Annotated in this window: 47 protein-coding genes and 1 pseudogene (1 of these 48 only partly in view); 34 read left to right on the forward strand and 14 right to left on the reverse strand. The window is 69.3% G+C overall.

Features of this window, described 5'->3' with window-relative positions:
- On the reverse strand, positions 1–105 hold the 5' portion of the coding sequence (gene otsB / locus ABS361_14830) for a trehalose-phosphatase (protein ID XBY43362.1). 738 nt of this gene lie to the left of the window's left edge; 105 of the gene's 843 nt are visible here — the first part of the coding sequence; its start codon is at positions 103–105; the stop codon falls past the left edge of the window.
- An 8-nt stretch (positions 106–113) separates the two neighbouring features.
- Positions 114–2,327: a trehalose-6-phosphate synthase gene (locus ABS361_14835; GenBank protein ID XBY43363.1), complete on the reverse strand. Its 2,214-nt coding sequence runs from the start codon at positions 2,325–2,327 to the stop codon at positions 114–116.
- Positions 2,328–2,499: 172 nt separating this feature from the next.
- Here ABS361_14835 and ABS361_14840 point away from each other — a divergent pair, with 172 nt between their 5' ends.
- The 4 genes from ABS361_14840 (at position 2,500) to ABS361_14855 (ending at position 6,414) form a co-directional block, all read left to right on the forward strand.
- Positions 2,500–4,353 (forward strand): glycoside hydrolase family 15 protein, encoded by a 1,854-nt coding sequence (locus tag ABS361_14840; GenBank protein ID XBY43364.1) that lies wholly within the window; start codon positions 2,500–2,502, stop codon positions 4,351–4,353.
- 113 nt (positions 4,354–4,466) lie between these two features.
- The gene (locus tag ABS361_14845; GenBank protein ID XBY43365.1) at positions 4,467–5,171 is read left to right on the forward strand and encodes an ABC transporter ATP-binding protein; all 705 of its coding nucleotides are present in this window, start codon (positions 4,467–4,469) and stop codon (positions 5,169–5,171) included.
- The gene (locus ABS361_14850) at positions 5,168–5,866 is read left to right on the forward strand and encodes an energy-coupling factor transporter transmembrane protein EcfT (protein XBY43366.1); all 699 of its coding nucleotides are present in this window, start codon (positions 5,168–5,170) and stop codon (positions 5,864–5,866) included. The genes ABS361_14845 and ABS361_14850 overlap by 4 nt, the downstream gene beginning before the upstream one ends.
- Positions 5,863–6,414: a biotin transporter BioY gene (locus tag ABS361_14855; GenBank protein ID XBY43367.1), complete on the forward strand. Its 552-nt coding sequence runs from the start codon at positions 5,863–5,865 to the stop codon at positions 6,412–6,414. The genes ABS361_14850 and ABS361_14855 overlap by 4 nt, the downstream gene beginning before the upstream one ends.
- 31 nt (positions 6,415–6,445) lie before the next feature.
- On the opposite strand, the gene pobA is transcribed toward ABS361_14855, so the two are convergent.
- From pobA to pcaD, 5 genes are all read right to left on the reverse strand, one after another.
- The gene (pobA, locus tag ABS361_14860) at positions 6,446–7,618 is read right to left on the reverse strand and encodes a 4-hydroxybenzoate 3-monooxygenase (protein XBY43368.1); all 1,173 of its coding nucleotides are present in this window, start codon (positions 7,616–7,618) and stop codon (positions 6,446–6,448) included.
- Between the two features lie 7 nt (positions 7,619–7,625).
- A complete protein-coding gene (gene pcaG, locus ABS361_14865) occupies positions 7,626–8,213 on the reverse strand; it encodes a protocatechuate 3,4-dioxygenase subunit alpha (GenBank protein XBY43369.1) in 588 nt (195 codons plus the stop codon).
- Between the two features lie 12 nt (positions 8,214–8,225).
- Positions 8,226–8,978 (reverse strand): protocatechuate 3,4-dioxygenase subunit beta, encoded by a 753-nt coding sequence (gene pcaH, locus ABS361_14870; GenBank protein XBY43370.1) that lies wholly within the window; start codon positions 8,976–8,978, stop codon positions 8,226–8,228.
- Positions 8,975–9,331, reverse strand: coding sequence for a 4-carboxymuconolactone decarboxylase (gene pcaC / locus ABS361_14875; protein XBY46904.1), 357 nt, complete (start codon positions 9,329–9,331; stop codon positions 8,975–8,977). Before pcaC ends, pcaH begins: the two co-directional genes overlap by 4 nt.
- Positions 9,332–9,398: 67 nt before the next feature.
- Entirely contained in the window at positions 9,399–10,166 is a 768-nt protein-coding gene (gene pcaD, locus ABS361_14880) for a 3-oxoadipate enol-lactonase (protein ID XBY43371.1), read from the reverse strand.
- Positions 10,167–10,389: 223 nt separating this feature from the next.
- On the opposite strand from pcaD, the gene pcaQ reads away from it, so the two are divergent.
- The gene (gene pcaQ, locus ABS361_14885; GenBank protein XBY43372.1) at positions 10,390–11,313 is read left to right on the forward strand and encodes a pca operon transcription factor PcaQ; all 924 of its coding nucleotides are present in this window, start codon (positions 10,390–10,392) and stop codon (positions 11,311–11,313) included.
- Positions 11,314–11,462: 149 nt separating this feature from the next.
- Positions 11,463–12,662, forward strand: coding sequence for a glycosyltransferase family 4 protein (locus ABS361_14890; GenBank protein ID XBY43373.1), 1,200 nt, complete (start codon positions 11,463–11,465; stop codon positions 12,660–12,662).
- Between the two features lie 37 nt (positions 12,663–12,699).
- Here ABS361_14890 and ABS361_14895 read toward each other — a convergent pair whose 3' ends face one another.
- The 3 genes from ABS361_14895 to ABS361_14905 are packed head-to-tail and all read right to left on the reverse strand — an operon-like array spanning position 12,700 to position 16,260.
- On the reverse strand, positions 12,700–14,094 hold the full coding sequence (locus ABS361_14895) for a lipopolysaccharide biosynthesis protein (protein XBY43374.1): 1,395 nt from the start codon (positions 14,092–14,094) through the stop codon (positions 12,700–12,702).
- 2 nt (positions 14,095–14,096) lie between these two features.
- Entirely contained in the window at positions 14,097–15,320 is a 1,224-nt protein-coding gene (locus ABS361_14900) for a glycosyltransferase (GenBank protein XBY43375.1), read from the reverse strand.
- A gap of 52 nt (positions 15,321–15,372) precedes the next feature.
- Positions 15,373–16,260 (reverse strand): WecB/TagA/CpsF family glycosyltransferase, encoded by an 888-nt coding sequence (locus ABS361_14905; GenBank protein ID XBY43376.1) that lies wholly within the window; start codon positions 16,258–16,260, stop codon positions 15,373–15,375.
- Positions 16,261–16,631: 371 nt separating this feature from the next.
- Here ABS361_14905 and ABS361_14910 point away from each other — a divergent pair, with 371 nt between their 5' ends.
- Positions 16,632–18,677 (forward strand): GumC family protein, encoded by a 2,046-nt coding sequence (locus tag ABS361_14910; protein XBY43377.1) that lies wholly within the window; start codon positions 16,632–16,634, stop codon positions 18,675–18,677.
- A gap of 25 nt (positions 18,678–18,702) precedes the next feature.
- Positions 18,703–20,019, forward strand: a complete 1,317-nt coding sequence (locus tag ABS361_14915; GenBank protein XBY43378.1) for a UDP-phosphate alpha N-acetylglucosaminyltransferase — start codon at positions 18,703–18,705, stop codon at positions 20,017–20,019.
- Here ABS361_14915 and ABS361_14920 read toward each other — a convergent pair.
- Together ABS361_14920 and ABS361_14925 are read right to left on the reverse strand one after the other, a co-directional pair.
- Positions 19,979–21,040: a glycoside hydrolase family 5 protein gene (locus tag ABS361_14920; GenBank protein XBY43379.1), complete on the reverse strand. Its 1,062-nt coding sequence runs from the start codon at positions 21,038–21,040 to the stop codon at positions 19,979–19,981. The two genes, ABS361_14915 and ABS361_14920, sit on opposite strands and share 41 nt — an antisense overlap.
- Entirely contained in the window at positions 21,037–22,824 is a 1,788-nt protein-coding gene (locus ABS361_14925; GenBank protein XBY43380.1) for a hypothetical protein, read from the reverse strand. The genes ABS361_14920 and ABS361_14925 overlap by 4 nt, the downstream gene beginning before the upstream one ends.
- 253 nt (positions 22,825–23,077) lie before the next feature.
- Here ABS361_14925 and ABS361_14930 point away from each other — a divergent pair, with 253 nt between their 5' ends.
- The 4 genes from ABS361_14930 to ABS361_14945 all read left to right on the forward strand — a co-directional run bounded on the left by ABS361_14930 (position 23,078) and on the right by ABS361_14945 (position 26,262).
- Positions 23,078–23,917 (forward strand): ABC transporter ATP-binding protein, encoded by an 840-nt coding sequence (locus tag ABS361_14930; GenBank protein ID XBY43381.1) that lies wholly within the window; start codon positions 23,078–23,080, stop codon positions 23,915–23,917.
- Positions 23,914–24,702: an ABC transporter permease gene (locus tag ABS361_14935; protein XBY43382.1), complete on the forward strand. Its 789-nt coding sequence runs from the start codon at positions 23,914–23,916 to the stop codon at positions 24,700–24,702. Before ABS361_14930 ends, ABS361_14935 begins: the two co-directional genes overlap by 4 nt.
- A gap of 46 nt (positions 24,703–24,748) precedes the next feature.
- The gene (locus tag ABS361_14940) at positions 24,749–25,774 is read left to right on the forward strand and encodes an ABC transporter substrate-binding protein (GenBank protein XBY43383.1); all 1,026 of its coding nucleotides are present in this window, start codon (positions 24,749–24,751) and stop codon (positions 25,772–25,774) included.
- Positions 25,775–25,971: 197 nt separating this feature from the next.
- The gene (locus ABS361_14945; GenBank protein XBY43384.1) at positions 25,972–26,262 is read left to right on the forward strand and encodes a hypothetical protein; all 291 of its coding nucleotides are present in this window, start codon (positions 25,972–25,974) and stop codon (positions 26,260–26,262) included.
- Between the two features lie 97 nt (positions 26,263–26,359).
- On the opposite strand, the gene ABS361_14950 is transcribed toward ABS361_14945, so the two are convergent.
- The gene (locus ABS361_14950; GenBank protein ID XBY43385.1) at positions 26,360–35,155 is read right to left on the reverse strand and encodes a cadherin domain-containing protein; all 8,796 of its coding nucleotides are present in this window, start codon (positions 35,153–35,155) and stop codon (positions 26,360–26,362) included.
- Positions 35,156–35,215: 60 nt separating this feature from the next.
- Between ABS361_14950 and ABS361_14955 the strand changes: the two genes are divergently transcribed.
- Positions 35,216–35,893, forward strand: coding sequence for an aspartate/glutamate racemase family protein (locus ABS361_14955; protein XBY43386.1), 678 nt, complete (start codon positions 35,216–35,218; stop codon positions 35,891–35,893).
- 178 nt (positions 35,894–36,071) lie between these two features.
- Positions 36,072–37,073, forward strand: a complete 1,002-nt coding sequence (locus tag ABS361_14960; GenBank protein XBY43387.1) for a DUF4424 domain-containing protein — start codon at positions 36,072–36,074, stop codon at positions 37,071–37,073.
- 55 nt (positions 37,074–37,128) lie between these two features.
- Here the strand turns inward: ABS361_14960 and ABS361_14965 are convergent, their stop codons facing one another.
- Positions 37,129–38,007, reverse strand: a complete 879-nt coding sequence (locus tag ABS361_14965; protein ID XBY43388.1) for a TraB/GumN family protein — start codon at positions 38,005–38,007, stop codon at positions 37,129–37,131.
- A 511-nt stretch (positions 38,008–38,518) separates the two neighbouring features.
- Here ABS361_14965 and ABS361_14970 point away from each other — a divergent pair.
- The 20 genes and pseudogenes from ABS361_14970 to ABS361_15065 all read left to right on the forward strand — a co-directional run bounded on the left by ABS361_14970 (position 38,519) and on the right by ABS361_15065 (position 57,590).
- Positions 38,519–40,390 (forward strand): methanol/ethanol family PQQ-dependent dehydrogenase, encoded by a 1,872-nt coding sequence (locus ABS361_14970; protein ID XBY43389.1) that lies wholly within the window; start codon positions 38,519–38,521, stop codon positions 40,388–40,390.
- 98 nt (positions 40,391–40,488) lie between these two features.
- On the forward strand, positions 40,489–41,331 hold the full coding sequence (gene moxJ, locus ABS361_14975; protein XBY43390.1) for a methanol oxidation system protein MoxJ: 843 nt from the start codon (positions 40,489–40,491) through the stop codon (positions 41,329–41,331).
- A 35-nt stretch (positions 41,332–41,366) separates the two neighbouring features.
- The gene (moxG, locus tag ABS361_14980) at positions 41,367–41,906 is read left to right on the forward strand and encodes a cytochrome c(L), periplasmic (protein ID XBY43391.1); all 540 of its coding nucleotides are present in this window, start codon (positions 41,367–41,369) and stop codon (positions 41,904–41,906) included.
- A 129-nt stretch (positions 41,907–42,035) separates the two neighbouring features.
- Positions 42,036–42,350: a methanol dehydrogenase [cytochrome c] subunit gene (locus tag ABS361_14985; GenBank protein ID XBY43392.1), complete on the forward strand. Its 315-nt coding sequence runs from the start codon at positions 42,036–42,038 to the stop codon at positions 42,348–42,350.
- A gap of 358 nt (positions 42,351–42,708) precedes the next feature.
- Complete coding sequence (locus tag ABS361_14990) at positions 42,709–43,749, forward strand: MoxR family ATPase (GenBank protein XBY43393.1); 1,041 nt, start codon at positions 42,709–42,711, stop codon at positions 43,747–43,749.
- Between the two features lie 526 nt (positions 43,750–44,275).
- On the forward strand, positions 44,276–44,644 hold the full coding sequence (locus ABS361_14995; protein XBY43394.1) for a hypothetical protein: 369 nt from the start codon (positions 44,276–44,278) through the stop codon (positions 44,642–44,644).
- Positions 44,645–44,646: 2 nt separating this feature from the next.
- Positions 44,647–45,579 carry a hypothetical protein gene (locus tag ABS361_15000; GenBank protein ID XBY43395.1) on the forward strand — a complete coding sequence of 311 codons (933 nt, stop codon included), beginning with the start codon at positions 44,647–44,649 and terminating at the stop codon, positions 45,577–45,579.
- Entirely contained in the window at positions 45,576–46,601 is a 1,026-nt protein-coding gene (locus ABS361_15005) for a vWA domain-containing protein (protein XBY43396.1), read from the forward strand. The genes ABS361_15000 and ABS361_15005 overlap by 4 nt, the downstream gene beginning before the upstream one ends.
- On the forward strand, positions 46,598–47,215 hold the full coding sequence (locus ABS361_15010; GenBank protein XBY43397.1) for a hypothetical protein: 618 nt from the start codon (positions 46,598–46,600) through the stop codon (positions 47,213–47,215). Before ABS361_15005 ends, ABS361_15010 begins: the two co-directional genes overlap by 4 nt.
- On the forward strand, positions 47,215–48,237 hold the full coding sequence (locus ABS361_15015) for a vWA domain-containing protein (GenBank protein ID XBY43398.1): 1,023 nt from the start codon (positions 47,215–47,217) through the stop codon (positions 48,235–48,237). The genes ABS361_15010 and ABS361_15015 overlap by 1 nt, the downstream gene beginning before the upstream one ends.
- Positions 48,234–48,776: an SRPBCC family protein gene (locus ABS361_15020; GenBank protein ID XBY43399.1), complete on the forward strand. Its 543-nt coding sequence runs from the start codon at positions 48,234–48,236 to the stop codon at positions 48,774–48,776. Before ABS361_15015 ends, ABS361_15020 begins: the two co-directional genes overlap by 4 nt.
- Entirely contained in the window at positions 48,773–49,798 is a 1,026-nt protein-coding gene (locus tag ABS361_15025; GenBank protein XBY43400.1) for a YncE family protein, read from the forward strand. Before ABS361_15020 ends, ABS361_15025 begins: the two co-directional genes overlap by 4 nt.
- A 74-nt stretch (positions 49,799–49,872) precedes the next feature.
- Complete coding sequence (locus ABS361_15030) at positions 49,873–50,415, forward strand: hypothetical protein (protein XBY43401.1); 543 nt, start codon at positions 49,873–49,875, stop codon at positions 50,413–50,415.
- Positions 50,412–50,771 (forward strand): hypothetical protein, encoded by a 360-nt coding sequence (locus tag ABS361_15035; GenBank protein ID XBY43402.1) that lies wholly within the window; start codon positions 50,412–50,414, stop codon positions 50,769–50,771. Before ABS361_15030 ends, ABS361_15035 begins: the two co-directional genes overlap by 4 nt.
- A complete protein-coding gene (locus tag ABS361_15040) occupies positions 50,768–51,880 on the forward strand; it encodes a sensor histidine kinase (GenBank protein ID XBY43403.1) in 1,113 nt (370 codons plus the stop codon). The genes ABS361_15035 and ABS361_15040 overlap by 4 nt, the downstream gene beginning before the upstream one ends.
- Positions 51,877–52,560, forward strand: coding sequence for a response regulator transcription factor (locus tag ABS361_15045; protein XBY43404.1), 684 nt, complete (start codon positions 51,877–51,879; stop codon positions 52,558–52,560). Before ABS361_15040 ends, ABS361_15045 begins: the two co-directional genes overlap by 4 nt.
- Positions 52,561–52,645: 85 nt before the next feature.
- Positions 52,646–53,095 carry a cytochrome c gene (locus tag ABS361_15050; protein ID XBY43405.1) on the forward strand — a complete coding sequence of 150 codons (450 nt, stop codon included), beginning with the start codon at positions 52,646–52,648 and terminating at the stop codon, positions 53,093–53,095.
- Positions 53,096–53,286: 191 nt separating this feature from the next.
- On the forward strand, positions 53,287–54,015 hold the full coding sequence (locus ABS361_15055; protein ID XBY43406.1) for a response regulator transcription factor: 729 nt from the start codon (positions 53,287–53,289) through the stop codon (positions 54,013–54,015).
- 424 nt (positions 54,016–54,439) lie between these two features.
- Entirely contained in the window at positions 54,440–56,707 is a 2,268-nt protein-coding gene (gene bcsA / locus ABS361_15060) for a UDP-forming cellulose synthase catalytic subunit (GenBank protein XBY43407.1), read from the forward strand.
- A 373-nt stretch (positions 56,708–57,080) separates the two neighbouring features.
- Positions 57,081–57,590: pseudogene (locus ABS361_15065) on the forward strand (cellulose biosynthesis cyclic di-GMP-binding regulatory protein BcsB).
- The last annotated feature ends 81 nt before the right edge of the window (positions 57,591–57,671 follow it).

Consider the following 57,671-nt stretch of genomic DNA (forward strand, 5'->3'; position numbering starts at 1 on the left):
CGGCGCCAGTTCGGTCGCGAAACTGTCGCTGGCGTGCTGCTCCGGGCCCCGCCGGTCGCGCATCGCCGCCGGCTCGTCGGTCTCACCGCGTTCGGCATTCGCCATGATCGACCTCACCGCACCATGCGCTTGCGGATCGCCCGGCGACGGCGCATGCGCGCGGCCTCGAGCAGCATGCTACCGGCCCAGCGGTAGACATTGTTGTCGCGGACCAGCTCGCGCATCATGCGCATCCGGCCGCGCTGCTCGGCCTCGGACATCTTCAGCGCCCGATCGATCGCTTCCGCCATGCCGTCGTTGTCGTAGGGGTTGACCAGCAGCGCTTCCAGGAGCTCGCGCGAAGCGCCGGCGAAAGTCGACAGCACGAGCACGCCGCGCTCGTCGTCGCGCGCGGCGACGAACTCCTTGGCGACGAGATTCATGCCGTCGTGCAGGCTGGTCACGACGCAGAGATCGGCGGCGCGGAACAGTTCCATGACCTCCGCCGGCTCGTGATGGCGGATCAAGAGTTCGATCGGCCGCCAGCCGTTGCGGGCGAAGCGGGAGTTGATCTCCTCGGCGGCCTGCTCGGACTCGCTGCGGATGCCCTGATAGGCCTCCAGCTTGTTGCGGGTGGGCGCCGCGACCTGCACGAAGGTGAAGCGGCCGATCCATTCCGGATGGCGCTCGAACAGGATGCCGACGGCGCGCAGCCGGTCCGGGATGCCCTTCGTGTAGTCGAACCGCTCGACGCCCACGCCGAGCTTGACATCCGCGCCGATGCCGAGCCGCTCGCGCACGGTCTGGCGCGCGACCTCGACCGACGACGCGCCGGCGAGCGCCTCCGGCGGCCACTCGATCGAGATCGGATAATCGTCGACCAGCGTCGCCTCGCGACCGGTCGACACGGTCGACAGTTCGCGGTCGATGTGGCTCTCCATGAAGCGGTCGACCGTGTCGATGAAATTGTTGCAGTAGAAGCGGGTGTGGAACCCGAGGATCGAGGAGCCGAGCAGGCCGTCGAGGATCTCCTCGCGCCAGGGGCAGATCGAGAAGACCTCGGAATTCGGCCAGGGGATGTGCCAGAAGGTCACGATGGTCGCCTCTGGCAGCCGCTGGCGGATCAGCCGCGGCAACAGCGCGAAGTGATAGTCCTGCACCAGCACGATCGGGCTCGGGCCGGCGGCCTCGGCCACCACCGCGTCGGCGAAGCGGGCGTTGACGGCCTTGTAGTACTCCCAGTCCTCGCGGCGGAATTTCGGGCGTACGAAGGCGATGTGACAGAGCGGCCAGAGGCCCTCGTTGGCGAAGCGGTAGTAGTAGCCCTCCTCCTCCGCCTCGGTCAGCCAGACCCGGCGCAGCTTGTAGGACGGGTCCTCCGGCGGCACGGCGACCCGGTCGCGGCTGTCGACCACGTCGCGGTCGGCCGAACCGGATCCATGCGCGATCCAGACACCGCCGCAGGCGCGCGTGATCGGCTCGAGCGCCGTGACGAGACCGGAGGCCGGGCGGCGCACGGTGATCTCGCCGCTCTCGTCGCGCTCGTGGATGTAGGGCTCGCGGTTGGAGACCACGATCACCTGCGAGTTGGCCAGTTCGCGGCCGATCAGCGCCTGCAGCGTCTCCGGGCTCCAATCGACCTTGACGCGATGCGCATCCGGTCCGGACACCTCCATGTCGCGCAGCGCCTGGCGCAGTTCGGCGACCACGGGGCGCAGTTCGGGGGCGATCTCGGGCTCCTCGCTGGTCGGCGTGCGCGGATCGAGTGTGCGGATCAGCGCGCTCGACCAGTTGGCCAGCATGGTGCGGACGATGTAGGCGGTGCCGAGCACGCCGGCGATGGCGATCAGCAGGATCACGCCGGCGAACGAACCGACGATCGACAGGCTGCGGCGCTCGGTGAAGCCGGCATCCTGAACGATGGTGAACACCGCACGCGCCGGTCCCTCGGACGGCACGGGAAAGCGCGACACGATCACCGCGTTGCCGGCCAGTTCCTGCCGGCTCCACGACCGGCGGACCTTGCCGTCGAAGGGCGCGCAGATCGGCGCCTTCGGCCAATCGGCCGACGCGGCGACCGTCGAGCCGTCGGAGGCACAGAGGCCGAGCGCGGTGACGCGCTCGTCGGCCGCCACCCGATCGAACACCCGCTTCAAGCCCGCGATGTCGCCGAGGCTCGACAGGCGCCCGACCTCGTCGGCCACCGTCTTCTGGATCAGCGCGGCGCGGCCGGCGAGATCGGATTGGAACCAGCGGCCGATCAGCTGATCGGCCGCGACCCCAGCCAGAATCGCTAGGCCGAGGATTGTAACAGCGAGGGGAGCGGCAAAGCGCAAGATACGAGGCATGCGAGCAAACTTGCGACAACCGAGGCCATAATCAAGTCATGTTCGGCGACATAGCTGCCACCAATGCGATTTTGCTGTTTTTCGCATTACGCACGGGAACAAAGCGCCAATTGGGGACTTTCCCCTGGTCCTGCTCTGCTCCAGCTTCTCACAAGCGCGACCGAGGTCATCCATGAACATGGAACTATCGCCGATCGGCAACTGTGCGACCGCAGCCCTCGTCGATCGCAAGGGCGCGATCGTCTGGTGGTGCTATCCGCATTTCGACGGCGATCCGGTGTTCTGCCGCCTGCTGATGGGCGACACCGAGGACGGGTTCATGGACGTGCGGCTCGACGACGAGGTCGAGATCACGCAGCATTACCGCCGCAACACCGCGATCCTCGAGACCGTGATCCGGGCCGGCGACGGCAGCGCGGTGCGCATCATCGATTTCGCGCCGCGGTTCCGGCAGTTCGACCGCTCCTATCGGCCGCCGATGCTGATGCGGCGGATCGAGCCGCTCGCCGGCTATCCGCGCATCCGAATCCGCATCCGGCCGCGCGCCGGCTACGGCCGGCATACGCCGCGCAAGGTTTTCGGCTCCAACCACATCCGCTTCCAGAGCGAGGTCGAGACCATCCGCGTCACGACCGACGCGCCAGCGGCCTATATCGACCGCGAGAGCCCGTTCGTGCTGACCAAGCCGGTCGTTCTGGTGCTCGGCGCCGACGAGGTCTTCCCGGCGAGCTTGGCCGAGACCGCCAAGCACTTCGAGGCCAACACCGAGGCCTACTGGTTCGACTGGTGCCGCAACCTGACCATTCCGTTCGAGTGGCAGGAACAGGTGCTGCGCTCGGCGATCACGCTGCGCCTGTCGGCCTATGAGGAGACCGGCGCGGTCGTCGCGGCCATGACCACCTCGATCCCGGAGGCGCCGAACACCGTGCGCAACTGGGACTATCGCGCCTGCTGGCTGCGCGATGCCTATTTCACCGTGCGGGCGCTGAACCAGCTCGGCGCGACCCGCACGATGGAGGGCTTTCTCGCCTATATGCGGGCGGTCATCGCCATGGAGCCCGGCGGCGACCTCAAGCCCGTCTACGGCATCGTGCCGTTCGACCCGCTCGAGGAGGTGATCGAGACGGCGCTGCCCGGCTATCGCGGCATGGGGCCGGTCCGGCGCGGCAATGCCGCGCAAGAGCAGATCCAGAACGACGTCTATGGCGCCGTCGTGCTCGCCAACACGCAATGGTTCTACGACCAGCGTCTGCCGGACATCGACAAGCTCGCGCTCTATCGCGAGATGGAAAAGCTCGGCGAGCGCGCCGCCGCGGTCGCCGAGCATCCGGACGCCGGCATCTGGGAGTATCGCGGCCGGCTCCGCGTCCATACCTCGTCCGTGCTGATGTGCTGGGCGGCCGTCGACCGGCTCGCCCGCATCGCGGGCGTCATCGGCCTTTCCGAACGCGCCCGGCACTGGAGCGCGGAGAGCCGGCGGATTCGGGACTTCATCGAAAGGAACTGCTGGAGCGACAAGGTCGGCGCCTACACGGAAGCCGCCGGATCCGACGGGCTCGACGCCAGCGTGCTGCTGATGGCCGATCTCGGCTATCTCGCGGCCGACGATCCGCGCTTCGTCTCCACCGTCGAGGCGATCGAGCGCCGCCTGATGCGCGGCGGCTATCTGCTGCGCTACGACCTGCCGGACGACTTCGGCGATCCGGAAAGCGCCTTCATCGTCTGCAATTTCTGGTACGTGCAGGCCTTGCAGGCGATGGGCCGGACCGAGCAGGCGCGCGCGGTGTTCAATTCGCTCCTCAAGCACATGAACCCGGCCGGGCTGCTGTCCGAGGATCTCGACCCGCGCACCGGCGAGTTGTGGGGCAATTTCCCGCAAACCTATTCGCTGGTCGGCACGATCATCTGCGCGGCAGCGCTGTCGCGACCCTGGAACGACATCAACGCCGTCGCCACCGCGACGCGCGCCTCGCAGGAGGCGCAGGCGTCGAACGCCCCGGTCGACGGCCACGCGGCGGCGGAGTGAAATGCCGCCGGCTGCGACATCGGCGATCCGGTCATGCCTTTTCCCGCAGCGCAAAATAGGGCATGCAGGCGCTCCAAGCGCGGCCGAGGGGCGGCCGCGTGCCCGGAGCCGGCATGGAGCGCCTTTCCGTCACCGCGTTTCCGACCATCGCGCTCGAAAACGTCGCCGTCGTCCGTGACGGCCGGCGCGTGCTCGACATTGCCGGCCTGACGCTCGCCGAGCGGCGCATCGGCGTCGTCGGTCTCAACGGCTCGGGCAAGAGCACGCTCCTGAAGCTGATCGACGGGCTGGTGCTGCCGAGCGAGGGCCACGTGACGGTCGACGGCCTCTCGACCGCGACCGACGGCGCGGCGATCCGGCGCCGGGTCGGCTTCGTGTTCCAGAACCCCGACAATCAGGTCGTGTTCCCGATCGTCACCGACGATCTCGCCTTCGGGCTGAAGAACTCCGGCCTCGCCAAGGCCGAGATTCCGGCGCGCGCGCAAGCCGCGCTCGACCGGCTCGGCATCGGGCACTTGGCGAAGCGACGCATCCACGAGCTGTCGGGCGGCGAGAAGCAACTCGTCGCACTCGCCGGCGTCATCACGGTCGAGCCGGCGACGATCCTGTTCGACGAGCCGACCACGCTGCTCGACTTGCGCAACCGCGATCGTTTCGTCGCCGTTCTCGCCGGCCTGCCGCAGCAGACCATCATCGCCAGCCACGACCTCGATCTGATCGCGACCTGCGAGCGCGTGATCGTCATTCACGAGGCCCGCGTCGCCATCGACGCGCCGGCGGCCGCGGCGATCGCCGCCTACCGGGAGCTCGCGCGATGATCGGGCTCGCGAGCGCACCGGAGACATCCTGGCTGAGACGCGTGCCGGCGGGCGCGAAGCTCGGCGGCTTGCTCGTATTCGGCGGCGCGGTGTTCCTGATCGGCTCGGCGACGGTCCTGGCGTTCATCGCCGGTGCGGCGGCGCTGTTCCTGCGCTCGACCGGGCGCCCCGCGACGGCACTGGCGCGCGACCTCGCATGGCCGATCGGGGTACTCCTGTTCGTGCTCGGCGCCACCGCGCTTCTCGATGACCCTGGACCGGCGCTGGTGTCGTTCCTGCGGCTGCTGGCGATCCTGTTCGCCGCGCATGCGGTCACGCTGACCACGACCACGGCCGAACTCATGGCGGCGATCGAGGCGCTGCTCGCGCCGCTCGATCGGCGCGGCCTCGTCGATGCCGGCCGTGTCTCGCTGACCCTGACGCTGGCGATCCGGTTCATCCCCGTCATCGCCGAGGAGGCCCGCGAGATCCGCGACGCGCAGGCGGCCCGCGGGCTCGCCGCCCATCCGCTGGCGCTCGCCGTGCCGCTCGCCGTCCGCGTGTTGGTCCGCGCGGAGGCTGTCGCCGACGCGATCGAGGCGCGCGGCTTTGCAGCGCCCCGGAACGGGGGCGTCATTTCGGGAGCGGTCTCGTCGCCGGGCGCTCCCCCACGGCCCGGCCATATGGGCCCAACCATCAAGGACGGAAACGAATGACCACCCGCGATCTCGTGCTCGTCGGCCTGTTCGCCGCCTTCATCGTCGTGCTCGGCATGGTGCCGGCAATCCCGACGCTCGTGCCCGGCGTGCCGATCACGCTGCAGTCGCTCGGCGTCATGCTGGCAGGCACCCTCCTTGGCCCGAAGCGCGGCGCGCTGGCGGTCATCGTGGTGATCGCACTCGTCGGCATCGGCCTGCCGGTCCTGTCCGGCGGCCGCGGCGGCCTCGGCGTCTATGTCGGTCCGACGGCCGGCTTCCTGTTCGGCTGGATCGCGGCGGCTTTCGTCGCGGGCGTCGTCGCCGAGATGCTGGATCACGGCAACCGCGTCCGTCGCTTCACCGGCGTCTTCATCGCCGCCCTGATCGGCGGCGTGCTGGTGCTCTATGCCGCCGGCATCGCGTGGCTGGCGCTCTATACCGGGCTCGGCTGGTCGAAGGCGTTCTTCGGCTCGATCGCCTTCGTCCCCGGCGACGCGCTGAAGGCGGCGATCGCGGCGCTGGTCACGGTCGGCGTGACCGAAAATTATCCGATCGCGCGGAAGTGAGGGATCCCGCGGCGGGATCTCGGCTCAGCCCTCAATACGGCAGCCCGACATAATTCTCCGCGAGCGCGGTCATCGCGGCTTCCGAGCCGACCAGATAGTCGAGCTCGGCCTGCTGGATGCGCTGGCCGAAGCCGCCGGTCTCGGGAAACCGGTGCAGGATCGACGTCATCCACCAGGAGAAGCGTTCGGCCTTCCAGACGCGCGCGAGCGCCTGCTCCGAATAGCGATCGAGCGCGGCGGCCGAGCCGGTGTCGTAGTGCTCGATCAGCGCGCTCGACAGGTAGCGCACGTCCGAGGCCGCCAGATTGAGCCCCTTCGCGCCGGTCGGCGGCACGATGTGGGCGGCGTCGCCGGCCAGGAACAGATTGCCGAAGCGCATCGGCTCGGCGACGAAGCTCCGCAGCGGCGCGATCGACTTCTCGATCGACGGGCCGGTGACGAGCCGCTCGGCCGCCTCCCCGTGCAGGCGGCTCTTCAGCGCGTCCCAGAACCGCTCGTCCGACCAGTCGTCGACTTTGTCGTCGAAGCGGCACTGGACGTAGTAGCGGCTCAGCATCGGGTTGCGCATCGAGCAGAGCGCGAAACCGTCCGGGTGGTTCACATAGATCAGCTCGTGGTCGACCGGCGGCGTCTCCGACAGGATGCCGAGCCAGCCGAACGGGTAGACGCGCTCGAAGTTGCGGATCGCCGTGCTCGGCACGGTCGCGCGCGACACGCCGTGAAAGCCGTCGCAGCCGGCGATGAAATCGCAGGTGAGTTCCTGCGCGAGGCCGTCCTTGACCCAGCGCACGCGCGGGCTCGACGTCTCCCAGTCGATCAGCGTGACGCTCTCCGCCTCGTAGATCGTGGTGAGGCCGGCGGCCGCGCGGGCCTCCATCAGATCCTTGGTCACTTCCGTCTGGCCGTAGACCGTGACGACCTTGCCGCCGGAGAGGCGCTTCAGGTCGATGCGATGCCCGGCGCCGCCGAAGGAGAGCGCGAACCCCTCGTGCACCAACCCTTCGCGATGCAGCCGCGCGCCGACGCCGGCCTCGTCGAGCAGGTCGACCATGCCCTGTTCGAGCACGCCGGCGCGAATGCGCGACAGGACATAGTCCGGCGTGCGGCGCTCGAGCACGATGTTGTCGATGCCGGCCCGGGCCAGGAGCTGGCCGAGCAGCAGGCCGGACGGACCGGCACCGATGATGGCGACCTTCGTGCGCATGAAGCCCTCAGACGTCGAAGAAGACCGTTTCGCGGTCGCCCTGCATGTGGATGTCGAAGCGGTAGGTCGTCGGGCTCGCGCCTTCGACGCGCTCGGCGATCAAGGTCGCGCGGCGCTCCGCCGGCACCGAGGCGAGCACCGGATCTGTCGCGTTCGCCGCCGCCTCGTCGGAGAAGTAGGCGCGCGTATAGGCGTGGCTCAGCAGGCCGCGCATGAACACGATCAGGGTCAGGTGCGGCGCCTGATCGGCATCGATGCGGCCGGGCTTCACCGTGTCGAAGACGAAGCGGTTGTCCGGATCGGTGCCGGTGCCCTGGCGGCCGAAACCGGTGAAGGCGGCGTTGCCCTTGGCGCCGCGCGCATCGGGATAACGACCCGCCGCATCGGCCTGCCAGACTTCGATCATGGCATCGGGGATCGCCACGCCGGCGCCATCGAGCACGCGGCCGACGAGGCGTATGCGCTCGCCCGCGGTCGCCTCGTCGGCCATGCGGCCCGAGGCGATCTGCGTATGCGGATAGCCGTACTGCTCGGCGGTCAGGCCATAGGCGAAATAGGGGCCGACAGTCTGGGAAGGTGTCTGTTTGGAAATCATGGCGCCCTCCCCTCAGGCCTCGAACGGCGTTTCACGCCGGCCGCGCAGCACGATGTCGAACATGTAGCCGAGCGCGAAACCCTCCTCGGTCACGTCGAGCGAGAAGGTCGAGATCAGCCGATCGCGTGCCGCCTCCGGCGTGCCCTGGAAGATCGGGTCGTAGGCCAGCAACGGATCGCCGGGGAAATACATCTGGGTGACCAGCCGGGAGGCGATGGTCGGGCCGATCAGCGAGAAATGGATGTGGTTCGGGCGCCAGGCGTTGGGGTGATTGCCCCAGGGATAGGCGCCCGGCTTGATCGTGTAGAAGCGGTAGAAGCCGTTCTCGTCGGTGATGCAGCGGCCGCCGCCGAAGAAGTTCGGATCGAGCGGCGCATTGTGCTGGTCGACCTTGTGGACGTAACGACCGGCGGCATTGGCCTGCCAAACTTCAATCAGCGTGTGCCGCACCGGCCGGCCGTCCTCGTCGAGGACGCGGCCGGCGACGATCATGCGCTCGCCGAGCGGCTCGCCATTGCGACGGCCGTTCATGGTCAGGTCGTTGTCCCAGCGGCCGAGCTTGTCCTGTCCATAGACCGGCGCCGAGCGCTCGGAGAGCGAATGGCGGATCGGGATCAGCCGCTTGGTCGGCGCGCGCAGCAGCGTCGAGCGATAGTCCGGGTAGAGCAAGGGCGGGTGGCTCTCCCAATCGCGCAGGGAGGCGATGTCCGAGGATGCGATATCGCCGGGGGTCGCGGCGGGCGCTGGGCTGTTCGGACCGGTCATGGCGTCTCTCCCATTTCGGCGGCCACGTCCTTCACGATCCGGAACGCCCGGTTGGCCGCCGGCACGCCGGCGTAGACCGCGACGTGCAGCAGGGCTTCCTTGATGTCGTCGAGGCTCGCGCCGGTGTTTCTGGTCGCCCGCACATGCATGGCGACCTCCTCGTCGTGGCCGAGCGCGGCGAGCAGCGCGAGCGTGATCATCGAGCGTTCGCGCGGGGTGAGGCCGGGCCGGGCCCAGACCGAGCCCCAGGCACCCTCGGTGATGAAGCGCTGGAAATCGGCATCGACGGCGGTCTTGCGCGCCTCGGCCCGATCGACATGGGCATCGCCGAGCACGGCGCGGCGCACGCGCATGCCTGCGTCGTAGCGGCTGTCGGGGGCGGCGGCGGCGTCGGGCGTGACGGCGGGGCCGGTCTTCTCCTCAGCCAAGACGGTTCTCCGCTATGAAGGTGGTGAGCAGGTTCGCGAAGGCGTCGGGCGCCTCGACCGGCGGCAGATGACCGACGCCGGGCACGATGGTGAAGAAGGCACCCGGCACGAGATCGGCCATGCGCGCAACGACCTCGGGCGGCGTCGAGCCGTCGGCGGAGCCGGCAATGCACAGCGTCGGCACCGTCACGCCACGCGCGGCCGCCTCGTAGTCGCCATCGCGGATGGCGGCACAGGTCGCAATGTAGCCTTCGGCCGGGGTACGGGCGAGCATGGCGCGCCAGCCGGCGACCTCACTCGCATGGTCGCGCCGGAATTCGGGCGAGAACCAGCGCTCCATGACCGCGTCCGCAATCGTGGCGAGTCCGTGTGCGCGGATCGTCGAAATGCGTGCATCCCACATCTCGTCGCTGCCGATCCGGTGCGCGGTGTTCGACAGCACGAGGCCCCGGACCAGATCCGGGCGGCGCGCGGCGAGGCCGAGCGCGATCATGCCGCCGACCGAGAGGCCGATCACCACGGCCGACGTCACGGCCAAGCGGTCGAGCACACCGGCGAGATCGTCGACATGGTCTTCGATCGAAAACGGCTCGGCCGCATCGGCCGACAGGCCGTGGCCGCGCTTGTCGAAGCGAATGGTGCGGAAGCGATCGCCGAGGCGCGCGACCACCGCGTCCCAGAGCCGGAAATCGGTGCCGAGCGAGTTGGCGAAGACGAGCGCAGGCGCCGCGCGCGGACCGTCGCCGGCGGTCCCGATCATCCGCGGACCTTCGTCCGCGATGTGGATCACACGTCCGCCGACCTCCAGAAAGGCCATTTCCTCGCTCCCTGCCACCGCGTCTCGTTATTGCTCGGGCCTCTCGAACGAGGCACGGCCGGGCGGTTGTCGATCGCCATTGAACGGCGACTGCTCGGTTATGTAAAATGAGTTCGGATGCCGATCGTATAACTGAATTGTTATACCGCCACCGGGAGGATCACCCATGTCCGTCGCCGCCCGGATCAAGTTCCGGCATCTGCAGTGCTTTCTCGAAGTGGTCAGACTGAAGAGCGTCAGCAAGGCGGCGACCTTGCTCGGCATCACCCAGCCGGCCGTGTCGAAGACGATCCGCGAACTGGAAGACGCGCTCGAGGTGTCGCTGCTCGATCGATCGAAGCGCGGCATCCAGACAACCGCCTTCGGCGACGTGTTCCTGCGCTATGCCGGGGCGAGCGTGACCGCATTGCGCCAGGGCGTCGACAGCATCGCGCAGGTACGCGCCAAGGGCGGTGCGGCGGTGGTGATCGGCGCGCTGCCGACCGTCTCCTCCCACGTGGTCCCGTGCGCGGTACTGAACTTCAAGGCCGCGGCGACCGGCACGGTCGTGCGCGTGGTCACCGGCGACAATGCCGTGCTGCTCGCCCAGCTGCGCGTCGGCGAGGTCGATCTCGTCGTCGGCCGGCTCGCCGACCCCGAGCAAATGAAGGGCCTCGCCTTCGAACCGCTCTACGCCGAGCGCGTCGCCTTCGTGGTCAGGCCGGGTCATCCGCTGATCGGCCGCACGCCGTTCCGGCTCGCCGACGTGCTCGATCACACGATCCTGCTGCCGAGCCCTGGCTCGATCATTCGGCCGCTGGTCGACCGCCTGCTGATCGCCAACGGCATCGGCGCGGTGCCGGACCCGATCGAGACCGTGTCGCTGCCGTTCGGGCGTGCCTATGTGCGCGCCTCGGATGCGGTCTGGATCATCTCGCGCGGCGTCGTCGCCGACGATATCGCCGAGGGCGTGCTCGCCGAACTGCCGGTCGACACCGACATGACCCGCGGCCCGGTCGGACTGACCACCCGCGCCGACACGCCGCCGAGCCTGCCGCAGCTCATGCTGATGCAGGCGATCCGCGCGGCGGCGGCCGAGCCGGCGCCGTGATCGCCCTGAGGCGCCCCGCCTGGACGGCCGCCTCGGATCGGCAGGAGCGCGCCAGGCGCGCCGGGCGCGCGGGAACCCGAAATTAAGCACGGCAGCCGAAAGCTGCCCGCCGTCAGCCAGGGCCGTCGCGCCCCCATGCGAGAACGCCGATGGACCCGATCGCCGATCCCACAATCCGCGCCGTCGAGGCGAGCCTTGCGCGAAGCGCCGCGGCCGTCGCATCCGATCGGCCGCTACGGATCGTCCATGTGGTCAGGCAGTATCTGCCGAACCGCGGCGGCCTCGAGGATGTCGTCGCCCATCTGGCGCGCGAGCAGCTCAAGGCCGGCTGGCCGGTCCGGATCGTCACGCTGGACCGGCTGTTCCGCGCGCCCGAGGTTCGGCTACCGGCCCGCGAGGTCATCGACGGCATCCCGGTCGAGCGGATCCCCTGGCGCGGGTCGAGCCGCTACCCGTTCGCACCGGGGGTGTTCCGCCATCTCGCCGATGCCGATCTCGTCCATGTCCACGCCGTCGACTTCTTCTACGACTGGCTCGCCTTCGGCCGGCTCTTGCACGGCAAGCCGACGGTCGCCACCACGCACGGCGGCTTCTTCCATACCGTCGCGCATTCGCGACTGAAGAAGCTCTGGTTCAACGGCCCGACGCGCCTGTCGACCCGGCTTCATGACGCGGTCGTCGCCTGCAGTGCCTCGGATGCCATGACATTCGCGCCGCTCGGCGGCCGGATCGTCACGATTGAGAACGGCGTCGACCTGTCGAAATTCGCCGACGCCGCGAGCGCGACACCAGTCCGGACGATGGTCACGATCGGCCGTTTCTCCGACAACAAGCGGCTCGACCGGCTGATCGCCACCACCGCGGCGCTGGTGCGGCGCGATCCGGCATGGCGGCTGGTCATCTGCGGCGCGGAATCCGACTGGACCGTGGCACGGCTCGGCGTCCTCGTCCGCGAGCATGGGATCGAGACTGCCGTCTCGATCGAAACCGGGCTCGACGATGCGGCGCTCGCCGGTCGGATCGCGACGGCGTCGCTGTTCGTCTCGGCCTCGACCTATGAGGGGTTCGGGTTGGCGCTGATCGAGGCGATGAGCGCGGGGCTCTCGCCGGTCGTGTTCCCGAATGCGTCGTTCCGGGCGCTCGCGGCGCGACATCCGACGATCGCGCTCGCCGACTATGAAGACCCCGCGGCCGCGGCGGATGCGATCGAGACCGTATTCGCGCGCCTTGCCGCCGATCCCGCGGGAATGCGCGCAGCGGCAATCGCGGAAACCGTCAGCTACGGCTGGCCGCGCGTCGCGGCCGAATACGCGGCGCTCTATCGCTCGGTGCTGGCGGCGCGCGGCTGAAGGCGACGCGCCGATCGCCGGCAACCGCGGCCGAGCGTCATTCCGCCGGAGCGGCCGCGCGAGCGGGTTTGTCAGCCGGCACCGGGCTCTCGCCCTGCTCGCCGGACGGCGCCCAATCGAACAGCGCGAAGGGGCGGAAGAAGGCGGTCGCCATGTTGTCGATGCGCCAGCGGCGCATGATCCAGGCGGTCGCGGCGAGGTTCTGCGCCAGATTGAACAGGAGGCCGGCGAGCGCGATGCCGACGAGGCCGAGTTCGTAGCCGAGCAGCGCCAGCAGGCCGATATAGACGACGAACATCGCCGTGCGGCTGATCAGGAAGAAGCGCTCACCGCCGCCGATCATGATCAGCCAGGAGCCGGGCCCGAAGAAGGCATGGCAGACCGACACGCAGCAGAGCACGACGAAGGCGCCGTAATGCTGCGTGAAGCTCGCATCGAACACGCCGAGCAGCCAGGGACCGACCAGCGCCAGCATCGCGGCACCGCTGAGCGCGATTACGAAGCTGCCGGCTGAGAGCGTGCCGACCAGCTTCTGCGCACCGGGAATGTCGTTCGCCTGGAAGCGCGCGGAGACGAGCGGCACGCCGACCGTATCGATCGCCGTCACCGGCAGCATCAGCAGCATGGCGAAACGCAGGGCGACGAAATAGAACGCCGCCTGTTCAAGCCCCAGCACCATGCCGATCACGATGGTCTCGAGATATCCGGAGCTCGCGGCCATGAAGCCGTTGGCGGAGAAATAGAACGTCTCGGTGCGCCAGCCGCGCCGGGCCTCGGGATCGGAGCGGCGGCTCGCACCCCAGAAGTCGAGGCCCTCGCGTCGGACCAGCATCACGGCCTGATAGGCGGTGATGCCGAACAGCAGGAACGTCACCTGGATGATCGCCTCCAGGCCGCCGTCGAGCCAGCCGAGCCACCACAGCGCGCCGATCACGACGACCGAGGCGATGCGCCAGACCACTTCGCGCGGCGCGAGCGACAGACCGATCTCGCCGTGAACGCGGAAATAGTTCTGCAGATACTCCGAGAGGGCGAAGATGGCGCCGAACAGGCAACCGACATAGAGATGGTCGTAAGGCGCCGGCAGGCGCGGCGACAGCGCGGCCAGCACCGCCGCGGCGGTGAGGAGCAGACCACAGCCGAAGAGCAGCCAGCGCGCGTTGACGTCGAGCACGGCGGCATTGTGGGCCGCCGCGTCCGGATCGTTGGCGCGGTAGTGCTTGACCACGAAGATCGGCTGGCCGAGCACGAAGATCAGACCCAGCGCGCTGCCGACCGAGAACTGGAAGATGTAGAGGCCGTATTCCGCCGTCGGCAACGCCCGGCTCGCGACGAGCAGCACCAGGAAGCTCAGGCCCGTGCTGACGATCCGCGACGAGAACGACGAGAACAGCCGGCGCAGATCGGAGAGGTGGAGAGCGAAGCGCGGCATCATCATGCGGCTCCCGGCAGGATCGCGGCGGCGGGGCGCGCCGCCCCCCGGACCCGCACCTCGTCGAGCACGCGCGTGAACTCGGCGCCGATGCGCGGCGCAAGATAGGCCTGCGCCGCGGCGAGAGCACCGGCCGACAGCGTCGCCACCGTCGCGGGGGCCTCGATCAGCCGCCGCAGGATCGCGGTCAGCGCCTCGACGTCGCCTGGCGGGAAGGTGAAGCCGCTGTCCGGCCCGATCACCTCCGGAATGCCGCCCGAGCGCGCGCCGATCACCGGCACGCCATGGGCGAAAGCCTCGATGCTGACGCGGCCGAACACCTCGGGCCCACGCGACGGGACCACCAGAACGTCGATCTCGGGGAAGAACGCCTCCGGCGTCGTCCAGCCGAGGAAACGGGTGTTCCAGTCCGGAAACCGCGCGCGGGTCTCGCGAGCGAAGGCATCGTCGCCGGTGCCGGCGATCACGAATTCGACCGGCACGCCCGGCGCGAAGTTCCGCGCCGCCTCGGCGAGCGTATCGAGGCCCTTCAGGCGCGTGTGCACGCCGATGAAGCCGACGCGCAAGGGCCGGTCGAACGGCGCCGGACGCGGCGCGGCGGCATGGACCGCCTCGATGGCGCCCGGGATCCGGCGGAACACCGCCCTGGGGAAATAGCCGTTGTCGCGGTGGCGGCCGAGCACGAAGTCGGTCTCGCCGATCACGCCGTCGACGTAACGCGACATGAAGCGCTTGCCGACCGAGGTCAGGCGGCAGCTCGCGCACTGGCCGGCGCAGGCGTCGCCGCCCTGCATCATGGAGCCCTTCCAGCAGAGCAGGAAATGGCTGCGCACGATGTGGCAGACCGGAACGCCGGCCGCCTTGGCCGCGCCCCAGGTCGCAACGTTGATGTTCTCGATGCTGTCGGTCAGCACCAGATCGGGGCGGAAACGGGCGATCTCCCGCTGCATCGCGATATAGGCGCGCGGGTTGAAGTTCTCGAGCAGGTGCCAGACGACCTTCTTCCAGCCCGGGCGCGGTACGCGATAGTTCCAATAGATGTTGAGCGACGGCAGCCGATGCACCGGCACGCCGTCCTGGACCTCATAGCGGTCCTCGTCCTCGACATTGACGACCAGCACGTCATGGCCGGCGCGCTGGAGCAGACGCGCGACCATCATCGCGGACACGGGCCCGCCACCGTCCATGAACGGCGGAAACGCAGCACAGGCCATCAAGATGCGCATGCGGGTCGTCTCTCCGAAACTCTGTTCACCCGGCTCCGGCGCAGCGGCGCGATCAGCGGCCGACATGCGGATCGGCCCCGGTCCGGTCGCCGAAGCGCGGCTCGGCGGCGGTGTCGGCCCGGCGGTCGAAGCCGATCGTCGCGATCGGCGGCGTGCGGCCGTGCAGCCATTGGCCGACCTTCAGCGCGGCGACGCGGCCGAGAAACTCGGCGATCTCGACCGTGTAGCGGTGGCCGAGCCGGCGCGGCTCGGTCATGAACCGGAAGACCCACTCCATGCCCGCCTTGCGCATGAAGCGCGGCGCGCGCGGGACACGCTCGGCCATGAAGTCGAACAGCGCGCCGACGCCCATCGCGACCCGGCAATCGAGCGCGCCGAGATGCTCGGCGATGAAGAACTCCTGCAACGGGTTGCCCATCGCCACCAGGAGCAGATCGGGCGAGACCGCGTTGATGGCCGCGATCACCGCGGGGGTCTCGTCCTTCCGGAAATAGCCGTCGCGAAACCCGACCACCCGGTGACGCGGATGTTCGCGCTCGATCACCGACGCGACACGGGCGACCACGTCGGGACGGGCGCCGAGCAGATAGATGCTCAGGGGCTTCGACGTGGAGGCGAGCAGATCGGGTACGAAGTCGGTGCCGTTCAGGTTCTCGGGGAAGGCATGGCCGTTCAGCAGCAGGTTGGCGATGTCGAGACCGATGCCGTCGTTCAGCAGCAGAAAGCGCGACAAGGTCTCGGCATAAGCCTCCGACTTCATCGCCATCAGCATCGTGTGGGCATTGACGAAGGCGACCGGTACGACCGGGCCGGGCGCGAAGTTCCGCTCGACGGCCGCGAGCGCCTGCCGGCGCGAGTAGGTGCGCATCGGAAGCGGGCCGAGAACCACCGGATGGGCAGCATCTGTGGTGTCGTTCGTCGTCACCAGCGGCCTGGACATCTGAATTCCCCTCGGTACCCAACCCACGAGGAACATAATCAGGCGACCCCTTAAAAACTGCCTCACCATCAAGGATCGCGAATGGCTTTATTTTAGATGGTAAATACATAGAATTTTATTGGTCGATACATTTAATAAAATCGTTCTGATTTTTTTAACTTCGAGTAAACCACGATCGACATCGCTCTGCCTGAAGGAATGCCGGCACCGCAGTGACACGGGTTCGGCAAATTACCGAATATTAACCATAAGCCGCGCACGATCCCGCCGATGGGGCCGATCCGGGCCCTGCTTCGCCGCTCCGCCGCTCCGGCAGGTGCGTCCGGCCGTGTCGAAACGGTCATCGAGACGAGTTCGAGGTTCGACCACCGATGGTGGCGCAGAGCGACATCGCGTTCGACCGCAGCCCGCCGGCGCTCGACCGTGACGCCGGCCAGCTCGGGCTCGGCGATCTCTTGCGTATCGTGGTCCGGCGCCGCGGCCTGATGCTGCGGTCGACGCTGGTCGCCGTCGTGCTGGCGGCGGGCTTCCTCGCGGTGCAGACGCCGGTCTACCGTCCGGTCGTCGAGGTCCTGGTCGACCCGCAGGGTCTGCAGGTCGTCGGCAAGGACATCGTCGCCTCGGGCAGCTCGGCCTCGCTCGATTTCGCCAATATCGACAGCCAGCCCTTCGTGATCCTGTCGCCGGCCGTGATGGAGCAGGTCGTCCGCGACCTCGAACTCGACAAGAACCCGCGCTTCGTCCAGCCCGGCCTTCTGCGGCGTCTGCTCGGTGCCGGCGGAGGCGGATCGCTGACCGTTCAGCAAGCCGCCGACCTGCTGCGTGACCGCGTGCAGGTGAAGCGCGTCGAACCGTCGTTCGTGTTCCAGATCACGGTGACGCATCCGGACGCCAGGCTCGCCGCCGACATCGCCAACACGATCGCCAAGGTCTATCTGGCGCTGTCGTCCGAGCAGCGCTCGGATACGGCGACGCGCACCGGCGCGACGCTCGCCAAGCAGGCCGAGGACATGCGCACGCAGCTCGATCGTGCGGAGACCGCCGTCGAGAAGTTCAAGGCCGACAACGGCCTGATCAGCACCGGCGAGAGCGGCCTGATCCAGAACCAGCAGCTCCGCGACGTCTACGCCCAGATCTCGACTGCGACCGGCGACGTGGCGCGGCTGCAGGCGCGCGCCGATCAGCTGAAAAAGCTCGGTCGCGGCGACGTCGACCCCGGCAGCATTCCCGAGGCGGCACTGTCGGCGAGCGTCATCCAGCTCCGCGCCCAATATGCCCGAATCGTACAGGAGGAAGCCCGCCTCGGCGAGACGCTCGGGTCGAACCATCCGCAGATCGCGCAACTCCGTTCGCAGCGCGAGACGACGCTCCGCCTGATCGCGGACGAGGTCGCCCGCACCGACCGCACGCTCAAGGTCGATCTCGACCGCGCGAAGGCCAATCTCACCTATCTCGAGAAGAAGGCGCGCGAGCTGACCCAGACCACGGTCAGCAACAACGAGGCGCAGGTGAAGCTGCGCCAGCTCGAGGCCGAGGCCGAGGCGATCCGGTCGGTCTACACCGCCTTCCTCGGCCGCGCCAAGGAGCTCGAGCAGCAGCGCAAGGTCCAGGCGAGCAATTCGCGCATCATCACCATGGCGACACCGCCGGACCGGTCCTCGGCGCCGCCGGCCGGCATCGTGCTGATCGCCGGCGGCTTCTTCGGCGCGATGGTCGGTCTCGGTATCGGCGTCGCGCTCGACCTCGTGTCGGGCGTGCTGACGCGACCGGCCCACGCGGCGCTCATCCTGGGCACGCGGCTGCTCGCGGTGCTGCCGAAGCCGGGCGCGCGGCGTCGGTGGCGGATCCTCGGCCGCCACGACGCCGAGGAGGTCGATCGCATCGCGGCGATCCCGTTCGCCCAGACGTTGCGCGACCGTTTCCGCACCCTGCTGCCGGCGACGGTGATGATCGTCGACGCCAGTGCGGGCGGAGCCTCCTCGCGGATGGTGACGCGCGCGGCCGCCGGCACGCTGGTCGATCTCGGCGAGGCCGTGGTGCTCTGCACGATCGAGAAGCCCGGCCGCGCGGCCGGATCCTGGCGCCGGCGGCTCGCCGGGCTCGGACCGGAGAGCGATCGCGGACCGCTGATGGATGTCCGCCGGATCGATCCGGACGGCGAGCCGTCGCGGCGGCGGCGCCGGCGTCTGACGCTGATGGACGCGGCGGAGGAGATCGTCGACGAATTCATCCTGTTCGACGCCGGGCCGGCCACCGCCGATCCCGGCCTCGCCACGCTGTTCGACTGCGTCGACGCGATCGTGGTGGTCGCCGAAGAGGGCCGCACCACGCAGAAGGAACTCGGGCGGGTCGCCGATCTGCTCGAACCCTGGCGCCGGCGCGTCGCCGGTGTCGTGGTGATCGGGTCCGCGTCATGAGCGCCCGGCGGAGCGGAGGACGGGCATGAGCGCGACCTTCGACGGCGTCGCCTCCGTACGTCCGACCATCGGGCTCGCGCTCTCGGCGCGGACGCGCGGACGGTTGCTGACGCTCGTGCTGATCGGGGCGCTGGTGTTCAACCTCGGGCTCTGCTTCGCCAACACCAACGTGCTGCGTGTCAACGACACGATGGTGATGCTGGCCGAGCTGCTGCTGATCGCGACCGCGCTCGGCGTCGTCGCGGTCGCGCCGGGGCTGTGGCTGCCGCTGGTGATGCTCCTGTTCCTGTCCTACATGGCGCTGATCCTGTCGCTGAGGCCGGCGCTGGACCTGAAGCCGATCCGCGACTTCCTGATCCCGATCGTCTTCTATGCCGCCGGCCGACGCAGCCCCGACATCGCGCTCACCGATCGGGTGGCCTGGCTCTGCGGCCTGATCGTGCTTGGCTTCGGCCTGTTCGAGTACTTCTTTCTCGACGTCTACACGAAGTATTTCAACGTCATCCAATACTATATCGCCCGTGGCACGGTCGTCCCGACCGGCAACACGAGCACGACATCGACGCTGTTCGCCAGTGGCACGCGGCCCGACGCGCGCAACATCCTGCCGTTTCTCGGACCGCATCGCGTCTCCTCGGTGTTTCTGGAGCCGGTCTCGGCCGGCAACTTCGGCGCGATCCTCTACATGTGGGCGCTGTTCCGAGCCGGCATGCGTCGGCGCTGGCAGACCATGGCGTTCGGGATCGCGGCGATCATCCTGTCGGACTCGCGGTTCGGCGCTTATGCCTGCGGGGCTGCGACGGGGCTGCACCTGTTCGCGCGCGGTTTCCCGCGCTTCCTGTGGTTCGCGCTGCCCTTCGCGGTGCTCCTCGCGCTCGCCTACCACGGCTTCACCAGCGAGGCGGTGCGCTGGGACGACAATCTGGTCGGCCGTCTGTGGTGGACGGCGCATCTGGTGACATCGCTCGACGGAGCCGCGGTGTTCGGCATCTCGCCGAACAAGCCGTTCCTGTCCGACTCCGGCTACGCCTACACGCTGAACGACATCGGAATCGTCGGTTTCCTGGCGGTCTGGGCGCTGTTCATCTTCCTGCCCGAGCGCAACCGCGACGCCTGGAGCTTCAAGATGCAGACGGCGACCTACATCTGCCTGCTGCTCCTGGTCAGCGACTCGCCCTATTCGATCAAGACCGCGGCGCTGCTCTGGTTCATGGTCGGCTCGGCCGACGGCGCCGCGCCGGGGCCGGACGGCCGGATCGCGCGCGCGGCCGCCGGGCGGAGCGCAGCGTCGCGGTTTCGCCTCAGCGCGGGCAGCGCGCCGGTGCGCCGTCGGGCAGCCTGAGCGTCGGCAACAGCGTGGTGAGCTGGGGCCGGTCGACCGGGCCGACCGGCTGCATCGAGAACATGTAGGTCTTGTCCCACCAGTCGCCGGCCGCCCAGTAGGACCAGCCGACCCAGGCCTCCGGGCGGGCATCGACGCGCGCGACAAGCGTCTTCAGCGCGGCGAGACATTCCTTGTCGCGCGAGGCGCCGAACTCACCGAGGAAGGCGCGCCGCTTCGAGGCCTTGAGCCAGTCCGACAGCCTGTCGATCGCCGCCGCGGCGTCGGGGCCGCGCGAGCAGTCCGGCGTCGTGCCGGAGAAGTCCTTGTCGAGATACTGATGGACGTCGTAGGCGAAGTGATCGGCCGGGTCGACGATCTCTGCCATCACCGTCGCGTTCGAGCCGCCGTCCATCTCGGCGAACCAGCTGTGCGCGCCGGTCCAGGACGTGCCGGGCACGAGGACGAGGTTCTTCGCGCCGGTCTTGCGGATCGCCGCAATCGCGGCATTGGCGGACGGCAGCCATTGGCGGGCGGTGATGCCGTAGGGCTCGTTCATCAGCCCGAAGACCACGCCGGGGTCGCCGGCGAAACGTGTGGCAAGCCGGCTCCAGAACTCGGCGAAGGCGCCGACCGGCACCTCGGCCGACCCGATCGGCTTTTCGTCGCGATGCGCATAGTCGTGCGGGTCGAGCACCACGACGAGGCCTTCGTCGCGGATCGTGCGCACGGCCGTCTCCAGCCGGGCGAGCTCGTCCTTGTCGAACGGCCGGTTCAGCTCCGGCTGCAGCCGCGGCCAGCGGAACGGCAGGCGGATCACGGTCATGCCGGTGCGGGCGAAATAGCCGATCGTCTCGGGCGAGGGATAGGCATAGTCGCGGTTCGGCACGCCCGGCAGCCGGCCGAACTCGGCGCCGGCGAGATTGACGCCCCTGAGGCACGCGTCGGCGGGCAGGCGCTCGGCCGCGCCGGCGCCGCCGAGCATCAGACAGAGCGCGAGGATCGTCGCCGCGCGCAGCGGCCGGAGACGCGGACCGCTCACCGGGTCGCCACCCGGACCAGAATGTCGGCGACGGCCCGCTGCGCATTCGGGCGGGTCAGATTGTGGTCGGCGTCGGGCACCATGATCAGATCCATGTTCGGATAGGCCGACAGGCGCCGGCCGCCTCGCCCGAAATAGGCTTCGAAGTTGGGCAGGCCGATGTCGCCATCGGCGTAGACGATGGTCACGCGCACACCCCGGTCGCGCAGGGCGGCGAGGTTGCGATGGAGCCGGCGGCCGAGCCGGCCCTGGGTGGTCAGCGGACCGAGCCATGGGGCGAGCCGGGCGCCGAGCCCGGCGCCGATCCGCGTCGCGATGTGACGCAGGATACGCGGCACGTCGACCTCGCCGCGCCAGATGCGGCCGAGCATGGCGCGTGACAGCGCGCGAGCGCCATAGGAGGCGATGGTCTGGTGACCGTAGCGGATGGCGTCCTCGATCTTCTCGGCCGGATGCCACATGAAGCGCTGCACATTGATCAGCACGAGATCGGTGACGCGCGGGTCGGCAAAGGCCGTGTGCAGCGCCGCGTAGCCGCCGCTGCAACGGCCGACCAGCACGATCCGCCCCGCGCCGGCCTCGGCCGCGGCTCCGACGGCCTCGCCGGCGTCGCGCAACAGCGGCGGCCGGTAGAGCACCTCGGCCGGATCGCCCGGCGCGGCCGGGCTGTCGCCGATCGAGGCATTGTCGAAGCGCAGCGAACCGACGCCGGCCCCGGCGAGCGCGCGGGCGAAGCCGACGGTCGAGCGGGCCCAGCCGATGTGATAGTCGTGGCCGGCGTCAAGGAAAACCGCCGTGCGCGCATTTGCGGCCGCGACCGGTCGGCACTCGACCCCGTAGAGCCGATCGTCCGTCCCGAACCGGCGGGCGGTCTCGGAGAAGCGCTCGCCGACCAGCACCGGCGCCAGCGCGGCCGGCACGTCGGCCGGAACGGCGGTGGCGCGGCAGGCGAGATCGCGGATCCAGTCGACCACGCGCTCGATCGTGGCCTCCGGCGGCACGGCACCGGTCGGATCGGTGATCAGGCGCTCGTAGCCCTCGTAGGGCCGGGTCTCCATCGACCCGCCCAGACGCCCGAGGCGGGCGGCGAGTTCGAGATCGTCGGGACGGCCATTGCGGGTGAGCACGAGCAGACGCCGCGCCGGCGCGGCTTCCAGCCGACCGAGATCGAGCGCGCGGATCGCCTCGATCCGGCCCGGATCGAGCCCGAGCCCGGCGACGGCGAAGCGCGCGGTCTCGGCCGGATCGGTCGGCAGACCGATCGTGTCGTCGAGCATCTTCGCCCAGAGCGACAGTTCGCGCAGCCAGGGTCGGCCCTTGGCGACCGGCGCGAGCAGCACCATTCCGTCGACGGTGCCGAGGTCGGACGCCGTGATGGCGCCGAGCGTGGCACCGAGCCCCTGCCCGACCACGACGATCCGCTCGACGCCCGCGGCGGCACGCAGGCCGGCGGCGGCGGCGAGGATCGCGGCCTTCCAGTCGTCGATGCCGCTCGCCGGCGTCTCCGGATCGAGCGCATCCGCCGTTCCGGGCCAGTCGAAGCGCAGAGCCGGGACACCGGCCTCGGAGAGACGCTCCGCCAGCCGGCGCCAGGTGGCGCGGACGCAGAGTTCCTCATAGCCGAGCGGCGACAGCATCAGCACGCCGAGATCGGCGGTGCCGGGGTGGAGAATCCCCCCGAAAGCGCCAAAGCCGATCGGCTCGCCCGCCTTCGCGGGAACCCGACCGGCACCAGGGCCGTGCGGCCGTTCCATGGAGCCGATTGCCTTCACGCTGGACCTCAAGCGACACCCCTCCTGCGCCCGGCCCACCGTTTCCGGCGTCGGCCGAGCATCGGACCTCGCCCAGCTTCCTAACAGGCGGATGTCGAAGATCCTTTAAAGCGCGCGCTCCGATAGGTCCGACCGTCGGCCAAGGTAATCGAAGCCTTAGCGCGCGCGGCCGCAGGCGCCGTCCCTTACGAACCGCACCCCACGTTTTTCTTTGCGCACCGCGCGGTCGAGACGCTAAACGTCGTTGAGGGGAGGAACAAAAGCCATGGCCAACGTGGTTCCGCTCAAGCCGGTGCAGCCGCAATCCGCGGTCGCCGCGGTCCGGCTGTCGCAGGTCCGCATCGAGTTTCGCACGCGCAACCGACCGCCGTTCAAGGCCGTCGCGCCGACCGACCTCGCGGTGCAGGAGAACGAGTTCGTCGCGATCGTCGGGCCGACCGGCTGCGGCAAGTCGACCCTGCTCAACGCCGTCGCGGGGCTCCTGAAGCCCGCCGGCGGCACGGTCGAGGTCATGGGCAAGCCGCTCGCCGGGCTCAATCAGGACGCCGGCTACCTGTTCCAGCAGGACGCGGTGATGCCCTGGAAGACCGCGCTCGACAATGTCGCGATCGCGCTCGAGGTGAAGGGCGTGGCGCGTGAGGACGCGCTCGGCGAGGCGCGGGCCTGGTTGGCCAAGGTCGGTCTCGGGCGCTTCCTCGACCGCTACCCGCACGAACTCTCCGGCGGCCAGAGGAAGCGCGTCGGCCTCGCGCAGGTGCTGATCCGGCATCCGAAGATCCTGCTGATGGACGAGCCGTTCGGGCCGCTCGACGCGCAGACGCGGCAGATCATGGGCAACCTGCTGCTCGATCTCTGGGCCGGCGACCGCAAGGCCGTGCTGTTCGTGACCCACGACCTGGAGGAGGCGATCGCGCTCTCCGACCGTGTGCTGATCATGTCGGCCGGGCCGGAGGCGCGCGTCATCGGCGACCACCGGATCGACCTCGCCCGGCCGCGCGACGCCAGCGACATCCGCACCGATCCGCGCTTCCACGAGATCCACAAGGCGATCTGGACCCAGCTCCGCGCCGAAGTCGCCAAGACCTACGGAGACGCCGCGCCATGAACCGGATCAACCTGCTCGGCCTGCAGATCCTGGTCGGCATCGCCATGCTGGCGATCTGGCACGTCGGCTCGACGGTGAAAATCTTCGGCGTGCTCTTGCTGCCGCCGTTCTTCTTCTCGACGCCGGCCGAGGTGTTCGGCCGGGTCTGGCACATGTTCGCCAACGGCTCGGTCTGGGCGCATCTCTATGTGACGCTGCTCGAGACCATTCTCGCCTTCGCGATCGGCGCGCTCGGCGGCGTGATCGTCGGCTTCTGGTTCGCGCGCCAGCCGCTCGCGGCCGCCGTGTTCGATCCGTATCTGAAGATGGCCAACGCCCTGCCGCGCGTGGTGCTCGCGCCGATCTTCATGCTGTGGCTCGGCCTCGGCATCTGGTCGAAGGTCGCGCTCGGCGTGACGCTTGTGTTCTTCATCGTGTTCTTCAACGTCTATCAGGGCGTCAAGGAAGTGAGCCCCGTGGTGCTCGCCAATGCGCGGCTGATGGGCTTCAACGAGCGGCAGCTGTTCCGGCACGTCTATTGGCCATCGGCACTCTCCTGGATGTTCTCGTCGCTGCACACCTCGGTCGGCTTCGCGCTCGTCGGCGCCGTCGTCGGCGAATACCTCGGCTCGTCGGCCGGGCTCGGCTATCTGATCCATCAAGCCGAGGGCGTGTTCGACACGACCGGCGTGTTCGCCGGCATGGTCGTGCTCGCGATCTTCGTGCTGGCGGTCGACTACGCCGTGACGCTGATCGAGAACCGCCTGTTGGTCTGGCGCCCACAAAGCGCCGCAGGCCATGCGTGAGTACCAAAAGACTTCGAAACGAGCATCTTCGGGAGGACGTCACACCATGAAGCGCATTCTCACCGCCGCGGTCGCAGGCTTTGCCGCTCTCGCCGCACTGGCCGGGCCGGCCGCCGCGCAGGCGCCGGAGAAGACCAAGCTCGAGCTCGGCGTCGGCGGCAAGCCGCTGCTCTACTACCTGCCGCTGACGATCGCCGAGCGGAAGGGCTTCTTCAAGGAGCAGGGCCTCGACGTCACCATCAACGACTTCGGCGGCGGCGCGAAGTCGCTGCAGGCGCTGGTCGGCGGCTCGGTCGACGCGGTCACCGGTGCCTACGAACACACGATCCGCATGCAGCAGAAGAACCAGGACGTCGTCGCCGTGCTCGAACTCGGCCGGTTCCCGGGCATCGTGATCGGCGTTGCCAAGGACAAGGCGGACAAGGTCAAGACCGCGGCGGACCTGAAGGGTCTGAAACTCGGCGTGACCGCGCCGGGCTCGTCGACGCACCTGACCGCGCTCTACCTGCTCGCCAAGGCCGGCGTGCCGGCCGATAGCGTGCCGATCATCGGCGTGGGCGGCGGCGCGTCCGCCGTCGCGGCGCTCGAGCGCGGCAACGTCGACGCGATCTCGCACCTCGACCCGGTGATCTCGAAGCTCGAGGCCGACGGCGCGCTGAAGGTCATCGTCGATACCCGCACCGAGGAGGGCACCAAGGCCGTCTACGGCACGACCAACCCGGCCGCGACGCTCTATCTGAAGGCCGATTTCATCAAGGCCAACCCGAACACGACGCAGGCGCTGACCAACGCGCTCTACAAGGCGCTGAAGTGGATCGAGACCGCGAGCCCCGAGGACATCGCCGCCGCGGTGCCGGAGGAATACTGGCTCGGCGACAAGGCGCTCTACATCGCCTCGGTCAAGGCCAACAAGGCGACCTACTCGAAGACCGGCATCATCACCGAAGAGGCGAGCAAGGGCATGCTCGAATTCCTGAAGGTGGTCGAACCGTCGTTCAAGGACGCGCCGATCGACCTGAAGAAGACCTTCGATCCGACCTTCGTCACCAAGGCCGCCGCCACGGTGAAGTGACGCGCGTCGGAAGCACGACCGTCTCGCGGCCTCCGATCCCACCGGATCGGGGGCCGTTTCGTTGCCGGCGTTCTCTCAAGAGTTGGGCGCGGACCGCAAGCGGCTCGAAGGCCCGCTGGGGAACGAACGTGAGCGTCGCCACGTTGCCCTCGCGGCGATGGCTCCGGGATGCCCGGAGCCCGCAAGGGGAGACGCCGATGAATACCGCCAATCTCCAGCTCGAAGGCCTGCTGCTCGCGGTCGCCGCGCTCGTCGATGCGCTGAAGGCGAAGGGGCTCGTCACCGAAGCCGACATCGATGCCGCACTCGCGACCGCCGAGCGGGCCGCCACGCGCGATCCGCGCCGCCCGGCCGGGCTCACGCCCGCCAATGTCGACGCCGTGCTGTTCCCGATCCGCTTCCTACGGCTCGCCGCCGGCGACCCGGAAGGGTCCAGGCGCAGCTTCTCGGCCGTCGCCTCGCTGGTCGGCGCGACCAAGCCGGACTGAGCGGGTTATCTCCCACGCGCGATCCGCCGGAGACGCCGGGCATCTCCGGGGCCGGGCACACATGTCCGCGAGGCGCAGCCGATCGCGTCGGCCGGCCTCAGAAGTGGATCTTCTCGATGCCCTGGAACGTCACCGAGCTGCCGTCGGCGAAGTCGATGTGGCCGGAAGCGTCCTGGTCGAGCAGGATGTCGTGGGCGGACTGCGACGTGATCGCGTGGCCGCCGTCGAGGGTCAGGGTCCAGCCGCCGCCCTGCCCCGCGAAGCCGGACAGGTCGATCGTGTCGGCCCAGCTCGATCCGGCGCCGCCATAGATCATCTCGTGGCCGGGGCTCGCGTTGATCAGGAACACGTCGTTGCCGACGCCGCCGAGCAGGGTGTCGTTGCCCGAGCCGCCGTCGATCGTATCGTTGCCGGCGCCGGCATCGACATAGTCGTTGCCCGCCCCCGCGAAGATCGAGTCGTTGCCCGACCCGGCATAGATCGTGTCGGCACCGGCACCGGAGGTCACCGTGTTGGTGCCGTCATAGGCCTGGATGAAATTGTTGCCGTTGCCGGCATCGATCAGGTCGTTGCCCAGCCCGCCGAAGACCGTGTCGTTGCCGGCGCCCGCGGTCACGGTGTTCGTGCCGCCGCCGGCATCGACATAGTTGTTGCCGTCGCCGGCGCTGATGAGGTCGTTACCGCTGCCAGCATAGATATGATCGGCGCCGCTGCCGGCGGTGACGGTGTTGGCGCCGTCATAGGCGTAAACCGTGTTGTCGCCATTGCCGACGTCGACCAGATCGGCGGAGGCGCCGCCATAGACGACGTCGTTACCGCTGCCGGCGTGGATCGTGTTGGAGACCGATCCGCCGTCGATCGTGTTGTTGCCGTCGCCGGCGTCGATCACGTCGGAGCCGATGTCGGCGACGATGTAGTCATTGCCGGAGCCGGCGGTCACGGTGTTGTCGCCGCCATAGACATAGACGGTGTTGTTGCCGTCGCCGGCATCGACCACGTCGTTGCCCGAGCCGCCGTAGATGAAGTCGTTGCCCGCGCCCGCCGACAGCGTGTCGTCGCCACCACCACCGGCGATGATGTTGTTGCCCTCGCCGCCGGCGATCGAGTTGTTGTGCAGGTCGCCGGTGAGCGTGTCGTTGAAGGCGGAACCCTGCAGGTTCTCGATGTCGACCAGCGTGTCCCAGCCGGACGAAGCGCCGGTGTACTGGGCGAGCGTGGTGACGAGAGACACCGTGACGCCGCCGGCCGCGTCCGAATAGTCGGCGAGGTTGTTGCCGCCGCCGCCCGACAGCAGATCGTTGCCGGCGCCTCCCGCCAGCGTGTCGTCGCCGGTGCCGCCGTAGAGCGAGTCGTTGCCGGCCGCGCCCCACAAATGGCTGCCACCCGCGGCCGCCGTCAGCACATCGCTGCCGATGCCGCCGACCGCGTTCTCGAAGCCTGAGATCACGTCGCCGGTCGCGTCGCCGCCGGTCACGGTCTGAGCCGCCAGATTGACGGTCACACCGGCCGTGTCGGCGGCGTAGGACAGCGTGTCGGTTCCGATGCCGCCGAGAAGCGTATCGGCGCCGATGCCGCCCTGGATCGTGTCGTTCCCGGCGCCGCCGTCGATCGAATCGTTGCCGGCACCGCCGGAGAGCGAGTTCGCCTGGGCGTCGCCGATCAGGATGTCGTTGTAATTGCTGCCGGTGACGTTCTCGAAGCCGGAGATCACGTCGCCCGACGCATGGCCGCCGGTCTCGGTGCCGTCGGCGAGCGAGACGGTCACCGCCGCATTGCTCTCGGCATAGGTGATCAAGTCGGAGCCGCCCCCGCCGACGATCGTGTCGGCGCCGGCGCTGCCCATGATCGTGTCGTTGCCGGCGCCGCCATCGATCGAGTCGTTGCCGGCGGCGCTGACGATGTAGTCGTTGCCCGTGCCGCCGAGCAGCGTATCGGCGGCGGTGTCGGAGATGTTCATCATCGACACGTCGGCGATCAGCGCGCCGGCATTGCCGCTCGTGCTGTTGCTGGCGAACTGCAACGTGGTCGAGGCCGCGACCGCCGTGAAGGTGAAGCTGACGTCGGTCCAGGCCCCGTCGGTCGTGTAGTTCCAGACCACCTGTTGCGAGGAGCCGCCGGCGCTGACGGTCAGCGACTGGGCATAGTCGGGCTGCCAATAGCTGTTGCCGGAGACGAGGAAGTGCACCGTGTAGGTCTGGCCCGCGACGGTCGAGACCGTCTGGGCGATCGCCCCGGGGCTGAGACCATCGAGATCGATGTCGTTGACGCCGTTGCGGCTGCCCGCCGCGACCGCGCCGTGGCTGTCCCACCCTGCGTCGGTGTGGACGTCGATGTTGCCCGACACCACGGTCCAGCCGCCGATGTTGCTGCCGGTCCAGTAGTTGATGAAGTCGCAACCGCCGTTGGAGGCCGAGAAGTCGCCGTTGACGAGCAGGTTGGCGCCGCCGAGCAGGATGTCATTGCCGCCGCCGCCGTCGATGACGTTCGACGCCCCGGTCGTGCCCGAAATGTCGTCGTCCTGCGCGCTGCCGACGACATTCTCGAAGTTCGAGATGGTCGACGCGGTCGAAGCGCCGGCGACCGAGGCCTTGCCCGTGCCGAGCGAGATCACCAGGCCTGTCGAACCGGTATAGCCCGCGACCGACAGCGTATCGTTGCCGGCGCCGCCGTCGACCGTGTCGGCACCCGCGCCGACCGCGATCGTGTCGTTGCCTGCGCCGCCGAGGATCGAGTCGTTGCCGGCGCCGCCGTCGATGCTCGCGCCGGTGTTGCCGGCCTTGATCACGTCGTTGAAGGCCGTGCCGATCGCACCCTCGAAGCCCGAGATCACGTCGCCCGCCGCACCGCCCGACACGGTCTGGGCGCCGAGATCGAGCGTGATGCCGGCGGTCGCGCCGGAGAAGTCGACGATGTCGAAGCCCGCGCCGCCGATCAGCGTGTCATGACCCGCACCGCCGGCGATCGTGTCGTTGCCGGCCCCGCCGTCGATGACATTGTCGCCGGCATTGCCGGTCAGCACGTCGTTGCCGGCGCCGCCGACGAGGTTCTCGAAGCCGGAGATCACGTCGCCGGATGCCTCGCCGCCGGTCGCCGTGCCGGCCGCAAGACTGACCGTGACGCCGGCGGTGTCGGTCGTGTAGGTCAGCGTGTCGATGCCGGCGCCGCCGATCAGCAGATCGGCCCCGGCGCCGCCGGATATCGTGTCGTTGGCGCTCGAGCCGGTGACGGTGTCGTTGCCGAGCCCGCCGGAGAGCTGGTCGCCGGCCGAGCGCACCATGACGACATTGTCGATCAGCGTGCCGTAGGTGTCGTTGGTCGCCGCGCTCTCGCGGAACTCGAAGCGGTCGTTGCCGCCAGTGCCGACCACGGTCACCGCATAGTTCGTCCAGTTGGTCGAGGTCGGCGAGAAGGTCTCGACGAGCTGACCGTTCCAGTAGACCGAGAAGACGTTGGTCGCCGCCGAGGTGCCGACACGATCGGCGATATCGAAGCTGATCGTATAGCTCTCGCCGGCCACCGTCTTCACCGACTGGCCGAGCGTGTCGACGCCGCACTCGGCGTCGAGCTCGGCGAAATTGCCGCCGTCGGCCGTCGTGGTGCCGACCGCGCCGGAGCCCCAGAACTCGACGATCGAGCCGCCGCTGTTGGTCCAGCCGGCGACCTGACCGTTCAGAAACTGGCTGGCCGTGCTGTTCGCGACACCCGCGTTCATGGCGCCGTTGATCAGCATGTTCGCCTGATCGCCGCCGGTGATCACGTCACCGCCGGCGCCGCCGTCGATCGTGTTCGAGTGACCGTCGCCGGTCAGGATGTCGTTGCCGGCGCCGCCGATGACGTTCTCGAAATTCGAGATCACGTCGCCGGTCGCCTCGCCGCCCGTGGCGGTGCCCGCCGCCAGGTTGACGGTGATCCCGGTCGTGTCCGCGCCGTAGTCGAGCGTGTCGTTGCCCGCGCCGCCGTCGAGCGTGTCGGCCCCGGCCCCGCCGGCGACCGTGTCGTCGCCCGCGCCGGCGCTGACGCTGTCGTTGCCGGCGCCGGTCGTGATGACATTGGCATTGGCGTCGCCGGTGATCCGGTCGTCGCCGGAACCGGTCGCGAGATTCTCGAAGTTCGCGGCGGTGACCGTGCCGAAGTCGGTGCCGGTCGCCTGCGCGGTCGTGGTGCCGAGATTGAAGGTGACGCCCGCGGTCGCGGCCGAGAAGTCGATCAGGTCGGTGCCTGCGCCGCCGTCATAGGTGTCGCCACCGGCCGAGGCGACGATCGTGTCGTTGCCCGCACCGCCCTCAATCAGATTGGCATGCGCGTCGCCGGTGATCCGGTCGTTGCCCAGGCCGCCGATGACGTTCTCAAAGTTGGCGATCACGTCGCCGGTTGCGTCGCCCCCGGTCGCCGTGCCGGCGGCGAGCGAGACCATCACCCCCGTCGTGTCGGTCGCATAGGAGAGCGTGTCGGAGCCATTGCCGCCGTCGAGCGTATCGGCGCCCGCGCCGCCCTCGATCGTGTCGTTCGCCTGATAGCCGAACAGGATGTCGTTGCCGGCCCCGCCCTGGATCGAATCCGAACCGATGTCGCCGATGACGATGTCGTCGCCGGCACCGGCGTCGACGACCGAATTGCCCGAGTTCACCGCGATGATATCGTTGCCGGCACCGCCGGCGATGGTGTCGTCGCCGTAGTGACCGGAGATCACGTCCTTGTCGGCGCCGCCGGCCATGGAGTCGGCAAAGACCGAGCCTTCCTGGATCGAAGCGACCTCGATCGTGCCGTTGGCGAAGCGCAGCGTCTCGACATCGACGAGCCGGCTCACCGCCGCGCCCCAGTCGCCGGTCGCCTGATAGGCGGCCATGTCGAGGACATAGGTAAAGCCGCCGTCGTTCCAGAACGTGTACTGTTCGACATTGCCGGGCATCACCAGCGTGTCATGGCCCGCGCCGCCGTCGATCGTGTCGTAGCCGGCGCTGAAGCGGATCGTGTCGTCGCCCGCGCCGGCCGCGATCACGTTGGCGCCGGCGGAACCCGCGAGCACGTCGTCGCCGGCGCCGCCCGCGACCTTCTCGAAGTTCCTGGCCGTGATCGTGCCGAAGTCGGCGCCGGTCGCCTGAGCGGTCGTGGTGGCGAGGTCGAAGGTAACGGCTGCGGTCGCGGCCGAGAAGTCGATCAGGTCGGAGCCCGCGCCGCCGTCGTAGATGTCGCCGCCGGCCGAGGCGGTGATCGTGTCGTTGCCGGCACCCGCATCGATCACGTTGGCTTCCGCCGAACCGGTGAGATGGTCGTCGCCGGACCCGGTCGTGAGGTTCTCGACGTTCGACACGGTCATGGCGCCGAAATCGGTGCCGGTCGCCTGCGCGTCGGCCAGACCCAGATTGAAGGTCACGCTTGCCGTCGCGCTCGACAGGTCGAGCAGGTCGGTGCCCGCGCCGCCATCGATCGTGTCGCCGCCGGCACTTGCATGGACGACGTCGTCGCCCGCGCCGACCGCGATCGAATCCGCGCCGGCGCCGCCCCAGACCGTGTCGTTGCCGGCCCCGGCATCGAGCGTATTGCCGGAGGCGCCGGCGAGAAGCCGGTCGCCGTGGTCCGAGCCGATCACGGCCTCGACGTTGTGATAGAGGTCGCCGGCCGCGAAGCCGCCCGCGCCCGTGTTGCTGTCGAGGTCGACGGTCACGCCGGCCGTCGAGCCGGCATAGGATACGGCGTCGCGACCGGCCTCGGCGAAGATCCGATCGGCGCCGGCCCCGGCGACGATGGTGTCGGCGCCGGCCCCCATGACCGCGACGCTCGGCCCTGCGGTCACGAGCGCATCCGCGCCCGCCGAGCCGACCCGCAGCGCGTAGTCGCCGTCGGTGAAGCGCACGGTCTCTATGCCGCGCAGGATGTCGGTGCCGTCCGGCGAGCCGGCGCGCAGGTCGGTGACCGTCACCGAGCCGTCGGCGTTGAGAGAGAAGTTGTAATCGGTCGAGGCGCCGGTGAAGACGGTCAGGTCGGCGCCGGCGCCGCCCAGGATCGTGTCATTGCCGCCGCCGCCCAGGATCGTGTCGTCACCCGCGCCGCCGGAGATGAAATCGCCGCCCGATCCGCCCGAGAGCATATCGTTGCCGGTCGTTCCGAGCACGAGATCGGCGACGGAGACGTCACCGTCGGCGAAGTGCAGCGTCTCGACGCCGGTGATCTGGTCGCGGCCATCCGGCGCGCCGCCACGCTGGTCGGCGACGGTCAGGGTCGAACCGTCGCCGGTCAGATCGTAGTCGGCCCAGTTGCCGGAGAACACGACGGCATCATTGCCCGAACCGCCGTCGATCGTGTCGTTGCCACCGCCGCCGGTGATCGTGTCGTTGCCGGCGCCGGCGTTGAACTGCTCGTTGGCCGACGAGCCGATCAGCACGTCGTCGTGGCGCGAGGCATCGATGCGCTCGATCGACTCGTAACGATCGCCGCTGGCATCCCCACCCGCGCCGGTTCCAGCGCCGAGATCGACCGTTACCCCAGCGTTCGAGCCGGCGAAGCTCACCGCATCGACGGCCGTCGTGCTGCCGATATAAGTGTCCGCGCCCGCGCCGCCTTCCGCGGTCATACCCGTAGTGCCGGCGACGAAGCGGTCATCATGCGTCGAGCCGATTACCGCCTCGACGTTGGCATAGACATCGCCGGCCGCGTCACCGCCCGCTCCGGTGCCGGCGGCGAAGTCGACCGTGACGGCGGTTGCGGAGCCGGAGTAGTCGATTGTGTCGGTGCCCGCGCCGCCTTCGATCGTGTCAGCGCCGGCCGAGCCCAGGATCGTGTCGTTGCCGGCCCCGGCCGTGACCACGTCCTCCTCGGAGGTTGTCGCGAGCCGGTCGTCGCCGTCCGTGCCGACGATATGGCCGGTGACATTGTCGACGCCGAGGGTCAGCACCTTCGCATAGGACGCACCGCTCGCGTCGGTCACGGTCACCGTGACCTGATGCGCTGTCGCGGTCTCGTAGTCGAGCTTGGTGCCGTCGGCGACGGTGATCACGCCGGTCGCCGCGTCGATCGCGAAGCGGCCATCGGCGCTATCGGTCAGCGCATAGGTCAGCACGTCGCCATGCGCGACATCGGCATCGGTGCCGACGACCCGGCCGACGACGGTGCCGGTCGCCGCGTTCTCGGCGATCGTGCCGCCGGAGGCCAGCGTCAGCCCGGTCGGTGCCTCGTTCACATCGGCGACGCCGAGGGTGAAGCTGCGCGCGAGCGTCTCGCCGGAGCCGTCGGTGACAGCGACCGTGACATTGACCGTCGGCTCAGTCTCGTAGTCGAAGCGGGCCCCGGCGGCGACCGAGATCTCGCCGGTCTTTGCATCGATGACGAAGCGGCCGCCGGCGTCGTCGGCGAGCGAATAGGTCAGGGTGTCGGCCTGATCCAGGTCGACGCCATGCGCGGTCGCGATCCGCGCGCCGCCCGCGGCGGCCTCGGACAGTGCGACGTCGCTCAGCGTCAGATCGGACGGCGTGTGGTTGACGACCGCGGGTGTCGTCGGTCCGGACGAACCGGGATCCGACGGGCTCGGGCCGGAACTGCCCGGATCCGAGGTGCCGCCGGGCGCGGTTCCACCCGACGACGCGCCGCCAGACGGCGTATCGCCGGACGGTGCGCCGCCGGACGGTGCACCGCCGGATGATGCATCACCAGACGCACCGCTGCCCGAAGCCGCGCCATCGGAAGGGGAGCCGCCGGAAGGCGTGTCGCCTGACGATGTCCCACCCGACGGCGTACCGCCGGACGGGGTGTCCCCGCCTGATGCCGCACCGGAGGAGGTTTCGCCTGACGACACACCGCCAGAGGATGTGCCCCCGGAGGACGTACCGGACGAGTTCTCGCCGGACGAAGCGCCGCTAGCGGGGACGTCACCGGTGGAAGTTCCTCCGGACGTGCCGCCGCCCGCTCCGGTGGACGAGGCGCCGCCGGTGGAGGTATCGCTCGCGGGAGCGCCGGACGTCGGGTTGTCGGCGCTGGTCTCCACTCCGGCGGTCGTCGTCGGCACGGACGTGGTCGAAGGCGAGGGCCCCGAAGCGACCGGCGCGCCGGAATCGGTGCCCGCAGCCTCGGGGGGGCTCAGCTGCGCCGTGCCGGCCTCCGTCGACGTCGTCGCCGAGACCGAGGTGGCCGAAGCCGAAGTGGTTTGGATGGAGGAGATCGGCGCTGCGTCGCTGCGCGGGCTCGTTTCTCCGGCCGGAACGGCCTCGCTGCGCGGAGCGGCGGATGCGACCGGGATCGCGAGGCCGGTTGCCGAACCGGCGGACGGGACATCCGCGGCGACAGGACCGACGGCCGGCGCCGTCGCCGACAGGCCCGGCGACGCGGTCGCGGCATTGACGGGGGTGAAGGGCACGGGCCCGGCCGTGGCGGTCTCGGCGGTCGCGGTGAAGGAAGGTGCCGCCGTGGTCCGAGCCGCGGCATCGGACAGTGCCGATCCGCTCGCGGCCACGTCGAGCGGCGCGAGGCGGTCGGTTCCGCCGGAGAGAACCGAGCCCGGCAGCGGCGCGGCATTCGGGTCCGCGGCAGTGGCGACCGACGTGCCGGAGCCGAGATGGACATTGGCATTGGCGATGTCGGTGCGCTCGAGCGTCCGCTCCGGCAGCAGGAACTCGCGAACCCGCTTCAGCTCCTCTTCGGGAGACGTGCCGGCGCCCAAGGGCACGCTCGGCGTCCGCTGAATCGGCTGCGCAGCAGGGGTCTTGGAACCGCTCATGACACAATTACCCATCGAGCGCCGGCAGACTCCGGCGCACTCCGGTTGCCACCCTCGGCGACGTTCGGTAAGCGGCGCGTGAACCCGAGGACGAAAAGCCGCCTTCGCACGCAATTTGCTTGAAGTTCCAGCCGGGTGAGTTAATCGCTGGTTAGGGCCGTGACGGAACCGCGCCGCGGGCGGCACGCCGTCGGATCCGGGTCGCGCCCGGCCGCGAGACGACCGAGCGACGCCGGAGGTCGCGTCATGCGCCGCCTGATCCTGATCAATCCCAACACCAATGAGACGACCACCGAGACGATGCGGGCCATCGCCGCGCGCGCCGCGCCTGACGGCTGGCGCGTCTCGGCCATGACCGTGCGGCGCGGCGTGCCGCTGATCACCGATGCAATTCAGCTCGCCCAAGCCGCCGCGGCGGTGGCGGACCTCGCGGATGCGCCCGAACTCGACGACAGCGCGGCAGCAGGTACGGCCGGCGTGATCGTGTCGGCCTTCGGCGATCCGGGCCTCGATGCGCTCCGCGCGCGGCTGTCGGTCCCGGTCACCGGGATCGGCGAGGCGGCTTTCGCGGAGGCCGCGGCGGGAGGCCGGCGCTTCGCGGTCGCGACGACCACGCCGGATCTCGCCGAGCCGATCGCCGCCATGGCGCGCCGCCGCGGCCATGGCGCGAGCTTCGCGGGCGTCGCCCTGACCGAGGGCGACGTGCACCGGATCATGGCCGATCCCGCCGGTCTGGTCGCAGCGCTCGGCGAGGCTTGCGAAAGGGCGATCGCCGACCTGGGCGCCGAGGCGATCGTCATCGGCGGCGGCCCGCTCGGCGAGGCCGCGGCGATGCTCACGGGACGGTTCGCCGTGCCGATCATCGCGCCGATTCCTGCGGCCGTGCGCCTGGCGATCCGCCGGGTCGGCGACAAGGCCGCGTGAGCCCGAGCGGGTGCGGCCGCTCCGCCGGTCGTGTCCTCTCGCATCGTCGGATGCCTCGATGCGACAGCCATTGCAAACGATCGTGATTCATGGCGAAACCGGACGGCGGATCACGCCCTTCGAAGCACTGCGATCCGCCTGATCCGTTTTCAATCAGTTGTTGCCGGAGAGAAGACCGATGCCGAAGCCGATTTCCCTCACCTCGACCGCCGCCGGGCTCGCGCTCGCGGTCGTGCTCGGCACGGCGGCCGCGCGCGCCAACGACAGCACCGCCGAAATCGGCCTCGGCGGCCTCACCCTGACCAAGAGCGACAGCATCCGCATGGTCAGCGAGGACCTGCGCATTGCCGAACAGCGCATCGAGGTCGACTACGTGTTCCTGAACACCTCGGCGCAGGACATCGAGACGCTGGTCGCCTTCCCGCTGCCGGACTACGAGAACGTCGAGAAGTATGCCGACAAGCAGGTGCCCGACTACGAGACCGAGCTCGACTTCAAGACGACGATCGACGGCAAGCCCGCGCCGCTGACGCTGGTGCAGACCGCGACGCTCAAGGGCACGGACATCACCGCGCAGCTGAAGGCGCTCGGACTGCCGGTGATGCCGACCTACGAGAGGCTCGGCAAGGCTCTGGCCGGCCTGTCGAAGGAACAGCGCGCCGAGCTGGTCAAGGCCGGGCTGCTCGAGGACATGAACGGCGACCATTCCGACCCGAACGGCTACCTCGCGCTCTGGAAGGTCTCGACCGCGGTCACCCGGCGCCAGACCTTCCCCGCCGGGCGGTCGGTCACGGTCTCGCATTCCTACAAACCTTATGTCGGCGGCTCGGTCGGTGGCCGGTTCGACAAGTCGTCGCGCAAGGAGAGCTATTTCCTCGAGGCCAAGGCGAAGTTCTGCATGGACGACCAGTTCATGGCCGGCTTCGACAAGCGCGCCAAGACCGGCGAGGCCACCAACTACGGTGAAAAGTGGATCTCCTACGTGCTGGTCTCCGGCGCCAACTGGAGCGGGCCGATCGGCAAGTTCCGCATGGTGGTCGACAAGGGCGCGCCGAAGAACATGGTCAGCTTCTGCGAGACCGGCGTGAAGAAGATCAGCGACACCCGGTTCGAGGTCGTCCACGAGAACTTTGTTCCGAAGCGCGACGTCGACGTGCTGATCGTCGAATTCACCAACTGAAGCCATCGGAAAGGCGGCGCGCCGAGGCCTCGGATCGGCGCGGCCACGTTTCAGCTCAGCGGTTCGGCGCGCGCTGGACCGTGTAGCCCTGCGCTTCGAGAACCAGTTGCAGCCGGTCCGGGCCGACCAGATGCAGGATGCCGAGGCTGACGAAATGTCGGCCGCGGCCGACGAGCAGATCGCCGATCCGCTCGGCCCAGTCCTTGTTGCGATCGGCGATCAGCAGGCGGTAGAGCGCCGGCGTGTCGCGGCGCATCTCGCCGATGCCGATCGCCTCGATCGCCGCTTCGTCACCGGCCTCCCAGGCCGCCTGCAGCCGCAGGAACTGCGGATCGGGCCGCTCCAGATCGCGCAAGGTGCTGGTCAGAACGGCCAGATCCTCCGCATCGGTCAGCGATGAGACCAGCGCCGGCGTCCGCTCCGCCGGCTCCAGGCCGGTGACGGGCACGTTGCGCGCCAGCCCTTCGCCCGCGACATCCGCCTCGGCACCGCCCGGCTTCAGTCCGGCGCGGCGCAACGCCCGCTCGACCAGCACCAGGGACGCCGACCACGGCCGCATGTGGTCGAGCGCGGCCTCGGGCACGCCGAGACGCGCGGCGATAACCTCGAGACGCTGCTGGTCGTCGACGGCGAGCCGCGCCTTCAGCGACCGCGTCGGATCCATCGTCGCCGCCGCGATTCTGGTCCGCAACGCGTCGGAGGCCGGCGCGGGCACGCTCTCCAGCCAGAGCGAATCCGCCGTGGCCAGCGCGCGGACGAAGCTCGGCGTGCGCCAATTGCGCTCGGGTCCGGAGAAATGCAGCGAGCCGTAGAGCACGACCGACGCCTCGCCCTTGCTGACCACCCAGAGGTCGGGCGCCGCATGGACCGGCGCCGAGCCGAGCAGTCCGGCCACAAGCAGCACGATCGCCACCCGATCCACCCAACGCCGCACCGTCCGCCACGGCAACGGCCACGATGGCGCGCGCGTCGGCCGGCGCTCGCCCCGGGCCAGATCCGAATTGCCCATCCTCCGCTCCTCTCCTTGCGACACCCCGCATGACGCCCTGCGACAATTCCGCCATGTGCTCCAGGCAGCCCATGCCGCACCGCAGCAGAACCGGCCCGCCTCTGAAGGCTGATCCGCGGAAATGGGCATCGGCCCCGCCCTGCGGCCCGTTTGCAGTGCGGTAGACCGGCAAACGTTCCGCCGACATTGCCGAAACTTCCCGGATCACTCTGGAAATAGATCTAAAGACACACATCCGGATAAAACCATAGCGTTGTCAACACTTGCGAAGAAAGATCGCAAGAAGACATTTTTCATAAGTAAATTATGAGAAGTGTCGCGCGATGTATACACCCAATATAAAGCGACGAAACAGCGTCGCAGCAGGACCGTCTATTCGATCGCGTCGGACGCATCGAATGCCTCGATCTTGCGCGAGGAACCCAAGGAGTCGAGCATGAGACATCATCTGTTGTCCGTGTCGGTCGCGGCCGTGGCGGCGACATTCGCCGTGACGGCCATGCCGGCCGCGGCGAACGACAAGCTCATCGAGCTGTCGCAGAAGGACGAAAACTGGGTCATGCCGGGTAAGAACTACTCGGAGAACAACTTTTCGTCCCTCACCCAGATCAACGTCGACAACGTCAAGAACCTGAAGCCGGCCTGGTCGTTCTCGACCGGCGTGCTCAGCGGCCACGAGGGCACGCCGCTCGTCGTCGACGGGACGATGTACGTCCACACGCCGTTCCCGAACATCACCTTCGCGCTGGACCTCGCCGAGCCCGGCAAGATCAAGTGGATGCACAAGCCGAAGCAGAACCCGGCCGCCCGCGCGGTCGCCTGCTGCGACATCGTCAACCGCGGCAATGCCTATTGGCCGGGTGACGGCAAGGTCGGCCCGTACATCCTCAAGACCCAGCTCGACGGCCACATCGTCGCGCTCGACGCCAAGACCGGCGCCGAGGTCTGGAAGATGGAGAACTCCGACATCAAGGTCGGCTCGACGCTGACGAGCGCGCCCTATGTGGTGAAGGATCTGGTGCTGGTCGGCTCCTCGGGCGCCGAGCTCGGCGTGCGCGGCTACGTCACCGCCTACGACGTGAAGACCGGCGAGCAGAAGTGGCGCTCCTACGCCACGGGTCCGGACGCGGACCTGAACCTCGCCGACGACTTCAACATCAAGAACCCGCACTACGGTCAGAAGGGCCTCGGCACCTCGACCTGGGAGGGCGATGCCTGGAAGATCGGCGGCGGCACCAACTGGGGTTGGTACGCCTACGACAACGCCACCAACATGGTCTACTTCGGCACCGGCAACCCGGCGCCGTGGAACGAGACCATGCGTCCGGGCGACAACAAGTGGACCATGACCATCTTCGGTCGTGACGTCGACACCGGCAAGGCGCGCTTCGGCTACCAGAAGACGCCGCACGACGAATGGGACTACGCCGGCGTCAACGTGATGATGCTGTCGGAGCAGAAGGACAAGGACGGCAAGACCCGCAAGCTGCTGACCCATCCGGACCGCAACGGCATCGTCTACACCCTCGACCGCGAAACCGGCGACCTCGTCTCGGCCAACAAGCTCGACGACACGGTCAACTGGGTGAAGCAGGTCGACCTCAAGTCCGGCCTGCCGCAGCGCGATCCGGAATACGGCACGCGCATGGACCACAAGGGCCGCGACATCTGCCCGTCGGCCATGGGCTACCACAACCAGGGCCACGACAGCTACGATCCGGACAAGCAGCTGTTCTTCATGGGCATCAACCACATCTGCATGGACTGGGAACCGTTCATGCTGCCCTATCGCGCCGGTCAGTTCTTCGTCGGCGCGACGCTGTGGATGTACCCGGGCCCGAAGGGCGATCGTCAGAACTACCTCGGCCTCGGCCAGATCAAGGCCTACAACGCCATCTCCGGCAAGTACGCCTGGGAGGCGATGGAGAAGTTCGCGGTGTGGGGCGGCACGATGTCGACCGCCGGCAACCTGGTCTTCTACGGGACGCTCGACGGCTTCATCAAGGCGCGTGACACGCGCACCGGCGAGCTGAAGTGGAAGTACCGCCTGCCGTCCGGCGTGATCGGTCATCCGATGACCTACACCCACAACGGCGTGCAGTACGTCGCCATCTACTACGGCGTCGGCGGCTGGCCGGGTGTCGGCCTGGTGTTCGACCTCAACGACCCGACCGCCGGTCTCGGCTCGGTCGGCGCGTTCAAGAACCTCCAGCACTACACCCAGATGGGCGGCGGCGTGATGGTGTTCTCGCTCGACGGCAAGAGCCCCTACGACGACGTCAAGGTCGGCGAGTACGCCGCCAAGTGACGACCGGACTCCCCCGCGCGGAGCCGGAAGGGTCCGCGCGGGGGCCCCTCAACCGGGATCGGCCGCAGCCGATGCGGCCTTGAGATCGGATTGCCCCCATGTTTGCGAAAAACGCTCTCGGGCTCGCCGCCGCGCTCGGCGCGAGCCTCCTCGGTGCGGCCGTCGCCTCGGCCGAGACCGCGACCAACCCCGCCACGCTGCGCATCTGTGCCAGCGAGAACGAAGCGCCCTTCTCGTTCAAGGACGGCAAGGGCTTCGAGAACCGCATCGCCGCCGTGCTCGCCAAGGCCATGGGCCGCGAGCCGGTGTTCGTGTGGTCCGACAAGCCGGCGATCTACCTGGTCCGCGACCAGCTCGACAAGAAGAGCTGCGATGTCGTCATGGGTGTCGACACCGGCGACCAGCGCGTGCTGACCAGCAAGCCCTATTACCGCTCGGGCTATGTGTTCATCACCCGCGCCGACGTCACCGTGAAGGACTGGAACGATCCGGCCATCGCCAAGATGTCGAGCTTCGCCGTCGGCTTCGGGTCGCCCGCGGAATCGATGCTGCGCTCCAACGGCAAGTGGGAGAACAACGCGGCCTATCTGTTCTCGCTCGTCAACTTCAAGGCGCCGCGCAACCAGTACGTCCGGGTCGATCCGGCCAAGATCGTCCAGGAAGTCGCCGACGGCCATGCCGATCTCGGCGTCGCGTTCTCGCCGGAGGTGGCGCGCTATCTGAAGGACAGCGGGACCAAGCTCAAGGTGACGCTGATCCCGGACGACAACGCGCGCTCCGACGGGCTCAAGATCCCGCACCATTTCGACCAGTCGATCGGCGTCCGCAAGGACGATCGCGAGCTGCTCGCCGCCATCGACGCCGCACTCGTCAAGGCCAGGCCGGAGATCGACGCCGTGCTCGCCGACGAGGGCATCATCACGCTGCCGCCGGGCTCCTGACGGACCGGCCGGCCCAGCCATTCGAGAGTCATGCAATGAACAGATCTTCGGTCCGCCTCGCCGTGGCGGCTGTCTTCGCGGGCGTGTTCCTGACCGGCATGGTCAAGTCCTCGCTCGATCTCAGAAACACCGTCACCGGCGAGAAGCTGAATCTCGAGGATTCGCTGCCGGACGGCCGGGATACCCCGGCGGTTCGGGCTTTCCTGGAGACGGGCGTCAACCCCTACAACGAGGACCCGAAGGTCCTGCCCAAGGCCAAGGAGCTGTTCCTGACCGCCTGCTCGGGCTGTCACGGCCATCTCGGCGAGGGCAAGGTCGGCCCCGGCCTCAACGACGACTACTGGACCTATCCGAAGAACGAGACCGACCAGGGTCTGTTCGAGACCATCTTCGGCGGCGCGCAGGCGCAGATGGGGCCCCAGTACGAGAACCTGACGCTCGACGACATGCTGACCGTCATGGCCTGGGTCCGCCACCTCTACACCGGCCCCGTCGACCATGCGCCCTGGTTCACCGAGGCGCAGAAGAAGGCCTACAAGCCCTACCACGAGGATCATCCGGCAGAGACGAACTGAGACGGCGACGCCGGCCCCGCGGCCGGCGCCAGCGGCCGGTCGCGCCCCCGGACAACGAAACCCCGCCATGCCCCAACGGCCGGCGCGGGAAGAACCGAGCAGCGAAGCTCGAGACGAATGGAGGAACCCATGGAGAAGATCAGCACCATCGGCCGCAAGGCCGCGCTCATTCTCGCCGGCGCCGTCCTCGCGGCACCGCTGGCGGTGGCCACCGCCGTCGCCTACGACGGCACCAACTGCAAGGCGCCCGGCAACTGCTGGGAGCCCAAGCCCGGCTATCCCGCCACCATCGCCGGCACCAAGTACGATCCGAAGCACGATCCGAAGGAAATCAGCAAGCAGGCGGTCTCCATCGAGCAGATGGAAGAACGCAACCGCAAGCGCGCCGAGAACTTCAAGAAGACCGGCAAGTTCGAATACGACGTCACCAAGATCCCGAACTGACCGCTTCCCCCGCCGGACCGTTCGCCCGCGCTTCCCTTTGCTTCCACGCGGGCGGCTCCCAGCCGGCAGGTCGGATCGGTAATCCCAAGCGACGTCGTCGTGGTTCTGACAGTCGAACCGGCAGTCCTGCCGGCTCGACCGGACCACATGGAGGGGCGCGGTCGGACGAGACGCATTTCGCGAGCCGATGCGATCGGATCGCGGATCGCTTGAACCCCACAGGCGATACGGGCGCCACCGGCCGGGCTGGACCGGCGGAGCCCGGAATGGTCCGCCCGTCCGCGCTCCTCCCTTTTTTTCGGGAGCCGTGTGCGCGCCCCGATGAGCATCCCCCGATGGGCACGCCGGTGAGTACTCCATGACGATCGATCAGGTTACGCCTCTCCGCGACGGAGCACTCGCCGACTGGCGCGCCAGCGCAACCGCCTTCGAAGCCGCCGTCGCAACGGCCGTCGTCGGCCAGGCCGGTGTGGTCCGCGCGCTGACCATCGCGTTGTTTTCCGGCGGCCACGTCCTGCTCGAGGGCGATGTCGGGGTCGGCAAGACCACGCTCCTGCGCGCAGTCGCCCGCGCGCTCGGCGGCGCCTACGAGCGGGTCGAGGGCACGGTCGACCTGATGCCGGGCGACCTCGTCTATCACAGCTTCATCGATGCCGACGGCCGGCCGATGGTCGAGCCCGGTCCGCTCCTGACCAAGGGCGAAGACCTCGCGGTCTTCTTCTTCAACGAGATCAACCGCGCCCGGCCGCAGGTGCACGCGCTGATGCTGCGCGTCATGGCCGAGCGAAGCCTGACCGCGTTCCGGCGCGAGTGGCACTTCCCCGACCTCACCGTGTTCGCCGACCGCAACCGGCTCGAGCGCGAGGAGACGTTCGAGCTGCCGGCAGCCGCCCGCGACCGCTTCATGATGGAACTGACGGTCGAGGCGCCGAGCGACACCGAGACCCGGCGGCGGCTCCTGTTCGATCCGGCGTTCCATGATACCGACCGGCTGATCGAGACCGTGCCGCAGGCCGTGTTCGACCACCGCGACGTGAAGCGCGTCGGCGCGGCGATCCAGCGTTCCGTCCGCGCTTCCGAGGCGATCGAGCGCTATGCGCTGGCGCTCTGGGACGCGGCGCGCGACCCCGGCTCGGCCGGCATCGCGATCGACGGCGTCGACATGGGCCGGCTGCTCGCCGGTGGCGCCAGCCCGCGCGGCATGAGCTTCCTGATCCGCGCCGCGCGTGTGCGCGCCTGGCTCGAAGGCCGCGACATCCTGTTGCCGGAAGACTTCCGCGCCGTATTCCGGCCGGTGATCGCGCACCGCCTGTTCCTGACGCCGGTCTACGAGACCCGGCGCGACCGCATCGTGCCGGAAATCTGCCGGCAGCTGTTCGAGAAGGTGCCGGCGCCATGACCGCCTCGCGGCTCGCCGATCCCGAAGCCGCCCGGCGCCTCGCCTATGCGCTGGCCTGGCGGGTCCATGGCGCGGCGGCCGGCGTTCATCGGGCGACGGCGGCCGGCATCGGCGGCGACTTCGAACGCTTCGTCCCCTTCGACCAGTATCCCGATGGCCGCCGCATCGACCTGCGTGCGACGCTGCGCGATCCTTGGCGGCGCATCCAGGTGCGCCGGTTCCGGGCGCGGGCACCGGTCGCGGTCCGGGTGCTCGTCGACCTGACCGGCTCGATGGCTTTCGAGGGCGCCGGCCGCAAGCAGGAGACCGCCGCAGTGCTCGTCGAGGCGATCGCGATCGCGGCGCGGACCGCCGGGGATCCGATCGGCGTGACGGCGGCGGGCGGCGAGCCCGGCGGCGGCGGCGGCGCCTCGGATGCACCCGGCATCGCGGTCGACATGCCACCCCGGCGCGGCGGCTTCGCGCCGGAGACGATGGCGGAGGCGGTCGCGGAGGCCGTTCCGCGCGGGGCGGGGTCGATCGGCTCGTGGCGGCGGTCGAGACCTGGGCCGGGCGGCGCGCGCTCGTGTTTCTCGTGTCCGATTTCCGTTTCCCGGCCGCCGATCTCACGCGTCTCGTCGACGTGGTCGGCCGCCACGACGTCCATCCCGTCGTGCTCGATGATCCGGCCGAGCGGGACTGGCCGCGCTTCGGCATCGGCGAACTCGACGATCTGGAGACCGGCCGGCGCCGGCTGGTGCTGTTCCGGCCGCGGCTGGTCGAGCGGCTGCGCGCGGCGGAGGCCGAGCGGCGCGCCCGGCTCGATCACGTCTTCGCCACCGCCGGGCTCCGGCCGTTCCGCATCGAGGGGCCGCTCGATCTCGACGCGTTCGCCGATCACCTGCTCGGAGGCTGATCATGCGCGCGACGTTCCTCGCCTCCGTCCTGATGCTCGGCCTGACGCTCGGCCTGACCGCCCCGGCACTGGCGCAAACCGAGACGCCGGCAATCGATGTCAGCATCGCCGCCGAGCGGACGGTCGGCTATTTCCTCGGCGATCCGATCCGGCACCATGTCGAGATCGTCGCGCCGGCCGGCACGCGTTTCGTCGCCGCTTCGCTGCCGAGGCCGCGCAAGATTTCCTACTGGCTCGATCTGATCTCCGTCACACCGACCGAGACCACGCGCGGCGGCCGCGCGGTGCTCGGCCTCGATCTCGTCTATCAGAGCTTCTACGCCCCGATCGAGGCACGCCAGCAGCTCATTCCGGGGTTCCGCGTCGGTCTCACGGGAGCGGGCGGCACCGAGGAAGCCGTCAAGGTGCCGGCCTGGCGTTTCACCATGTCGCCCTTGCGCGAGCTGACTGCCGTCGGCGCCGCGACCGAGGGGTCGCCGATCGAGCTCGCGCCGCCGCTGCCGCCCGCCCTGCCCTCGACCGCATCGGCACGGACACGGCTCACGGCCTCGGCCGTCGCCCTGGTGGCGATCGGCCTCGGGCTCGCCTGGCATTACGGCCGATTCCCGTTCCACGCCCGCGCCGCACGACCGTTCGGCCGTGCCCGGCGCGTCGTGGCGCGGGCGCTCGGGCAGGATCGGCCGGCGGAGGCCTTCACCGCCGTGCATCGCGCGCTCGACGCGACCTTCCGCGCGCGGCTGCTGTCGGAAGACCTCGATCGCCTCGTCGCCGCCGAACCCGCCTTCGCCGGCGCGCGCGAGCGGCTGGCGACTTTCTTCGCCGCCTCGCACAGTCTCTTCTACGGCGACGACATCGAAGGCGCCCGAGCCCTGATGCCGGATCGGGATCTCCTCGCGCTCGTCGGCGCCCTCGCGGCTGCGGAGCGGGTGCGATGACCGATCTCCTCGGCGGCCTCGCCGTCCGCTCGCCCGGCCTGCTGATCCTGCTGCTGCTCGCGCCGCTGCCGCTCGTGCTGCAACCGCGCAAGCCGTCGGGCTTCCCGGCGCTCGACGGCCTGCCGGACGATCCGGTCTCGACCGCGCTCGACTGGGCGATCCGCGTCGCCGGCGTCGTCGCGCTCTCCGCGCTCGTGCTCGCCGCCGCCGGGCTGCAGGTCGGCGCGCGCACGATCGAGCGGACCGGGCGCGGCAGTCACATCTCGCTGCTGATCGACCGCTCCGGCAGCATGAACGACACGTTCGCCGGCCGTACCCCCGAGGGCGGCGAGGAATCGAAATCGCAAGCCGCGAAACGCCTGCTCGACGCCTTCGTCGCCCGCCGGCCGCGCGACCAGATCGGCATCGTCGGCTTCTCGACCGCGCCGATGCTGGTCGTGCCGATGACCGACCGGCTCGACGCCGTGCGCGCCGGCATCGCGGCGATCGACCGGCCGGGCCTCGCCTTCACCGATGTCGGCCGCGGCCTCGCCATGGCGCTCGACCAGCTCGAGGGCGACACCGGCCTCGCCTCGCGCTCGATCGTGCTGGTCTCGGACGGCGCGGCGGTGATCGATCGCAAGGTACAGGAGGCCCTGCGCAACGCCTTCGCCAAGCGGCCGGTCAATCTCTACTGGCTCTACCTGCGCAGCGCCGGCAGCCCGGGCATCTTCGCGCCCCCGCCACCGGACAAGCCGGACAATCCGCAGGTGCTGCCCGAGCGCCACCTCAACATCTTCCTCGGCTCGCTCGGCCAGCGCTACCGCGCCTTCGAGGCCGAGAACGCCGAGGCGGTCGCCGATGCCATCGCCGAGATCGACAAGCTGGAGGCCTCGGAGATCCGCTATCGCGAGACGCTGCCGAACGTCGATCTCGCCGGCGTCGCCTATGCGGTCGCGGTCGGCGCACTCGCGCTCATCATCGCCGCCAAGCTCCTCGAGGTCCGCATCGGCAATACCGACAGTCATGGGAGGGCGGCATGACGGTATCGTTGCCGGCGGGTGGAGAGATGCCGCGTGATCGGCGGACGCTCCGGCGCGCTGTGCGGCTCGGCGCCGTGGTTCTCGCCTGGGTCGCGCTCGCCGGCTGTCTCGGCGCGGGCGCATGGTCGGCATTCGACTGGTGGCGGACCGCGCGCGAGCGGGCGACGGTCGCCGCGCTGGCCGCCGGTCGCGACATCGCCGTCGGACCCGATCGGCCCGCCCCGGTCGTCTATGCGCGCCTGCTGTTCCTGCTCGACCGCAATCGCCTCGACGAAGCCGAGCCGCTGATCGAGACGCTGGCGCACACCGCCGACCGGCGCCTCGCCGCCGAGGCGCTGCTTGCGGCCGGCAACGCGCGGATGACGCGGGCGATCGACCTGATCGAGGCCGGCAAGATCGACGAGGCGACGCCGCTCGTCGGCCTCGCCAAGCAGCGCTACATGCAGGGCCTGCGCCGGGTGCCCGAGCACTGGAGCCTCAAGGTCGATCTCGACATCGCGATGCGGCTGGTGCGCGACTTCCCGCCCGCCGACGTCAAGGGCGACGACGAACCGCCGCCGAGCGAATCGAAGCTCTGGACCGACCTGCCCGGCCTACCGAAGGGGCTGCCGTGATGGCGCCGCGGCCGCACGTTCCTCGCCGCATCGACCCGCGTACCGTCGGTCTCGCGGTCGCCCTCGCGCTCGCCGTGGCGGCGCTCCTGCATCCGACCTGGACCTCGCGGGTGGCGCGGCACGATCTGACCGTGGTGGTCGACATCACCACCAGCATGATGGTGCGCGACGCCAGCATCGAGGGCCGGCCGGCGAGCCGGCTCGATGCGGCGAAGCGGGGGCTGACCGACCTGATCGCGCGGATCGCCTGCGGATCGCGCGTCGCCCTCGCCGTGTTCAGCGAGCGGCGCGCCTTCCTGCTGTTCGAACCGGTCGAGGTCTGCTCCGGCTATCCGGCGATCGCGGGCACGCTCGACCGGCTCGACTGGCGCATGGCCTGGGAGGGCGACAGCCGCATCTCGAAGGGTGTCGCCGACGCGCTCGAGGTCGCCGGCTCGCTCGACACCGACCTCGTCTTCGTCACCGACGGACACGAAGCGCCGCCGCTACGGCCCGATCAGCCGCTCTGGTTTCCGGGCGGCGACGGCGACGCCAAGCGCCATGGCCTGCTCGTCGGCGTCGGCGGCGATGCGCTGTCGCCGATCCCGAAGTTCGATGACGACGGCCACGAGGTCGGCTTTCTCGCCGAGAGCGACGTGCCGCAGGACAATCGTCAGGGGCCGCCGCCGAGCAATGCCGAGAGCCGCACCGGCTACAACGCGCGCAACGCGCCGTTCGGCGCCGAGGTCGCCCGCGGCAACGAGCATCTGTCCTCGCTCAAGCAGGACTACCTCGAAGATCTCGGGCGCGTGACCGGCCTCGGCTATGCGCGCCTCGGCCGCGACGACCTCGCCGGCGCCGTCGCGCGCTTCGCGCGCGCCCTCCCGGCCAACGCGGCCGCCGACCTCCGGCCGCTGTTCGGCCTCGCGGCCTTCGCCGCGCTCGTTCTCGTCTATCTCGTCGCGCCCCTCGCCGCCGTCACGGTTCGCCGGCGGCGGCGCGGCGCGCCCCGTTCCATCGCCTCCCGAGGAGCCCCCGCATGATCGCCCGCCGCCATTTCCTCTCGCTGATGACCGCCTCCGCCGCCGTCGCGCTCGTCCGCCCGGCCCGCGCGCACGGACCGACGCCGCAGAAGGTCTCGCAGACGATCACCATCGCCGCGTCGCCCGATGCGGTGTGGAAGTTCGCCGGCGACTTCGGGCTGATGTCGGTCTGGCACCCGATGGTGCAGTCGAGCCGGGTCTCGAACGGCAACACGCCGGGCTCCGAACGGGAGCTCGAACTCGAGAAGGGCGTGCTGATCGAGAGCCTCGACGAATACGACGCCAAGCAGATGCTGATCGCCTGGCGTCTGTCGAAGGAGAACGTCGAGGTGATGCCGGTGTCATTCTACTCGAGCTCGATGACCGTGAAGCCGTCCGGCTCCGGCTCCGAGGTCGAGTGGGACGCGCGGCTCTATCGCGGCGACACCGGCAATTTCCCGCCCGACGAACTCAACGACGAGGCGGCCGTCGCGGCGATGACGGCCTTCTACAAGGCCGGGCTCGAAGGGCTCAAGGCCAAGGTGGAGAAGAAGGGATGACCAGGCTCCTCCACCGCCGCCAAATGCTCGCCGGCCTAGGTGCCGGCTTCGGTGCCGGCCTCGCGGGCGCGCTCCTGCCGCGCGGCACGGCCCATGCCGCCGCGCGCCCCGGCGCGGGGCTCGTCGCCGTGACGCTGCAGGACCGTGGCGTGATCGCCCTCGTCGATCCGGTCGCGGCGACGGTGGTCGGCGAGATTGCGGTCGATCGCAAGCCGGTCGGCGCCGTGCCGTCGCCGGATGGCGCAAGGCTCTATGTCAGCCATCCGGAACTCGGATCGATCACGGTGATCGACATGGCCGTGCGCGCGATCTCCGGGCGGATCGTGACCGGCGGCACGCCGTTCGGTCTCGAGATCGCGCCGGACGGCCGCACGTTGTTCGCGACCGACTGGACGCGCAACGCCGTGCTGCGTTTCGACATCGCCGCGCATCTCGGCGCCGCGGCGGACGCGAGCGTCGGCACCGGGCGCGGCCTCGCCCTGGTCGGCAAGGCGCCGGCCTGGCTGAAGCTCGACCCGGCGACCGGCCTCTTGTTCGTCGCCGCGCGCGAGGCCGATCGCGTCGACGTCGTCGATGCCCACGGCTTCTCGAAGATCGCCGAGATCCCGACCGGGCGGGCACCCTTCGCGGTCACGCTCGACCGCGCCGCGCGCCGCGTGCTGGTCGGCAACGTGCAGAGCGCGGACGTGACCACGATCGACGCCGACCGGCTGGTCGCGACCGGATCCTTTGCCGTCGGCGCCATGCCCTATTCGCTCGCGGTCGCGCCTGCGGACGGCCTCGTGCTCGTCGTCAGCCAGACGCCGGGCGTGCTGCAGTTCTTCGAGCGCGGCAAGCCCGGCCTCGCCGCCCGCCGGACCGCGCGGCTCGGCCGCTATCCCGAGGGGATGGCGATCGTCGCCGACCGGGCGATCGTCGCGAACTGGTTCGACGACACGGTTTCCATCATCGCGCTCGGCGACGGCCGCGAGATCGCCCGGCTCAAGGTCTCCGGCGGACCGCGAATTGTCACAGCAATGTAATTACAGAAAGATCGATTGAATTAGACGAGCCATGGAAGTACATTTGAATGACTTCACCATAACAAGATAATAAGATGGAACGGGCGATCGTGATTGCTGAGAGTTTCATAAAGAGGGGATTCTCTCTTCTTGTACTCGTCGCGGCGGTCGCACTCTGCTCCGGTTGCTCGGATGAGACAGCCGAACCGCAACAGACTGCCGAACAGCGTTCGGTCGTCCGCGAGACCGCCAATCGGGAACGGATCTGGCTCGACCTGCACGACGGCACCGATCCGAGCGTCTGGCTGGCGAGCCGCGAAGCCGGCCGCGACCTCGACGAACACGATCCGGCCGTGGTCCGCGCCGACGCGATCCTCGACGGCGCCTCGCCGCATTTCATGGAAACCCAGCGCATGATCGCCAATCGGGCCGTCCAACTCTCCGCGATGCTCGCCGCGATCCATGTGCGCGAGACGCCGACCGAGCTGGTGCAACGGATCGACAGCATCCAGACCAAGGTGGGCGGCAAGGGCTACTTCGGCGACCTCTGCCAGCATTATTTCAATATCCGCTCCCAGGGCATCGGCGCGGAGGCCGCGGTAGCGACGCTCACGGGCAAGGCGGGAGGCGTCCAATGACGGCGGGGATCGGACGGCGATCGCAGGCGGCCGCCCCGGACGGCGCCGCGCGGAGCCTGTCGCTGCGGCGGCGCATGATCGGCGCGCTCGCGCTCGTGCTCGCCGGCGTGCAATGCGCGACGGCGCTGATCGTGATCGTCAATGCCCGCGTCGCGACGCGGCAGGAGATTTCGCGCGGCATGGCGGCGGCCGAGCATCTGGTGCGCGAGGCCGCCGCGCGCGTGGTCGCCAACCAGGGTGATCTCGCCGGCTTCCTCGATACGCTCGCCCGCGGCTCGATGCCGATGCGCCATGTGGTGATCACCGCGGCCGATCTGCGCCAGGCGGTCCCGGGGCATCACCCGAGCCGCTGGTGACGCCCGCGCTCGCCGCGCCGGCGCGAGCGCAGGATACCGAAGCCGCACCCGACTGGTTCTACGATTTGATCGCGCCTGAACGGGAGGAGCGCCAGATCGCGCTCAATGCCGCCGCCCAGAAGATCGCCGTGATCACGGTGGCGAGCCGGGCGCAGGACGAGGTCGACGAGGTCTGGTCGGACTTCGTGTCGCTGATGTCACTCGGCTGGGGCGGCTCGGCCGCCGCGATCCTGGTGCTCTGGCTCGTGCTCGGCCGGGTGTTGCGGCCGCTGACCCACCTGACGGGCGCGCTGCGCAGGCTCGAGGAGGCCGACTATGCCGCGCGGCTGACGCCGGTCGGGACGACCGAGATCGATGCCGTGATCCAGCGCTTCAACAGTCTCGCCGGCGCGCTCGCCGCCGCGCGCGGGGAGAACGAGCGGCTCGCCCGGCGGCTGGTGTCGATCCAGGACGACGAGCGTCGGCATCTGGCCATGGAACTGCACGACGAGGTCGGGCCGTGCCTGTTCGGCATCAAGGCCAATGCCGATTCGCTCGCCAACCTCGCCGACGAGGTGCCGGCACCGCATGGCGACCGGATCCGACAGCGGGCCGACCAGATCGTCACCGTGATCGACGACCTCCAGGCGGTGAACCGCTCGATCCTGAAGCGGCTGCGGCCGATCGCGCTCGGCCATGTCGCGCTCGAGGATCTGCTCAACGATCTCGTCGGCACAACCCGCCGCATAGCGCCGGAGGTCGAGATCCGGCTGGCCGTGGAGGCCACGCGGCGGCGCTTCGGCGACGACGTCGACCTCACGGTCTACCGCTGCGTCCAGGAGGGGCTCGCCAACGCGCTGCGCCACGGGGCGCCGAGCCGGATCGAGATCCGGATCGCGCCGACGCGCGAGGGCATCGTGCTCGACATCGCCGACGACGGCAGCGGCCGCGATCCGGCCGCCTCCTACGGTCTCGGACTGACCGGCATGGACGAGCGCGTACGCGCGCTCGGGGGCACGCTCGCGGTCGCGACCGGGCCGGCGGGCGGCACGCGCCTCACGGTCCGCATTCCGGTCTCCCCGCCCTCCGAAGCCGAGACGGCGGTGCTGCGGCGGAGTGCGGCGGAATGACGAATGTTCTCGTGGTCGACGACCATCCGATCGTGCTGCAGGGCTGCCGGCGCGTGCTCGAGGATCTCGGCGCCTGTTCGATCCGCGAGGCGAACACGCTGCCCTCGGCCTATCGCACGTTCCGCAAGATCAAGCCGGACCTGATCATCATCGATCTCGGCATGAACGGCCGGCCGCTCGGCGGCATCGACCTGATCCGCCGGCTGCGGTTCGAGGACCGCGACTTCGGCATTCTGGTCTTCAGCATGCACAACGATCCGACCATCGTGCGCCGGGCGCTCGACGCCGGCGCCAATGGCTACGTGATGAAGGACTCGCCCCCATCCGAACTGCGCGAGGCGATCGAGAAGGTGCGCCGGCGGCAGTCGTTCCTGAACCACACGCTGGCGCTCGAAGTCGCGCTGCTCGGCGTGCGCAACCACCCGGATCCGCTCGACGACCTGACGCCGCGCGAATTGCAGGTGCTGTCGCTCCTGGCGGAGGGCCACCAGTACGGCTCGATCGCCGAGACGCTGGACGTCAGCTACAAGACCGTCGCCAACACCTGTTCGCAGATCAAGGCCAAGCTCGCGGTGACCACGTTGCCGCAGCTGATCCGCAAGGCGGTCACCCTGATGGGCACCGAGGCCAGCGAGACCGGGGGCGCGCGCGGCGGCCGACCCCGATCGAGGGCCTCGTGACCACGGCCGCCCCGCGGCGATCGGCGCCGCCCCGTCGGCGCCGACGGACGAGCCCATCCAAGATCAACAATCCCGGGAGGATGCCATGACGCGAGGTTTCGCGATCGCCTTGACCTGTCTCGCCACACTGGTCGGCTTCACGACCACGACCGGTGCCGAAACGCTCATCGACGCGCGGCAGCGCCTGATGCGCGACATGCAGGAGGCGCAGAAGACGCTGCGATCGGCCGCCGACGGCTCGGCGACACTCGATGCCGACCGGGTCAAGGCCGAGGTCCGGCGCATCGTCGAAGCGGCCGAGACGCTGCAGAACCTGTTTCCCGAGGGCACGCTCGACGATCCGAAGTCCAAGGCACTGCCGGCGATCCTGGCCGGCAAGGCCGACTTCGACGCGCGGCTCCAGGATACGCAGCGCACGGCGCTGATGGTGCTGTTCGCCCAGCCGCAAGGCCAGAAGGCGCTCGCCTACGCCGTCTCCGACATGAACGCCACCTGCGACGGCTGCCACACGCGCTACAAGCAACCGGGCCAGTGAACCCGAGTCCCGACGCCGCCCGACCGTCGGTGCCCGATCGCGCCGTTCGTCCTTGCGAAGCCTGACGGCGGGCGGGCCGGCGATTGCCGGATGTTCCCGAAGTCTTTGCCGTCCTTCCGGATTTTGCTTGCCCTCGCGCACCGGTACACGGGAGGGGTGGGCCCTGTGCCCAGGCTCTGACGGAGGCGCGCATGGGACCCGAGATCATCGTCGTCGAGGACGATCCCGACATGTGCTCGGTGATCGAACGCGGCCTCGGCCAGGGTCTCGGGCGGGTCCAGGGCTTCCAGACCGCGGCCGAGGCGCTCGCCGCGAGCGCCAAGGGTGAGCCGAAGGCGTTCCTGATCGACGTCGTGCTGCCGGACCTCGACGGCTTCACCCTGTGCCGGCGCCTGCGCGAGCGCGGGTTCGGCGGAGCGATCATCTTCGTCAGCGGCCGTAGCGGTGCGCAGGATCGCTCGCGTGGCATCGACGCCGGCGCCGACGACTACGTGGTGAAACCCTTCACGCTCGGCGAACTCGAAGACCGCGTCCGCGATCAGCTCGGGCGGAAGGACCGCGCGCAGGCGGCGCCGGGCACCATGTCGGGCCGGTCCGGGATCGTGCTCGACGTCGCCCTCCAGATCGCGCGCTGGCAGGACCGAACCGTCGTACTGACCGCGCGCGAAACCCTGCTGCTCGCGGCGCTGCTGCGCTTCGGGCCGGATCGGTTCGTTACGCGCGAAGAACTCTATGCCGAGGTGTGGGGCGAGGAGACCGGCGGCGCGCTCAACGCGGTCGACGTCTATCTCGGCTACCTGCGTACCAAGCTCGCCCGGCTCGTTCCCGGCGGGCAGACGCTGATCCAGACCCTGCGCGGCCGTGGTTTTCGCCTGCGCGACGCCGTCGCCGGATCCAGATTGTCGAAATCGGCGCACTGACATCGACCACAGCCATGGAGACGAGCCGGCGGATGCCCATTCGCCGGCTTTTCCATGCGCGCGGTCCGAAAGCAGCATGGCCTCGCCTTGCTGGTCATTCACGCGTCGACGCCGAACGCGCTCCGGCACTGGGCAGGATTTGCCGGTCGGCCCCGGTCGCCGCCGCGAGGGCCGCTCCGCGACGGTCCGTATCGGCCGTCGTCGACCGGCGGACGTTTACCTTAACAACCCGTGTCCGATTGCATTCCTGCCCCTTTCGGGCAGTCCTGCCCTCATGGCGACGACGTCGCGTTACTCCTCAATGCCGCATTTTACCTTAAGTTAACTCAGAAAATTTGAGGCAATTTTTGCCTATTTATGGCGCATGTTGGCGCGCCTATAACCAAAATACTCTTCAGTACCCAACAGGCAGTCCTCGCACGCCATGTATCAGATACTGATCATCCTGAGTATTATTGCGTCGATGGCCGCAGTTATTGCGATCCCCGTCGGAACGAATTCTCAAGTCGCGCTTGCCGCGGCTGCCTGTCTCAGCATGATCGCCCTGTTCAATTTCAGGACATCGAAGACGCTCCGGGTTTTGTTCGTGTCGGTCGGCATGCTCGTCGTGCTGCGCTACCTCTACTGGCGCACGACCTCGACCCTGCCGCCCGCCGGCGACTGGGCCAATTTCGTGCCCGGCGTGCTGCTCTATGGTGCCGAAGTCTTCTGCATCCTGATGATGTTTCTCTCGCTGTTCGTCGTCATCGATCCGCTCGAGCGGCGGTCGCCGCGCCTGCCGGCGGACGATCGGTTGCCCAGTGTCGACGTGCTGGTGCCGAGCTACAACGAGAGCGCCGATCTGCTCGCCACGACGCTCGCGGCGGCGAAGGCGATGGACTACCCGGCCGATCGGCTGACCGTATACCTGCTCGACGACGGCGGCACGGACGAAAAATGCGCCAGCGCCGATCCGATCGCGGCGGCGGCGGCCCGGCAGCGCCGCGCCGAGCTCGAGGGCATCTGCGCCGAACTCGGCGTCGTCTACCACGCCCGCGCGGTCAACCGGCACGCCAAGGCCGGCAACCTCAACGCCGGCCTCGCCCGCTCGACCGGCGCGCTCGTGGCCGTGTTCGACGCCGACCATGCGCCGGCGCGCGAGTTCCTGCGGCTGACCGTCGGCCACTTCCTCGAAGATCCGCGGCTGTTTCTGGTCCAGACCCCGCACTTCTTCCTCAATCCGGACCCGATCGAGAAGAACCTCGCCACATTCGCAAGCATGCCGTCCGAGAACGAGATGTTCTACGACGTGGTGCAGCGCGGCCTCGACAAATGGAACGCCGCGTTCTTCTGCGGCTCGGCGGCGCTGCTCAGCCGAGCCGCCTTGCAGGAAGCCGGTGGCTTCTCGGGCCTCACCATCACCGAGGACTGCGAGACGGCGCTCGAACTGCATGCGCGCGGCTGGACGAGCCGCTACGTCGACACGCCGCTGATCGCCGGCCTCCAGCCCGAAACGCTCGACAGCTTCATCGGCCAGCGGTCGCGCTGGTGCCGCGGCATGATCCAGATCCTCCTGATGAAGAACCCGCTCCTGAAGCGCGGCCTCGGGCTCGCGCAGCGGCTCTGCTACCTGTCGACCGCGATGTTCTGGCTGTTCCCGCTGCCGCGGCTCGCCTTCATGGTGGCGCCCCTCTGCTACCTGTTCTTCGGCGTGAAGATTTTTGTCGGCAACGGTGAAGAATTTCTCGCCTACACTGCCAGCTATCTGGCGGTGTCGCTGATGCTGCAGAGCTATCTCTACGGCAGAGTGCGCTGGCCCTGGATCTCGGAGCTTTACGAATACATCCAGTCGGTCTATCTCGCCGGCGCGATCGCGAGCGTCATCGTCAACCCGAAGAAGCCGACATTCAACGTCACCGCCAAGGGCGTGACGCTGGAAGAAGACCACATCTCGGTCGTCGCCCGCCCCTATGCACTGATGTTCGCGCTGCTCCTCGCCGGCCTCGCCGCGACGGTCTGGCGCTACGACGCCGAGCCCGCGACCAGCGACCTGACGCTGTTCGTCGGCGCCTGGAACCTGTTCAACCTCGTGATCGCCGGCACGGCGCTCGGCGTGGTCATCGAAAAGCGCGAACGGCGGCGCAATCCGCGGCTCGCCATTGCCCGCGACGGCGTGATCCTCGTCGAGGATCGAGAGATCCCGGCCCGGATCGAGGACGCCTCGATCGGCGGCGTGCGTCTGCGGCCCGTGACCACGGATCTGCCGCGGCTGACGTTCGGCATGACCGCGCGGCTCCGCGTCGCCGGGGCGCCGCACACTCCGGAGACGCTGATGCGCGTGCGCCGGATCGACACCGACCGGCAGGGCACGATCCTCGGGCTCGAATACGCGGTCGCCGACACCGCGCATTTCCGGGTCGTGGCCGAACTGATGTTCGGCGAGGCCTCGCCTTTCGCCCGGTTCCGGGCCCTGCGCCGGACCGGCAAGGGTGTGCTGGCCGGCAGCCTGCACTTCCTCTGGCTCGCGGTGCGCGAGGCCTGGCGCGTCACGCGCTTCCTGGCCGTCGCCCGCCTCGGCTTCGGAGAGGCAGGTGAGCGTCCGACCAAGGCGCACGGCGCTGCGCAGGCCCCGGCCCGGCCGCAGCCCCCCTATCCCCCGGATGCGGGCGGCGTCTTCGTCACGGGCGAGGCACCGGCGGCGCCAAGACACTGACCGCCACGTCCGACCGCAATTCCCACGCAACCACCGTCGGCCGCGCCCAGGCGCTCGGTCCTCGACGAACGCCCAGCGGGAGCGTGCAGCCATGAAGATGCCGATCGCCCTCGTCTGCCTGACGGCCGCCACGATCGCCGGGCCGTGCTTCGCCGTATCGGCAGCCGCGGCCGAGCTTCGCCCGGCGCCGCGCGCGATCGGCGGCATGCCCGTCCGCCAGATCGGAGGGCGCCCCAACCTGGCACGTCCGGACCCGGCACATCCGGACCCGGCACGCCCCGCTTCCGGCAAGCTCAGGCTCGCCGCGGCCGTCGAGCCGACGCCGCTCGACGCCGGCGCGCCGGGCCCCAACCGGGACGCCGAACCGCCGCGCATGCTCCGCCGCCTGCCGGCGGTCGCCGGCGGCTGGCGGCTCGCCGGTGAGATCGATCGACGCGAATGGGTGGTCCGCCTCTCAGAGGCCGAGGCCCGGCGCCCGGCCCGACTGCAGATCGCGCTGCGCTCGGCGGTGTCGGTGATGCCGGAGGGCTCGCGGATCGCCGTCGCCGTCAACGGTACGCCGCTCGGCGAGATCGTCGTCGGCGGGCGGATGGAGGCCCCGGCGCGGCTCGACATCCCGGCCGGGCTGCTCGCCGCCGGGGCGAATGTCGTCACCGTCGAGGCGAAGCAGCGCCACCGCGTCGACTGCTCGATCGACGCGACCTACGAACTGTGGACCGAGATCGATCCGACGCTGTCCGGCCTCTCCTTCGAGAGCCCAGCGACGCCGGCGGTCGCCGGAACGCGGCTCGATCTCGCCGAGCTCGCCACGCTGTGGCCGAACGAACGCGGCGAGACCCGCATCACCGCGATCCTGCCGCCCGGGGCCGGTCAGGATCTCGCCGAGGCGGCGCTCGGCACCGTGGCGCGCGTGGCCTTGATCGCCGGCGCCGACCATCCGGTCGCGGCGATGGCGACGGCGCCG

The organism is Ancalomicrobiaceae bacterium S20 (assembly GCA_040269895.1).
Classification (GTDB): domain Bacteria; phylum Pseudomonadota; class Alphaproteobacteria; order Rhizobiales; family Ancalomicrobiaceae; genus Methyloraptor; species Methyloraptor flagellatus.

What these genes read in the sequence shown, in the direction of transcription:
- ABS361_14905 (XBY43376.1), bottom strand. Translation starts at nt 16,260, where the DNA reads ATGTCCAGGCCGCTGGTGACGACGAACGACACCACAGATGCTGCCCAT.
- ABS361_15010 (XBY43397.1), top strand. Translation starts at nt 46,598, where the DNA reads ATGACGGTATCGTTGCCGGCGGGTGGAGAGATGCCGCGTGATCGGCGG.
- ABS361_15035 (XBY43402.1), top strand. Translation starts at nt 50,412, where the DNA reads ATGACGGCGGGGATCGGACGGCGATCGCAGGCGGCCGCCCCGGACGGC.
- ABS361_14890 (XBY43373.1), top strand. Translation starts at nt 11,463, where the DNA reads ATGGACCCGATCGCCGATCCCACAATCCGCGCCGTCGAGGCGAGCCTT.
- ABS361_14930 (XBY43381.1), top strand. Translation starts at nt 23,078, where the DNA reads ATGGCCAACGTGGTTCCGCTCAAGCCGGTGCAGCCGCAATCCGCGGTC.
- pcaH (XBY43370.1), bottom strand. Translation starts at nt 8,978, where the DNA reads ATGACCGGTCCGAACAGCCCAGCGCCCGCCGCGACCCCCGGCGATATC.
- ABS361_14940 (XBY43383.1), top strand. Translation starts at nt 24,749, where the DNA reads ATGAAGCGCATTCTCACCGCCGCGGTCGCAGGCTTTGCCGCTCTCGCC.
- ABS361_15005 (XBY43396.1), top strand. Translation starts at nt 45,576, where the DNA reads ATGACCGATCTCCTCGGCGGCCTCGCCGTCCGCTCGCCCGGCCTGCTG.
- ABS361_14835 (XBY43363.1), bottom strand. Translation starts at nt 2,327, where the DNA reads ATGCCTCGTATCTTGCGCTTTGCCGCTCCCCTCGCTGTTACAATCCTC.
- ABS361_14955 (XBY43386.1), top strand. Translation starts at nt 35,216, where the DNA reads ATGCGCCGCCTGATCCTGATCAATCCCAACACCAATGAGACGACCACC.
- ABS361_15025 (XBY43400.1), top strand. Translation starts at nt 48,773, where the DNA reads ATGACCAGGCTCCTCCACCGCCGCCAAATGCTCGCCGGCCTAGGTGCC.
- ABS361_14900 (XBY43375.1), bottom strand. Translation starts at nt 15,320, where the DNA reads ATGCGCATCTTGATGGCCTGTGCTGCGTTTCCGCCGTTCATGGACGGT.
- ABS361_14845 (XBY43365.1), top strand. Translation starts at nt 4,467, where the DNA reads ATGGAGCGCCTTTCCGTCACCGCGTTTCCGACCATCGCGCTCGAAAAC.
- pcaD (XBY43371.1), bottom strand. Translation starts at nt 10,166, where the DNA reads ATGATCGGGACCGCCGGCGACGGTCCGCGCGCGGCGCCTGCGCTCGTC.
- ABS361_14945 (XBY43384.1), top strand. Translation starts at nt 25,972, where the DNA reads ATGAATACCGCCAATCTCCAGCTCGAAGGCCTGCTGCTCGCGGTCGCC.
- ABS361_14840 (XBY43364.1), top strand. Translation starts at nt 2,500, where the DNA reads ATGAACATGGAACTATCGCCGATCGGCAACTGTGCGACCGCAGCCCTC.
- bcsA (XBY43407.1), top strand. Translation starts at nt 54,440, where the DNA reads ATGTATCAGATACTGATCATCCTGAGTATTATTGCGTCGATGGCCGCA.
- pcaQ (XBY43372.1), top strand. Translation starts at nt 10,390, where the DNA reads ATGTCCGTCGCCGCCCGGATCAAGTTCCGGCATCTGCAGTGCTTTCTC.
- ABS361_14960 (XBY43387.1), top strand. Translation starts at nt 36,072, where the DNA reads ATGCCGAAGCCGATTTCCCTCACCTCGACCGCCGCCGGGCTCGCGCTC.
- pcaC (XBY46904.1), bottom strand. Translation starts at nt 9,331, where the DNA reads ATGCGCGTGCGCCGCGCCGTGCTCGGCGATGCCCATGTCGATCGGGCC.
- ABS361_15045 (XBY43404.1), top strand. Translation starts at nt 51,877, where the DNA reads ATGACGAATGTTCTCGTGGTCGACGACCATCCGATCGTGCTGCAGGGC.
- ABS361_15015 (XBY43398.1), top strand. Translation starts at nt 47,215, where the DNA reads ATGGCGCCGCGGCCGCACGTTCCTCGCCGCATCGACCCGCGTACCGTC.
- ABS361_15050 (XBY43405.1), top strand. Translation starts at nt 52,646, where the DNA reads ATGACGCGAGGTTTCGCGATCGCCTTGACCTGTCTCGCCACACTGGTC.
- ABS361_14910 (XBY43377.1), top strand. Translation starts at nt 16,632, where the DNA reads ATGGTGGCGCAGAGCGACATCGCGTTCGACCGCAGCCCGCCGGCGCTC.
- pcaG (XBY43369.1), bottom strand. Translation starts at nt 8,213, where the DNA reads ATGATTTCCAAACAGACACCTTCCCAGACTGTCGGCCCCTATTTCGCC.
- ABS361_14970 (XBY43389.1), top strand. Translation starts at nt 38,519, where the DNA reads ATGAGACATCATCTGTTGTCCGTGTCGGTCGCGGCCGTGGCGGCGACA.
- ABS361_14895 (XBY43374.1), bottom strand. Translation starts at nt 14,094, where the DNA reads ATGCCGCGCTTCGCTCTCCACCTCTCCGATCTGCGCCGGCTGTTCTCG.
- ABS361_14915 (XBY43378.1), top strand. Translation starts at nt 18,703, where the DNA reads ATGAGCGCGACCTTCGACGGCGTCGCCTCCGTACGTCCGACCATCGGG.
- moxG (XBY43391.1), top strand. Translation starts at nt 41,367, where the DNA reads ATGAACAGATCTTCGGTCCGCCTCGCCGTGGCGGCTGTCTTCGCGGGC.
- ABS361_15055 (XBY43406.1), top strand. Translation starts at nt 53,287, where the DNA reads ATGGGACCCGAGATCATCGTCGTCGAGGACGATCCCGACATGTGCTCG.
- ABS361_14990 (XBY43393.1), top strand. Translation starts at nt 42,709, where the DNA reads ATGACGATCGATCAGGTTACGCCTCTCCGCGACGGAGCACTCGCCGAC.
- moxJ (XBY43390.1), top strand. Translation starts at nt 40,489, where the DNA reads ATGTTTGCGAAAAACGCTCTCGGGCTCGCCGCCGCGCTCGGCGCGAGC.
- ABS361_14985 (XBY43392.1), top strand. Translation starts at nt 42,036, where the DNA reads ATGGAGAAGATCAGCACCATCGGCCGCAAGGCCGCGCTCATTCTCGCC.
- ABS361_14855 (XBY43367.1), top strand. Translation starts at nt 5,863, where the DNA reads ATGACCACCCGCGATCTCGTGCTCGTCGGCCTGTTCGCCGCCTTCATC.
- ABS361_15030 (XBY43401.1), top strand. Translation starts at nt 49,873, where the DNA reads ATGGAACGGGCGATCGTGATTGCTGAGAGTTTCATAAAGAGGGGATTC.
- ABS361_14850 (XBY43366.1), top strand. Translation starts at nt 5,168, where the DNA reads ATGATCGGGCTCGCGAGCGCACCGGAGACATCCTGGCTGAGACGCGTG.
- pobA (XBY43368.1), bottom strand. Translation starts at nt 7,618, where the DNA reads ATGCGCACGAAGGTCGCCATCATCGGTGCCGGTCCGTCCGGCCTGCTG.
- ABS361_14935 (XBY43382.1), top strand. Translation starts at nt 23,914, where the DNA reads ATGAACCGGATCAACCTGCTCGGCCTGCAGATCCTGGTCGGCATCGCC.
- ABS361_15020 (XBY43399.1), top strand. Translation starts at nt 48,234, where the DNA reads ATGATCGCCCGCCGCCATTTCCTCTCGCTGATGACCGCCTCCGCCGCC.
- ABS361_15000 (XBY43395.1), top strand. Translation starts at nt 44,647, where the DNA reads ATGCGCGCGACGTTCCTCGCCTCCGTCCTGATGCTCGGCCTGACGCTC.